The organism is Streptomyces sp. NPDC059169 (assembly GCF_042755225.1).
GTDB lineage: Bacteria > Actinomycetota > Actinomycetes > Streptomycetales > Streptomycetaceae > Streptomyces.
In genome coordinates this window covers 178855-236525 of record NZ_JBHZCF010000014.1, presented here as the reverse complement: position 1 = coordinate 236525, position 57671 = coordinate 178855, and the positions used below count along the sequence as shown (strand labels likewise).

32 protein-coding genes and 1 pseudogene (2 of these 33 only partly in view) are annotated in these 57671 nt (G+C 68.2%); 12 read left to right on the top strand and 21 right to left on the bottom strand.

Annotated features, from left to right (window positions below; translation table 11 throughout):
* From brxD to ACFXOM_RS25210, 7 genes are all read right to left on the bottom strand, one after another.
* Nucleotides 1-334: the 5' portion of a BREX system ATP-binding protein BrxD gene (brxD, locus tag ACFXOM_RS25240; RefSeq protein ID WP_385039396.1), read on the bottom strand. Its footprint begins 1019 nt before the window's first position; 334 of the gene's 1353 nt are visible here — the first part of the coding sequence; the start codon lies at nt 332-334; the stop codon falls past the left edge of the window.
* Between the two features lie 121 nt (nt 335-455).
* The gene (gene pglZ / locus ACFXOM_RS25235) at nt 456-3371 is read right to left on the bottom strand and encodes a BREX-2 system phosphatase PglZ (RefSeq protein ID WP_385039394.1); all 2916 of its coding nucleotides are present in this window, start codon (nt 3369-3371) and stop codon (nt 456-458) included.
* Complete coding sequence (locus ACFXOM_RS25230; RefSeq protein WP_385039391.1) at nt 3371-7264, bottom strand: phage resistance protein; 3894 nt, start codon at nt 7262-7264, stop codon at nt 3371-3373. The genes pglZ and ACFXOM_RS25230 overlap by 1 nt, the downstream gene beginning before the upstream one ends.
* Before the next feature lie 23 nt (nt 7265-7287).
* Nucleotides 7288-11046, bottom strand: a complete 3759-nt coding sequence (gene pglX / locus ACFXOM_RS25225; RefSeq protein WP_385039388.1) for a BREX-2 system adenine-specific DNA-methyltransferase PglX — start codon at nt 11044-11046, stop codon at nt 7288-7290.
* Nucleotides 11047-11109: 63 nt separating this feature from the next.
* The gene (pglW, locus tag ACFXOM_RS25220; RefSeq protein WP_385039385.1) at nt 11110-15783 is read right to left on the bottom strand and encodes a BREX system serine/threonine kinase PglW; all 4674 of its coding nucleotides are present in this window, start codon (nt 15781-15783) and stop codon (nt 11110-11112) included.
* A gap of 481 nt (nt 15784-16264) precedes the next feature.
* Nucleotides 16265-18367 carry an N-6 DNA methylase gene (locus ACFXOM_RS25215; protein WP_385039382.1) on the bottom strand — a complete coding sequence of 701 codons (2103 nt, stop codon included), beginning with the start codon at nt 18365-18367 and terminating at the stop codon, nt 16265-16267.
* A gap of 122 nt (nt 18368-18489) precedes the next feature.
* Nucleotides 18490-19818: a serine/threonine-protein kinase gene (locus ACFXOM_RS25210; RefSeq protein ID WP_385039379.1), complete on the bottom strand. Its 1329-nt coding sequence runs from the start codon at nt 19816-19818 to the stop codon at nt 18490-18492.
* A gap of 109 nt (nt 19819-19927) precedes the next feature.
* Between ACFXOM_RS25210 and ACFXOM_RS25205 the strand changes: the two genes are divergently transcribed.
* From ACFXOM_RS25205 to ACFXOM_RS25190, 4 genes are read left to right on the top strand one after another with little or no spacing between them, the layout of a single operon-like run.
* Nucleotides 19928-21592, top strand: a complete 1665-nt coding sequence (locus ACFXOM_RS25205) for a PD-(D/E)XK nuclease family protein (RefSeq protein WP_385039377.1) — start codon at nt 19928-19930, stop codon at nt 21590-21592.
* Between the two features lie 11 nt (nt 21593-21603).
* Nucleotides 21604-22767 (top strand): hypothetical protein, encoded by a 1164-nt coding sequence (locus ACFXOM_RS25200; protein WP_385039374.1) that lies wholly within the window; start codon nt 21604-21606, stop codon nt 22765-22767.
* On the top strand, nt 22760-26329 hold the full coding sequence (locus ACFXOM_RS25195; RefSeq protein WP_385039371.1) for a signal recognition particle: 3570 nt from the start codon (nt 22760-22762) through the stop codon (nt 26327-26329). The genes ACFXOM_RS25200 and ACFXOM_RS25195 overlap by 8 nt, the downstream gene beginning before the upstream one ends.
* Before the next feature lie 46 nt (nt 26330-26375).
* Nucleotides 26376-29234: a pPIWI_RE module domain-containing protein gene (locus tag ACFXOM_RS25190; RefSeq protein ID WP_385039368.1), complete on the top strand. Its 2859-nt coding sequence runs from the start codon at nt 26376-26378 to the stop codon at nt 29232-29234.
* 436 nt (nt 29235-29670) lie between these two features.
* Here ACFXOM_RS25190 and ACFXOM_RS25185 read toward each other — a convergent pair whose 3' ends face one another.
* Nucleotides 29671-30150 (bottom strand): ASCH domain-containing protein, encoded by a 480-nt coding sequence (locus tag ACFXOM_RS25185; RefSeq protein ID WP_385039366.1) that lies wholly within the window; start codon nt 30148-30150, stop codon nt 29671-29673.
* Nucleotides 30147-32207: a GNAT family N-acetyltransferase gene (locus tag ACFXOM_RS25180; RefSeq protein ID WP_385039363.1), complete on the bottom strand. Its 2061-nt coding sequence runs from the start codon at nt 32205-32207 to the stop codon at nt 30147-30149. Before ACFXOM_RS25180 ends, ACFXOM_RS25185 begins: the two co-directional genes overlap by 4 nt.
* A gap of 378 nt (nt 32208-32585) precedes the next feature.
* Between ACFXOM_RS25180 and ACFXOM_RS25175 the strand changes: the two genes are divergently transcribed.
* Nucleotides 32586-33272, top strand: a complete 687-nt coding sequence (locus ACFXOM_RS25175) for a hypothetical protein (RefSeq protein WP_385039360.1) — start codon at nt 32586-32588, stop codon at nt 33270-33272.
* 369 nt (nt 33273-33641) lie between these two features.
* Nucleotides 33642-34730: a hypothetical protein gene (locus tag ACFXOM_RS25170; RefSeq protein ID WP_385039357.1), complete on the top strand. Its 1089-nt coding sequence runs from the start codon at nt 33642-33644 to the stop codon at nt 34728-34730.
* Nucleotides 34731-36187: 1457 nt separating this feature from the next.
* Here ACFXOM_RS25170 and ACFXOM_RS25165 read toward each other — a convergent pair.
* A complete protein-coding gene (locus ACFXOM_RS25165) occupies nt 36188-36433 on the bottom strand; it encodes a hypothetical protein (RefSeq protein WP_384937582.1) in 246 nt (81 codons plus the stop codon).
* 324 nt (nt 36434-36757) lie between these two features.
* On the opposite strand from ACFXOM_RS25165, the pseudogene ACFXOM_RS25160 reads away from it, so the two are divergent.
* Nucleotides 36758-36871 (top strand): annotated as a pseudogene (locus ACFXOM_RS25160) (IS5/IS1182 family transposase); the annotation flags it as partial.
* A gap of 233 nt (nt 36872-37104) precedes the next feature.
* Here ACFXOM_RS25160 and ACFXOM_RS25155 read toward each other — a convergent pair.
* Nucleotides 37105-39411, bottom strand: coding sequence for a hypothetical protein (locus ACFXOM_RS25155; protein WP_384937585.1), 2307 nt, complete (start codon nt 39409-39411; stop codon nt 37105-37107).
* 273 nt (nt 39412-39684) lie between these two features.
* Here ACFXOM_RS25155 and ACFXOM_RS25150 point away from each other — a divergent pair, with 273 nt between their 5' ends.
* Nucleotides 39685-40203 carry a hypothetical protein gene (locus ACFXOM_RS25150; protein WP_384937588.1) on the top strand — a complete coding sequence of 173 codons (519 nt, stop codon included), beginning with the start codon at nt 39685-39687 and terminating at the stop codon, nt 40201-40203.
* A 191-nt stretch (nt 40204-40394) separates the two neighbouring features.
* Here the strand turns inward: ACFXOM_RS25150 and ACFXOM_RS25145 are convergent, their stop codons facing one another.
* The 3 genes from ACFXOM_RS25145 to ACFXOM_RS25135 all read right to left on the bottom strand — a co-directional run bounded on the left by ACFXOM_RS25145 (nt 40395) and on the right by ACFXOM_RS25135 (nt 43019).
* Nucleotides 40395-41453, bottom strand: coding sequence for a 2Fe-2S iron-sulfur cluster-binding protein (locus ACFXOM_RS25145; RefSeq protein ID WP_384937590.1), 1059 nt, complete (start codon nt 41451-41453; stop codon nt 40395-40397).
* A 78-nt stretch (nt 41454-41531) separates the two neighbouring features.
* The gene (locus tag ACFXOM_RS25140; protein WP_384937593.1) at nt 41532-42674 is read right to left on the bottom strand and encodes an aromatic ring-hydroxylating dioxygenase subunit alpha; all 1143 of its coding nucleotides are present in this window, start codon (nt 42672-42674) and stop codon (nt 41532-41534) included.
* A 111-nt stretch (nt 42675-42785) separates the two neighbouring features.
* Nucleotides 42786-43019, bottom strand: coding sequence for a hypothetical protein (locus tag ACFXOM_RS25135; protein WP_384937596.1), 234 nt, complete (start codon nt 43017-43019; stop codon nt 42786-42788).
* A gap of 476 nt (nt 43020-43495) precedes the next feature.
* Here ACFXOM_RS25135 and ACFXOM_RS25130 point away from each other — a divergent pair, with 476 nt between their 5' ends.
* Nucleotides 43496-44101, top strand: a complete 606-nt coding sequence (locus ACFXOM_RS25130; RefSeq protein ID WP_384944608.1) for a TetR/AcrR family transcriptional regulator — start codon at nt 43496-43498, stop codon at nt 44099-44101.
* Between the two features lie 430 nt (nt 44102-44531).
* Nucleotides 44532-44657, top strand: a complete 126-nt coding sequence (locus ACFXOM_RS25125) for a hypothetical protein (protein ID WP_384944610.1) — start codon at nt 44532-44534, stop codon at nt 44655-44657.
* 379 nt (nt 44658-45036) lie between these two features.
* Here ACFXOM_RS25125 and ACFXOM_RS25120 read toward each other — a convergent pair whose 3' ends face one another.
* The 5 genes from ACFXOM_RS25120 to ACFXOM_RS25100 form a co-directional block, all read right to left on the bottom strand.
* On the bottom strand, nt 45037-45864 hold the full coding sequence (locus ACFXOM_RS25120; RefSeq protein WP_385039354.1) for an enoyl-CoA hydratase/isomerase family protein: 828 nt from the start codon (nt 45862-45864) through the stop codon (nt 45037-45039).
* An 834-nt stretch (nt 45865-46698) separates the two neighbouring features.
* On the bottom strand, nt 46699-48348 hold the full coding sequence (locus ACFXOM_RS25115; protein ID WP_385039351.1) for a hypothetical protein: 1650 nt from the start codon (nt 48346-48348) through the stop codon (nt 46699-46701).
* A 732-nt stretch (nt 48349-49080) separates the two neighbouring features.
* A complete protein-coding gene (locus tag ACFXOM_RS25110; RefSeq protein ID WP_384937607.1) occupies nt 49081-50559 on the bottom strand; it encodes an MFS transporter in 1479 nt (492 codons plus the stop codon).
* A 593-nt stretch (nt 50560-51152) separates the two neighbouring features.
* Nucleotides 51153-51785: a class I SAM-dependent methyltransferase gene (locus ACFXOM_RS25105; RefSeq protein WP_384937609.1), complete on the bottom strand. Its 633-nt coding sequence runs from the start codon at nt 51783-51785 to the stop codon at nt 51153-51155.
* 166 nt (nt 51786-51951) lie between these two features.
* Complete coding sequence (locus tag ACFXOM_RS25100; protein ID WP_384937612.1) at nt 51952-53115, bottom strand: PP2C family protein-serine/threonine phosphatase; 1164 nt, start codon at nt 53113-53115, stop codon at nt 51952-51954.
* Nucleotides 53116-53889: 774 nt separating this feature from the next.
* On the opposite strand from ACFXOM_RS25100, the gene ACFXOM_RS25095 reads away from it, so the two are divergent.
* Together ACFXOM_RS25095 and ACFXOM_RS25090 are read left to right on the top strand one after the other, a co-directional pair.
* On the top strand, nt 53890-54684 hold the full coding sequence (locus ACFXOM_RS25095) for an SAM-dependent methyltransferase (RefSeq protein ID WP_384937615.1): 795 nt from the start codon (nt 53890-53892) through the stop codon (nt 54682-54684).
* A gap of 556 nt (nt 54685-55240) precedes the next feature.
* Entirely contained in the window at nt 55241-55672 is a 432-nt protein-coding gene (locus ACFXOM_RS25090; protein WP_384937618.1) for an ATP-binding protein, read from the top strand.
* Nucleotides 55673-55975: 303 nt separating this feature from the next.
* On the opposite strand, the gene ACFXOM_RS25085 is transcribed toward ACFXOM_RS25090, so the two are convergent.
* Nucleotides 55976-57163, bottom strand: coding sequence for a sensor histidine kinase (locus ACFXOM_RS25085; protein ID WP_384937621.1), 1188 nt, complete (start codon nt 57161-57163; stop codon nt 55976-55978).
* Between the two features lie 109 nt (nt 57164-57272).
* On the bottom strand, nt 57273-57671 hold the 3' portion of the coding sequence (locus tag ACFXOM_RS25080) for a response regulator (RefSeq protein WP_384937624.1). Its footprint extends 255 nt past the window's final position; the window shows 399 of its 654 coding nt (coding positions 256-654); its start codon lies beyond the right edge, outside the window — the gene reads right to left on this strand; it ends in the stop codon at nt 57273-57275.

The window sequence follows — 57671 nt, the reverse complement described above, 5'->3', positions numbered from 1 at the left end:
CGGTCTCGAGCCTGTGCAGCGGGGTCTCGGTCTCCGACACCTGTACTTCGGCCACGGCGAACGTGCGTCGTTTGGCGCGTTCGCCGAGCCAGCGGGTGAAGAAGGTCTTGCCGGATCCGTACTCGCCACGCACGGCCTTGAACACCGAGCCGCCGGCGGCGACGGCGTCCAGTTCCTCATCGATTGCCCGTTCGAAGCGGCCCAGACCGGTCGCGAGCAGGTCGAGGCCGCTCTCGGGGACAGCGCCGCGCCGCAGCGCATCCACCACGGCGCGCCGTCGCACGACGCCGACCGGGGTGGCGGCCCCTGATTCTGAAGATCCAAACGCGTTCACCCGAACAGTCTCCCATCCGGCCGCCCACCTGGCCGGATACCGATGCCAACGCCGGGCATCCAGCACGCGGACGCGGCGGGCCGGGAGACCGGCCCGCCCGATGCAGGCGCCCTGCGCTGGTTCACAGCCCGAACTGCTCGATCAGCTGGGCGCGGTGTAGGCGAAGGGTGCGGTTGTCAGGGAGGATCTCCAGGATCTGGGCCCCGTCGTAATTGAGGAGCTGGGCGAGGGTCGCTGCGAAGCCGGGCGCACGCGTGGCAGGCTGGCCCGCTCGCTCGGCAAGAGCAGTCATCGGCAGGGTGCCGGCCTCGACGAGCGCGACCAGCGCCTTCGGGAGGACGGTCTTGTCGCGTGGCTTACGGGCGAGCAGGTCCAGCTGTTCCTTATACAGCTCGGTGGCCATGAGCCGCTCGACCAGGGCAACAGCAGGGTCTTTGGACTGGTTAGAGGAGGGTGCGGTCTCGGGCTCGGGCACCGACTCGACGCGTTCCTGCGGTATGGGGGGTGCCACCTCGTCCTCGCCGAACAAGCTGATGGCGCCCTCGGGCGTGGGCGGGGCGGCCTTCTTGGTCTGCTTCCGGCGCGGGCTCGCCTCGGCGGCGGGCACGGCACCTGTGTCCGCTTCGTTCTTGGCGCCGGCCTCGACGACGACACCGCTTTCGGCGTCCTCCGTCCACCAGGAGGGTGTCGGGTCGCCCAGTTCCCGCCATCCGATCGGCGGCTCGGCGCCGAAGGGAAGCAGGGCGAGGAGCGGGATGGTGAACTCGGCGAGGGTCGCACCACCGTGGTAGCCCGCCTTGAGCGCGGTGTACCGGGTGTCGTGGTCCCGCAACGCGACGATCCGCGATCCGGGCTCCGGCCAGACCACCCGAGGCCCGGACAGCTCGATCTCGGCCGGGGCAACGGCTCCACCAGGAGTGCGGTGGCGGGCCGAACCGATCGTGCCGCCGACCGCATCGAGCTTGGTACCGCGCCGCTCGACTACATGGCCGTGGTCGGAGGTAAGCAGCACGGTCATGCCATGCGCCCGGGCAGCCCGCAGCAACGGTTCCAGACCGCCGATCTCCTTGGCCCGCCACGCGCCGTCGCCGAGTTTCTGCTCCTTGCCGAGGCGATCGTCGACCGTGTTGAGTACGACCGCGACATGGGTGCGTTCGTCGGCGAGGGCTTCGGTGAGGGCAGTGGAGAAGGGCGAGCCGGTGTCGGGGCCGCGCAAGTCATCCTTATGGAACACGACCGCTGGTGCCCCGTTCCAGCAGGAGTGCTGGGGGAAGAGCCGCTTCTCGTCGCTCTGGTCGCCCTTCATCAGGGTGCCCGCGAACAATGAGGTCCGGGATACGGCCGTGAGGGTGGGCAGCGCGGCAGCCACGCCGCGCCGGACGGGCGCTCCGGCCGCAGCGGGCAGCGGGTCGAACTCCGCCCACTGCCCCCGGAGTTCTTCGCCAAGCTCCGCTGCTATCGCCGCGCTCATCCCATCCACGAGCAGGAGCAGGACCCGTCGGCCGGGGCTGGTCACGACGGGTGCGACGACGCGGTCCAGCAAGCTCTCCACGGTGAGCATGGCGCCGGGAGAGGTGCCATCCGCGGTCCACACCGCGAGCCGCTCGGAGAATGCGCGGTCCAGTTCGCGGCGCTTGTCCCGCGCCTGCGCGCCGATTCGGCTGTACGCGTCGGCGAGTACGTCGTCTGGGTCGCCGCCCGCTTCGAGGTGTTCCAAGGCTCGGTCTACCCAGCCGAGTTCGTAGATCTGGCGGGCGGTGCCCTCAGCGACCGAGGCGATACCGGCCTCAGGCGAGCCGGCAAGCCACTGCCGCAACCGCGCCGCCATCCTCACTCGCTCGATACGGGCCCGGGTGGCGCCGTCGGCGGCCAGAGCATGGTCGGCGAGCGCGGTGACAGCAGCGGTGATCGTGTCGGTGCCGCCGTCGGCGAGGGCACGACCAGCCGCAGTGAAGCGGGCATCGAGTCCGGCCGAGAGCAGCGGGCTGGCAGTCGCGGCAGCCTGTGCCCCGAACTGTGCCACGAGTTGTGCGGCCCTAGTCAGTACTGGGTCGGCGAGCCGGTGCTCGCCTCGGTCGACGAGACTGCGGACGAACGCCTCGCCGCTGGAACCGAAGGAGGCCAGGAGTCTGTCGAGGTCGTCGCCCTCGGCGGGAGGCTGTTCGCCGAGCCACCGCTCGGCGCGCCCTCGCGCCCGGTACAAGTCGTGGTCGGCCTCCGCGTGCCCCCACAAGGCGGCGCAGACGACCGCGTAGGCGGCTGCGTCTGCCCCGTGTTCGGCGCTCACCAGGGCGGTGATGATCTTTCCGGTGGAGCCGCCCTGTTCGGGTTCGGCAAGGAAGCGGGCCAAGCCGGCCCGTTCCGGTCCGCGCAGGTCGCGCAGGAGGTCGGGGCCGCCAGGGGTGAGGGTCCATCGGAACAGTGCGACGGGGTCGATGCGGTCTCCGTCGTCGTGTGCGGCCGGCCCGCCCAGCGCATCCGTGTCGTGACGGCCGATCCTGAGACGGCGCCTGGCCAGCCGGGTGAGTGCCTCGTCTCGGGAGAGCACTCCCTTACCCAACGATGGCCAGCCGCGGGTGGCTGCCGCGTCCAGGAGCGCTTCGGCCGCCCAGGTCTCGCTGCGCAGTCGCCCGTCGAGGTCGCGTGCGTCGAACGCCTCCTGCACGACCTCCCAGTTGTCGACGGACCGGATCCTGCCGCCGTAGACGCGGGCGAGCAGCCCGGGGTCGAGGTCGGTGTCCTCGCGGTCGGTGAGGACGACCAGGACCTTGGGGTCGGGGGGAGTTGCCGCGTCGAGGTGGCCCAGGATCTGCTCGTGTACGGCCAATACCGAGGGCCCGACAGCCACGCGCGCCCGCAGCCCGCCCGCTGTCTGTTGCACGGCGGGCCCGTCCCAGGCCGGATCGGCCCGCAGCAGCAGGACGCGGACCGTGCCGTCGCCGAGCCGGCTGCGGGCGGCGAGGTACTGGCGGACGGTCCCCGCCGGCAGCCGGGCGAGACCGGCGGACGCGGGCGCTGTGGTGACGGTGTCGGACATCAGTCGACAACCTTCCAGACGACCTCGACGGTGGCGTTGGGGTTCTCGGCCGCGAGCGCCGCGATCTCCGCCTGCAACTCGGCGGCAGCCCTCGCGGCGGTGGTCCGCCCACCGCCGGAGCGGACAACGGACCGAGACGGCGTGCGAAGCTCCGGCTGCGCCACCGGCTCCGGCAGCACCTGCGGGTGAGCGGAGCCGCCGATCAGGTCCACATCGTCCGAGCTCGGCGACGGGGTGGCGGGAGGTTGGGGCCGCTCGGCCGTAGTCTGCCGGGACCTCAGCAGGGACAGCACCTCCCGGCCACTGGCCTGCAACACGCCCGGCAGGTCGGGGTAGTCCCCCGGATCGCCGGCGGCGGCAGCTCGCACCCGCTCCAGGACCGCCGCACCGTCCACACCGAGGGTGTCGGCCAGGCCCAGCTGGTCCCAGCTGGTGTTCTGCAGCGCGGCAGCGACCTTCCCCGCGCCCTTGAGGGACATGGCGTAACGGTGTGCGGTGAAGTCGCCGAGGTCGAAGCGTGCGAGCCGGTCAACGACGGTCTTGGCGTCTATGCCGGCCTCCGTCACCGACTTCACCAGCTCCTGCGCCCGCCGGGCGAGGACGAGGCGGGGCGAGTCGTCGTCGAGGCGCAAGAAGGAACGGTGCTTCTCCAGTTCCCCTACGAGCCGTCCTGCGTCCTGGGCGAGCACGGCGGCGGCCTGCTTGATCTGTCCGGCGAATTGGTTGACGATCCGCCCGCGACGCAGTTGCGGCGACCGGTCCCCGAGCACGGTCTCGTACCGGCGGCGCGCCTCGGTCCAGTCGTCCTCACTGGGCAGAGCCTGCTCGCGCAGGGCGTAGTCCCGCTTCAGCTCATGCGGTGCAGGCGCCGGTTCGACCGGGACACCGCCGCGTACCCACACCCGGTCGGTCATCTCCGCGTAGGCGGCGGCGAGCAGCCGGCGAACCGGCTCGGGCAGTCCGCGCGGCTCGGGAAGTTCGCTCCAGTCGGAGAGCTTGACCAGAGTCGGCTCGGCGGTTCCGTCCCGGCGGGCCTGGCTGGTGAAGTGGTCGGGCCAGGTGGTGGATTGTCGGTAGTACGCCTCCCGCATGGTGCCGAGGCCGAGGCCGCCCGCGATCCGCGCCATGGTCTTGCGGTCCTTGCCATCGACCTCAACCTGTCTGTCGCGGTCCTCGGCGGCCTTGCGCACGTACTCGAAGACGGTCCTGATCTCGGCAGGTTTCACAGGCTTGCCGGTGCCGTCGGGGTCCAGGTCGGGGTGGGCGGGGTACTGGTGGGCAAGCAGCTTGCCAGCCAGGTCGCGGGCGGCGGCGTCCAGCGGTGCACCGAGCGGAAGCCGAAGCTCGGGCACATCCTGCTGGGCTACCAGGTGGGTGTCGAAGCCGAGGTCGACGACCCCTTCCTGCTTTTGCGCGAGCCCGTACGCCTGCCGCAGCGCCTGGGTGACCCGCTCGGTGAGGATGTTGCGCTGCGACTGCAGCATGCTCTTCGCGCGCGCCTTGTCGTCAGCGTTGAGGCTGCGTGCGAATTCGGAGTCGAAGCGAGCCTCGTCGGCGAGGGCCTTGTCGATGACGACGAGACGCTCGAAGTCACTGCGGGAGGCGTCGGTCAAGTGTGTGGGCAGCCAGGCCAGGGTGCGCGAGTCGCCGCCCGGCTTCTCCCGCAGGGCACGCAGCCGCTGCAGGTCGTCCATCGGGCCGAACTCGCCCTCGTCGTACGGGAAATCGACGACGAGCCGCCAGGCGTCGTCCTGGCTGGGCCGCAAGGTCGCCTCGGACAGCGAGTCGACGTCGGCGACGTGGCCGAAGACCACCTCAATCTGTCGTTCCGTGCCCTTCCACACAAGGTCGAGCACGTCGTATGCGTCAAAGCCGCCGGGCCCGTCGCCAACCCCGAGCGCGTCCTTGAGCAGGCTGCGCATCTTGGCGCGCCGGTTGCCCAGGTTGTTGTGAACCTGTGCGTTGGCGAGGACGGCGTCCAAGTCGACGCCGGTGAGCTCCAGACGAACCACCGACCCCGGCCCGGTACCGGCGACCTTGATCTCGGGAAAGGTCGCCGCCCACTCCTTCACCTTCTGCTCGAGCCGGCCGACCTCGGTGCCCGCGATGCGGGTGGTGATGGAACCGTGGTTGAGGGCGTGCAGCCGCGCCAACGTGAGGTCGGCGAGCGCGGGCACGCTGGGCGCGAGCGCCGACAGCAAGAGGGTCTGCAGGAGCCGGCTGTCGCCGGTGAAGTCGCGGCAACGGGCCGCGAGCTGCGGGTCGCCCAGGCTCTCGGGAGAGCGTCGGTACGCCTCGACCTGGTCCTCGGTGACCTGGTTGGTCTTCAGCAGGTACGGGCGCAGCTTGTCCCGGTACAGCTTGTCGGCAGCCTCGAAGTGGACGTTGGTCTCCCCGCTGAACGCCTTGTCGCCGCCGCCTGCGATCGCCGGATACAAGTCGCCGAGCGGCACGAGCTGTCCGAGCCGCCAGTCGTCACGGTGGTCGACGAGCAGCTGGCTCATCAGCTTCAGGCCGGTGCGGGAGCGCTGCAGCGCGGCAGAGATGTGCACCAGGGTGTCCATGAACGCCGGCGGGAACGGGTACGTCCGCCTAAAAGCGTCCTCGTCCGCGCCGGTGGTGGACTTGTCGTGACCCAGCAGGGTGTCCCACACGTCCGGGCCGAGCTTCTTGGCCTCGGCGAACGCCGCGTCCACCTTCGCCTCGGCACCCGGCACGGGCTTGAGCAGGCGAGCCTGCGCGATCTGAGGAAGGTTGCGGTCTTCCAGGACGATCTCGTCGTAACGCCCGCCGTTGAGCTTCAAGGTGTCCTGCACTGCCGCCTCGGCGGCACCCGACATCTCCTCACCGACCAGCTCACGCAGATCGCGCTGACGGGCGATGAACGACACCACGGGAATGGCACGCCGCTCGTCACCGCCCTCCACGAAGTTCGTCACCTTGCTGGATTCCCTGCCCAGCACCTTCTGGTCGTGGATGAGAGTGGCCAGCCACAGGATCAGCTCGTCCATGAACAGGATGAGCCCGTCGTAGCCCAGCGCCTTGGCGTGCGCCGCGATGACACTGAGCCCCCTGTCGAGGGAGATGAAGCCGCTGACGTCCTCGGAAGCATTGCGCGCGAAGGCTGGGAACAGCGTTCTTGTGAGGTCCTGCACGAGGCGGGCACGCAGGTCCCTCGGCGTGGAGGGATTGTCCAGATCGAGGCTCTTGGTGTTCTCGTGCTCCTCCACCGCGTCCATGGCCTCGTCGAGAAGGCTGCTGGTCCAGGTGAAAGAATCACCCCATTCGTCCTCCTGGCCGCCGGCATCGGCGAGCTGCGCGATCACCCAGTCGTCGCCGTTACGGCGGCGCTGCTCGGCAAAGTCCTCGAAGATCCCGTCGGTCCGGTAGACCTGCGGCAGTGGGCAGTCCGGATGCAGCTTGCGTACGTGCTCCACGTACTTGCCGAGCACCCGCTGCTCCAAGGACTTGGAGCCGAGCATGTGGTACGGCACCAGCAGGAACTTGCGGTCATCCGCGTCGAGCCAAGAGTGCCGGGCCCGCACCGGATCGAGCTCGCTACGGTTCCGAGCGGCCTGGTTTCGCGAGAGCAGCGCGTAAAGCACCGCCATGAAGTGCGACTTACCGGAACCGAACGAACCGTGTAGATATGCCGCTTTCGACGAGTGGCTGTCGAGCGCCGACTTGATCAGGTCCAGGGCCTCGTCGAAGTTACCCAGCAGCCGGTCGGTGACAACGTAGTCCTTCAGGGCCGCCTCAGCCCCGTCGGGGGTGACCGCCTCGTTCAGCTTCAGCACGAAGTCGGAGGTGGACACCGACTCCGGGATGTCGATCAGCTCCCGCAGCAGCGGCCGGTCCTCGGGGCGAGAGTTGTTCCTACTCATGAATGCCATGGTGTTTAAGCTCCTCGCCCTGATCAGTCGGACTCTGCGCCGGTGACAGCATCGGTGACGTTGTCCGTGACGGACATCTGGACGGCGGCCTTCGCGCCCGTTCGCTTCTTGGGCGCGGCTGCCTTCTTCGCGCTGCCGCGGGTGGCCGCGTCCGGGCGCCAGGCCCGCAGCGCGTCGTCGGTCAGCCCGAGTTCGCCCTGCTTCTGCTGCCGGAACGCCAGGATCTCGGCAGCCGGCGACGCACCAAACCCCGGGTCGTACTCGCCGTACCACTGCTCCAGCCACGGCTGCAGCTCAAGCAGCCCAGCCAGGTAGGGCACGAGGTCGTCCTCGCCGAGCCCGGCCTGCTGGATATGGGAGGCGAGCGCGAGGGCCTGCTCCAAGTGGTCCCAGCCGGCCCACCCGTACAGCTCTGGCGACTGTGCGTTGGCCGTGCCGTACGACACGAACCGCTCCTTGGGTACATCGAGCTTGCCGCGCTCACGCCAGTAGCTCGGCTTCAGGAAGTCCGCCGCGGTGTACTTCGGCGGCACGGGCGTCTCCTGGCGGATCTGCCGCTTGGTGGGCTCGTCAGAAGCGGCGTCCACCTCACGCTGCCTCTCCCAAACGTACTCCCAGTCGGCACGCTTCTTGAGCCCGGACGGCTTGTACCGCAGCGCGGAGACGAACGGCACGTGCTCCTCGGACAGCAGCTCCCGTACGGTCTTCGCGAGGTCCTGCCGAGGCGCGTACAGCTCGGCGACGGACACGAAGTCCTGGTCCGCGGACAGGTTTTCGGCGAGACGGGCGAGGGTGATGACAGTGGGGTTGCCGCTAGCGTCGAACCAGTGCGCGCGGTCCTCAACTCGGTCGAGCAGCCAGGACTTCAGCGCCTTCTGCCGCATCGCGTCCCAGCCCTCGGTGGCCCAGCGCCGCTTGTACTCGGGCCGCTCCACCATGCCGATAGCGCGGTTCGACTCGATGACGTCGATTCGCCTCTGCACGAGCGCCTGGTAGTCGGCGGGCCAGTGCGCGGGGATCTCCGTGATTGGCGTCGAGCCGTGCCGCTTGAACCACTCGCCACTGGCCTCGCCAGCCGCGACCTGGCGCGCCAGAACGATCTCGAAGGCGCGCTCACCGAGGGCGAGTTCGGGAACAGCGGAGGCGTCAGACAGGCGAAGATCCTCGGAATGCAGGTCGTAGAGGGAGTACACCTGCCAGTCCAGCTCGTCCTGAAGGGCGATCATTCGGGCGCGAATCGAGTCGTAGCGGGCTTGGGCTGCGCGGAGGTCGGAAGCGTTGGGGGTGACATCGTCGGCGAGGGCGGCGGGCGTCGTCGCGGAGAGCTGCTGGGCAAGGGCCTCGAGCTCAGCGGCGAGGGCGACGGGGTAGTCGACAGGGAGGGGAAATTCTTGGAGCTTGGTGCCGGTGAATTCGTAGAAGCGCTCCCACGCCTGCGACTTGTAGCCCTCATTCACACCCTGACTACCCTTGTCATGGCTGACCATCTTGAGCCAGAACCCGGCCGTGGAACTGTTGAGCAACCCAAGCAGCGCCAGATGCTCCTCCGTTGTGGCGTCCTCACGGAGCTTGATTGCCTGGGCCGAGTCCTTCACGGGGAGCCGGCCGGTCTGGAGGTAGAAGTGATTATGCGTCGCAACCTTTGCGTAAACGATCAACTTCTGCGCCTTGACGCGGGATCCGTAAACCTCACGCCATGAAATCCAAGGAATTCCCCTGTCGAGCATCGTGATACTGAAGCGTTTGCGAAGTTCCAGTACGTGACGCAGTGGCCACATGAAGCGCAGCAAGTCCTCATTCTCTGCGCCTTCGAGAAGCTTCATATCTTGGTCGTACGGGCTGGTGAGCCAGGTCGCGCCGGCGAGCCCCCAATCCCGTACCTCATCGCCATTAGCGACAGCGGTGGGCCTAGCACCTCGCTGGCGGGCGGCAGCAGTGTTCACCGAGCCAAAGGCGTTGTCCTCGCCAGTAACGATAGACAGGCCGAGTTCTTGTGACGCAGTTCGCAGCCGGGTTCCCGTGCTTTCGACGATCTTCAGGATGTCTGGTGCGGCACCGCCTGTCAGGCTCCATGGATGCTTTGACAGGTCGTCACGTCGCGTGTCGCGAACGCTGATCCATTCGGTCTCGGAGCCCGGGGAGTCGGCCTGTTGGGTGATAGCCCGCCAGACGAGTCCATCCTCCGCCTTCTCCGGAGCCGCTGGCTCCCCCTGGACGCTCCGGACGGTGCGGATGGTGGCCCGGCGAGCGCCCGTGTAATCCAGCGGGCGGCCGACGAGGATGACCGTCGGAGTCCCATGCCCCGGGATGTACGCCCCCGAGGTGTCGATAACCTCCGTCAGTTCGACCTGATCCCGGAAGAAGCTCTCGATCAGCTTCGCCCCGAACTCCCTCTTCATGAACGAGTTCGCCGTGATCTGGCCGACCATGCCGTAGCCGAGACCGGACTTTCCGTCGCCCCGGACCGCAAGCTCGAAGAAGCGCTGCGCGAATGGGACTGACAGCGCGTACGTACCCGCGCACGCGCTGTACAGCTTGCGATACAACTCGTTGAGCGTTTTGTCCTTGACCGTGATGTACGGAGGATTCCCCACGACCACGTGGTAACGGCCCCGGTTCAGGATCTGCGGGTACTCGAACACGTCCTCCGTACTCAGCGCGTAGTACGGGTCTTCGGCGTCGCCCGATTCCACACTGTCGCCAAGGCTCAGCTGCTCGTCGCCGAAGAGTCCCTCCTGCCGGTGCTCCGTCGGCAGCAGCGAGTCACCCACCGCGAGTTGGACCGGCCACTCGTACTTCCGCGCCTCTGCGAACGTCCGCATGCCGCTCGAAGCCATCGCCGCAACCAGCAGCCGGAAGCGGGCCACCGCAACCGCGAACGGGTTGAGGTCCACCCCATGCACGGACTCCAACGCCGCCCGCACCCGTTCGTACGGGCCGACTTCGGGTCGCTGCGACGCCCACATCCGCACCAGCCGCCGGAACGCCCCGAGCACGAAGTGCCCCGACCCACATGTTGGATCGATCATCTTCAGTTCTTCGAAGCCGAACTCCCGCACTGCCGGGGTCAAAGTCCGGTCGAGGATGAACTCCTCCACGAACTCCGGAGTTTGCAGCAGCGCGTACGTCTTGCGGGCCGCCTCGCTCAGATCCTGGTACAGGTCGCCGAGGAACCGGGTGTCCCATCCCTCGGTGCCGTCCTCGCTCAGCGGGTCGCTGAAGTCGTGTACGAGAACAGGGCCGCCGGCACCGCCATCGCCGTCTCCGCTGAGCTCTCCCTCGCCGGCGCGCTGCTCCCGCCAGAACGCGAGCAGCGCGCCAGCCCCGTCGTGCGAAAGCGGGATCTGGTAAAGCGGGTTGTGGTCGCGGTCGAAGAGCAGCCGCCCGGCCTGCCCGGCGCCCAGCTCTGCGAACGCCGTCTCCAGCCAGCCTCGGTACGTCGGGTCGGCGTCCTTCTCCAGGTACTCCTCGTACCGCGCCTGCGCGGTCTCGCGCCCAGCCACATCCGGGGCGGTGATGTACGGCTCAGCGATCAGCCTGTTGTCCTCGCTGAAGCGGACGAAGACGGTGCCGAGGACCCAGGCCACCGCAACCTGGGTGATCCGCTCCCCGAGCCAGGCGTTCCACGTCGCAGCCGTACGGCCCAGCTTCCGGGCCTGTTCATACTCACCGCGCAGCCGCGTCCCTACCTCGGGAACAGCTTTGACCTGCTGCTCAAGGTCGGTCTCTGCCGCCTTGACCTGCTTCTGCAGGTCGGCGAGGAGGCTCTTGCGGTCGATCACGGAACGGCTCCTGGAGAGAAATCGGAGAGGGCGGAAGAAGGCCGAGTCAGGAGGGGAAGAGGGTCAGGCGTCCGGCGCGAGGTGTTTGCGCGCGACCCAGGCATCGGGCACGACGATCCACTCATCGAACCCTGCCTGATACGGCACGCTCTGCCCTGCCAGCCGCGGTGCTTTCGCCGGGTCGGACTGGGCAACGAGCAGCCACAGCGGGCTGCCACCTTGCCGCGCTTCCTCCGCGAGCCTTACAAGCAGGTCCAACGCGTCGTACCGGGCGAGCACCGCAGTGTCGGTAAGGAGCAGCGGTCCCTGCCCCTGCCTCAGTCGCTCTCGCAGCTGCGGCTCGATGCGCCCCCACGCCTTGTCTGTACGGATGCGCAGCTGCTGGTGAGCCCGGCTTCCGGGTTCGGCAGCGTCGGCCTTGAGGACGGTCTCCCAGGTCGGTCTGGCCGCCTCGCCGATCACACTGCGCAGTTCGTTCACGAAGAGCCCGGTCAATGACACCGGCCGCACACCGTACGGCTCGTCCGCCAGGTGCCGCACCGCGTCCTCAGCACCCCGGTGGGGCACCGTCAGGACCCGGAAGCCGTCCTGTCGCCCCGAGTGCCTGAGCCGCTGTTCGGCCTTGACCGCGGCAGCGACGGCCGCGTCCGCGTCGTACTGGGTGGGGGCGGATCGACGGGCCGCCGAGGCTCCCCAGCTCGCCGAGGTCAGGCCGGCGGTCGCGTCCCCAGCCGGACGGTCCGGGATGAGGCGGAGCACCTTGTCGTAGCGCGTCGCCAGCTTCAGCTCGAAGCCGGCCTGCTTCAGGTAGCGGACAAGTGCGCTGCCCGTGGGCAACTCGCGTGGCACCAGCGGGTCTGTGCCCAGGTCAGGGAAGCGGGTCGTGACTCGCTTGTGCAGGGCGTCAACCGTGAGGCCCGGCAGTCGCTCCTCCTCGACGCCCGACTGCACGGCGACTACACCGGCCTGGGTGATCCTCAGCGCGCGCACCAGGTCCAGGTCGCGCGGGTAGATCTCCAGTCGGGGGGTGAGAGCGGCTCGGGTCGAGGCTGCCACCGCGATCTCGGCGGTGCGCCGCTCGTCCCAGCCCAGGTTTCCCGGCGGCCGTCGCACCGCGTCCAGCTCGGTAAGGACGGTGCTGGCCGTCGGCAGGGATTCCAGGTCCGCGAGTCGGTCGGCCCGTGCGCCCAGGTTGAGCGCGTATTCCTGCAGAGCGGGCAGCGTCGGGGTATCCGGGCCGTCCACGCCCTCCCGGACATCGAGGGCGAGCAGGCCGAGCACCGGATCGGCGCCCTTGGGCATCCGGGCATGGAAGTAGCGGAAGAGCGGCGGGGACTCGTTGTTGTAGCTCTCTCGCTCGACCACCGCACGTAGCAGCGACAGGGCGAGCGCGCGCCGGTCGCGCCGTTCCACATGCTGGGTGCCGCGCCGGGCGATCAGCGCGTCGGCAAGCTCGATCACCGGGGCCACCCGACCGCGCTCGGCAAGGAGTTCCACCACTTCCTCGCGCAGCAGCCCGAGCGCGGTGTCGTGGTGCCAGCGCTCGCGCGCCTTCTTCACGATCTGCGGGATACGACCCGCGGTCAGGCCCACCGCGTCGGCGACGTCCCGCTGCCGAACCCATGCCAGGCCCTCGGGCAGCTTGCCGGTCTCGTTGGGCAGTCGCAGTAGCAGCCGAACCGCTTCGCGCTCCTTGGCGTTGGAGCGGGCGCTGCCGCTGGATGGCTTCGGGACCAGGCGAGCGGCCAGCGCGTCCAGGCTCAGCGCGCCCAGCAACTGCGGGTCAGTGACATTTCCGCCGCTGGCGGCGACCGATTCGGCGACCGCCTGTTCCAGCTCGGTGATTTCCTGACCGGCTGCCTTGCGGGCTTCCGCGCTGAGTGGTGCGGGGGCCGCTTTCCCGAGTCGGAGGTTCCACTCCTTCTGCCGGCGCTGGATCTCCTCCCGGGTGCGCGAGCCCATGCCAGGCGCCGTGAGGAACTTCCTCGCCGAGTAATCCAGTACATCCCCGACGGTGTTCAGCCCCATGGCGAACAGCTGGGACTGCGCGGAGAGCGTCAGACCCGCCACGGACAGAGGCGTCGTACGGTCAGCCCTGGCCGCCTGCTGGTCACGAACCTGCTCGACGGAGGCATCATCGTCCTCCCGTCCGATCTGGGGCCCGGCTTCCCGCGCGGTCCCTCCACTTTCCGCCGTACCGTGCCCGGAGCTCGGAGCCGTTGTCCGCTGCGCATCCAGGAAGAGCGCCTGCCAGGCACGCTCCATCGGCTTCAGGTCCGAGAACCGGTCCTTCACGTCCCGCGCCAGAGCCTTGCGGAAGAAGGCGACCAGGCCGTCGCGAACCGCCGGCTCGAAAGCGTCGGCTGCGAGCTGCGGGTACGGCCACTCCTTCGGATCGGTCTGCCGGGCTGTGACAGCACCGTCACCCCATCGGGGCAGCTCGTTCGACGCCATCTCGTGCAATGTCGCCGCGAGCGCGTACCGCTCGGCATGACCGTCGTACGAGCCGCGCGTGATGACTCCCACGAACGGGTCGAGATAGCCCTCGGTGCCCGCATCGATCTCCTTCGCCGGGTATCCGGCGAGCGAGAAGTCGATCAGCACCAACTGTCGGGTGCCGTTGGGACGGATCCGGATGGCGATGTTGTCCGGCTTCAGGTCCCGATGCCAGATTCCCTCCGCCTCCAAGTGCTCCACCGCGCCGAACAGGTACTTCCCGTACGCCTCCAGCTGATCCATGCCCAGGCGACCGTTGTCCCGCAGCTGACGTGCGACGGTGTCCTCACGCCGCCTCGGCCCCTTCCCGTCACCACGGTCCTGGTCCTTCAACTCCCGGCTATCGCCGACGTATTCGAGAGCGAGCACCCGACGACCCGCGAGAGTCATCGGCTCCCGCTCGTACAGCGCGATGATGCTGGAATCCCGGTGGATACGGCCCAAGATCTGGGCCTCCCGATCCAGGACCGCGTGCTTGGCCTCGCTCAGCGCGACCTTCAGCACAGCCACCGGCAGGTTGCCGCTACGCCGCGGCTCACCCGCGAGATCCCTCACCAGGAACGCCCGAGAGGTCGAGCCCGTGCCGAGCCGACGCACAACCTCCCAGCGCCCGGCCAATACATCCCCGGCCACGACCTCCAGCGGGTCCTTCTCCGGCTCGCCCCGATCTTCGTCCGTTTCCGATCCCGACCCGGCGCCCCCGCCCGTGCCTGCGGCTGCGGCTGCGTCCGTGCCGGCGGAGTCCTTTTCGGTGAATGCCTGCTCGACGTACTCCAGCATCTCCAGGAAGTCGTCGACCGTGGACAGGCGCCGGCCCGGTTCGTACGCGGTGGATGCCTCCACCAGGTCGTCGATGTCCGGGTTAAGTCCGTCGACCAAGGCACTCGGGCGCAGGCTCTCACCGGCTTCCAGGCGGGCCATGACCTCGCTCTGGCTTGCGCCTGGCGCCTGCCCGGTGACCAGTAGATACGTGAGGACACCGAGCCCGTACACATCGAGGCGCACCGGATCGGCCTTCGGAATCCTCAGCTCCGGCGCCAGATACGGATCAGCCTGCTCCGAGACGTGGAACCCGGACACGTTTGTAGGAGCCAGGGTCAGGGGCCGGCCACGGCTGGCGCTCCGGCCTGTAGCGATCTGCCAGTCCGCGATCTGCGGCCAAGGGCTCAGCCAGCGCTGTTCCTCGCTGAGCTCCCGCCCGCGCGGGCCACGATCACGCGGAATGATGTGCACCGCGTGCGCCGACAGCGTGCGGTGATGGACACGGCGTGAGTGCGCGGAGCGCACCGTCTCCGCGAGCTGCCGTACGAGCGCGAGGCGGCCCCGCAGGTCCAGCTGCTTCCCGTGCTGCACCAGAAAATCGTCCAGCCGCAGCGTTTCCGGGTGGTAGTCGAACAGAATCGTCGGCCCGGCCGGATGCCCCGACGGCAGGTAGCTCTTCAGCTGTACCGCACCCGGGTGCCGGAACCGGCTGAGCACCAACGCCTCGCGAGCAGCGGCCTGCTCCACGGAACGCCGCTCGGCGTCCGAGGCCCCACGCTCGCTGAGAAAGACCCGCACACGCGCCAGATCATGCAGCTGGGAATGACGGCCCAGATAGTCGGCCCAGGTGGGCCCAGTGTCGAACGCCTTCGCATCCAGGAGATAGGAGCCCACCTCGTGCTGGCGGCGGATCGGTGCGATGCCGAGCTTCTTCAAGGCCGCGTCGACATGTCGAGACGTCTCGGCCGTTATCCGGCGCCGGGCGTCACCCGGCGGCTCGGCCAGCATTTCCACGAGCTGCTTGACCGTGAAAACGCCGTTCAGATCGGCGGCCGGAAGGTTCACACGGAGCTTGTCATCCGTGAAGCAGACCGCCTCACCCACCCAGATCTTCGGCCAGCCCCCGGGCCGACCGGAGACGTCGTTGATCAGGCCGGACAGCTCCTTGGCTTTCCGGTTCGCCAGGTGCAGGGGGTTGCCGTGTCGCCGCTGGGTCCCGCCGGGCGTGGTCTGCACCCAGTCGTTCCCGCCGCCGTGTACCGATCCGTGCCAGTCCTTCAGCTCGAGGAGGAACACCCCGGCCGGTGAGGTCACCAGAAGATCGATCTCGCGGACATGTCCGCTGTTCGCGGTGAAGGTGAAGTTCGACCAGGCGCGCCACGGCTCCTCGTCCGGCAGGCGCCTGCGGATCGCTTCCAGGCCGCGGCGCTCGTGCTCGTGCTCGGACTCGGTGACCGTCGTCCACCGACCTTCCAGCATGCGACTCCCCGTCTATGTCCGTTTGCGCACGATTACGCCTGCCGTGGCCCTGTGGCCGTACTCAGGTACATCCATCTGCCCCGCAGAGTGAAATCTTAGAGGGCGGGACTGACAGCAAGAGTGGGACTGGGTTTCCTGGACGTCTTCGCCCTTCGGGTGTGATCACCGGGTTTCCAGTGGTCAGGCGGGATGCCGGCCACCGGGTGGCAGTGATGGCCCGTCGTGCTGTCTCTTGCGTGAAGGTGTCGGATGCCGTCGATGACGACTTACCGGCGGTAAGTGTGTGCCTCCTCACCACCCACCGCCCCGACGGCACCCCGCACCCGTCGGCGTCACCTAACGACCCCGAGCCCCGTATCGCCCACGTCATCAGCGACGGCGCCAGCAGGAAGGTCCGCGACGTCCGCGACGTCGGCGACCTGGCCCGAGCTGCCTGAGCCAGGCTGACGGCCGGCGCTGGTGCCGCGCTGCTCGGTCGGGCTCAGTCGTCCGACGGCGCGAGGGTCCCGTCGACCAGGGCTCGGGTGAGGGCTTGAGCGAGCTCGTGTCCGGCCTCGGCGGTACGGGTCAGCTCCGCGTCCCATCGGGCGAGGCGGCGCAGCGCTTCGCTGCGGCGGCGTTGTGCGTCGATCGGCAGGAGGGGCAGGTGCAGGCGTTTCACGTCGATGCGCAGGGCGCCGCTCGCAGTGGCTGACGTTCGGGTGGCCTTCGTGGCGTTCTCAGGGCGGGTGAGGGCACCCGCTACGAACCACGGGTCGAGGAGGTTCGGATCGACGCGTACGACGTGCACGCCGGGTCCGAGTCGGGCCCCGATCTGCTCGTCCGTCGCAACTCGGGCCACCAGGGTTTTGGCGATCGCCGGGACCAGGATGTCGTAAGCCTGCACCCGGGCCGTCGGTTCGTCGTTCATACCGACGGGCACGGCCCCGCTGGCGGGCCGGCCTGTAATGACGTCCTGGCTGGTGAGGGCTGGCTCCTGCTGCTCGGGGACGGGGACATCGAGGTGCGCGGCACGGGCCGAGTAACGGTGCAGGCTGAGCGCTCCGGTTCGGGAGAGTTCGCCCAGTGTCGCGGTGGATACGTCGGATGACGCGGGCTGCGAGGCGCGGGCCGGCCGTGGCATGTCAACCCTGAGGGCATCGAGCCTGGCCTCGATGGCGTCGGGCAGTCTCAACAGGGCCTCGGGCGTGTGCCGCGCGATGTCCTGGTGCGGCACGTGACGTCGCGGGGTGAGGTCGATGTCCTCGTCGAGCAGTTCGGATAGCGACACGTGTCTGGCGACGGCGGAGTCGGGGACCGAAATGCCGTGGCCAGTGAGGTGATTCAGCCACAGCGCGGCGACTTGGCGGCGCAGCGCCTCGAAGCGGTCCCTCGAGGCTGTGCGCTGGTCCAGAGGCACGGCCTCGCCGTTCACGAACAGCACGCCCGCGTCCGGGGCGCCGGCCGCCTCGGGGCGTTGGAGCACCCATAGGTGGACGCCGTTACTGCTCCCGACGGTCGCCGTCGGAGGCAGTGCGACGACTGCTCGGAGCACGCCGCGCCGGACCAGCTCGCTGCGGATACGGCGTCCCGCAGGACGCCCGGCTGCTGCCGGTGGCATGAGTAGGGCGGCCCGGCCGCCGGGCTTCAGGTGGGCCACCGCGTGTTGCACCCATGCCAGTTCGGGCTCGGTGCGCGGGGGCAGACCTCCGTACACCCACCGAGGATCGAAGGCGAGTCGGTCGTGGCCCCAGTCCTGGAGACCGTGCGGGGGGCTGCCGATGACGGCATCGACGCTCTCTGCGGCGAAGGCGTCCGCCAGGAGCGGCTCGCCGACGTGGAGGCGCAGATCGTCGCCATCCGGGTCGACCCCGGCCTGCTGACGAAGGAGCAGCAGACGCAGGAGCGCAATGCGAACGTACTCGGGGCGGGAGTCCTGCCCCAGGATCCGTGGCAGCACCCCGGAGGCGGTCGCCTTCTCAAGGACAGGGCGCAGGAACGTACCGGTGCCGCAGGCGACATCGAGGACCGAGGCCGCGGGGCCAGTGAGGTCCAGCATCAGGCCGGCCACGGCAGTGGGGAGGTCGCTCAGCCCCGCCGTGCCCCTGGCGGTCGCATACTGCGAGTGGAGGTGCTCCAGGACGCCGACACGGCCCTCCTGACGGGCCATTGGGAGGACAGCGTCGAGGAGTTCGCAGTGGGCAGGTGACCACGCCTCCGGAAGCACCGAAAGGAGAATTTCGGCGTGCCGAGGTGCCGCGAGTGACCGTACGCCGTCCCCGAGTTGACGCGGAGTGGGCACATCGGCGGGCGCTGTCAGGAGTGTCAGCCCGACCAGAGCTATGGCTTCAGCGGGCCGTCCTGCTGCGCCGAACGTCTCGATGTGCCGACCAAGACGGTCGAGCGGTGCGAGGGCGCGGAGCTTGCCCTGCCGGTCGAGCCATTGCTCCACCTCGCGCAGGTCGAAGGCGGGGCTGGCGGATGTGCCGGCGACTGGCTGGGGGAAATCCTGGTGGCGCCGACGCCAGTTACTCACCGCTGCCCGGCCGACACCCGCGATCCTTGCGATGCCGGTGGCCGTCACCGTGCTCGGTTCTTCTGCCACGCCTCTCTCCCTGCGTCCTGCTGTGTCCCTGTGGGGAAGATGTGAAGCGTACCTTCGTTCTACCGTGCGTGTATGTCATTCACAGCCCAGCGGAGTCGCTTGTCGTGCTCGCGTGGCGCTGGTCAGTCCCACGTGCCGTCTTCTTCGCATCCCTCGACGCCTTCATCGATCTCGCGGACCTCAAGGCTTCCCTCCCCGAATGCGCGCACGGCATCGGGGCGTACATCGCCGTACGCGAAGTGGGCTTCCTTCGACAGGCCCTCCTCGTGCAGCAGCCCGGCACGATCGATGCGCAGCCGTACGACACCCGGTTCGATACGGCCGAAGCGACCTACCGCGTTCTTGAGGCACTGCTCGATCAGTTGGATGGCCCCGCGTAGATCGCCATCCGCCGCGAGCTCGCTCGCTTCGGTGCGAACCCGTGTCAGGTCGTCCCGCCTCAGGTCGGCTTGCCGTGCGTGGCGGCGCGCCAGGGCATCGAGCCCGGATCCGCGCCGGCGTTGCACGTGTGGCGGCGACTTCTGCGGCCGGGGCGGCGGTGAGCACGGTTGGACCCACGGCAACGTCGGATCGAAGTCGCCGAGCTCGGGGCAGCCGGGTGATTCGAGGACTGCCAGGTGCGACCGAAGGGCCTCGTACAGCGCCCGAGCGTCCCGAGGTCTTAGATCCGGATTCTTGTGCAGCAGCTGGTCGATGACTTCGGCCAGCCACGGTGGCGCCTGCGGGCGCACATCCGCGGTCCTGCGCGGCGCCTGGTCGATGTGACAGCGAGCCATCGCGTGAGCGGTCGGCGCATCGAAGGGGAGTTCCCCGGTGACGAGTTCAAAAACGACACAGCCGGTGGAGTAAAGGTCGCTGCGCGGCTCGGTGAGTCCGTCGGCCGCCTGCTCAGGGGCCATGTAGGCCGCAGTGCCCGGGACATGACCAGTAACTGTCAGGCGCGTCGCGTGGGGGTCGGAGAGCGCAACAATGCCGAGATCCACCACCTTGACGACACCGCCCGGCGCGATCATGACGTTGGACGGCTTGAGGTCACGGTGGACGAGGTCGGCATCATGCAGCCAAGCGAGCGCCGTGGCGAGCTGGGCCAGGATCGCGGTGACCGCGGGGAACGGCAGCGGGTGATGCCGGGTGGCCAGTTCCGCCAAGGTGGGTCCCTCAATGAACTCCATGACGAGATAGGGCTCCCCATCATGATCATGTCGGCCGAACGCATACACCTGCGGGAAGTGCCCGGATCGGCCGAGCCTGGCCGTCGTCCTAGCCTCGCGCTCGAAGCGGTCCGAGTAGCGCCCCTCCTCCCGTTCGGCGTTGTGCGGGTGGAGGCGCTTGACCGCCACCTGCCGACCGAGGTTCAGGTCGTGCGCCAGGCTCACCTCGCCCATCGCACCCCCACCGAGCCGCCGCACCAGGTGGTACTGCCCATCGATGATGTCGTTCTGTGAACCCACCTGAGGTCCGTTCTCTGCAATGAATTTGACGGTTCGTCCGTGCGTGAATCGTAGCAGCGTGTAGCATCCGGTGAATGTTATTCACAGCGATGTGGGTGAGGGAGTGCGAGTGACCGACTGGCCGCTGCCCGAAGGAATCACCGGCGACCCCGGCCTGATCAGAGTGTTCACTGGGGGTGCGAAGGAGGGAGAGGAGGACTGCCCCACACTGCGGGCCGTCAAAGCCCGGCCCCGTCTTCGATCCGTGCACCGCACTCCCTACAAGCCGGCGGACTTCGAACCTTTCGCCCTTGCCGCCGTGATGCGCAAGCTCGACGTCCTGGAGTTCGGTCGGGTTCGAGACGACCCGGCCAGGGTGCGCCCCGCACACCCAGGGCTGGAGCGCTACGCCGAGCATGCCCTAGCCCAGTACCTGGCTGCGGCGAGATCTCTCGACTCGGAAGAGGAGCTGCTGCCCGACCCCAAGTACTGGGTCAGACAGTCGAAGACGACGACCGACCCCCACGGCAATCGCACGGTGTACGAACTGAGGGTCTGGGGACGCTGTTACGCCAACCGCGAGAGGACGGTGTGCGAACTGCGTCTGCTCCGGTTCGGGTCCGTACGGCCAGGGCGACGCGGGCGTAACGAGCGGGATCCGGCGGAGGTCAGCATGGCGGCGTACGTCGCCGCTCACGGCGGTCGCGCAGCAGGGCCCACTCGATGGGGTGACGAGCACAACGTGCAGGGCGCCGTCACCCCACAGCGGGTCCGGGTCGTGGAGATCGGGTGCCTGGACGGCTCGGTCCGGCCGTTGTTCGACGGGACACCCGATGAAGCGAGAGCCGCGTACCAGCGGCTCGCCGCACCCCGCCTGCGGGGCACCGTCGACGCCGTGCACCGGCGCCCGGGACCCGGATGCGCGACGTGCCGACTGACCGCTACCTGCCCCGGCCTGCAACGCACGCCCGGCATCCTCGGCATCACGGACTCCTCCCGACCTCGCCGTACCCTGTCCGTTACCGATCTGCGCCGGTACGCGAACTGCCCGGCCCAGGAACACCTGCGGCGCATCCATCTGCCGTACGACAAGGACATCGAGCACGACCGTCACGTGGCGCGCGGGCACGCTGTGCACGCCTGGCTCCAGCATCTGCACGCGCGAACACCCCAGCGTCCCTGCACCGTGGCTGATGCCCCCGCCAACCGGACGGACTGGCGTGTCGACGACTGGCACCTGACCGGCGACGACGCCGAACTCGGGGCCCGCCTGATCGCCCGCCACGCGGCCGTGTGCCCGCTGCGCCACGCCGATCCGGGAACGACGGCGATCGCGGAGCAGCTCCTCACCTTCCACGACCCGCAGGCCGACGTTGTGCTCGTCGCCAAGCCGGATCTGCTGTACCACAGCGGTGGTTCGGTGGTGTGGCGGGAGATCAAAAGCACCAAGTACCGCACACCTCGTGGCGGCAAGGACATCCTGGAACAGTACCCACAGGCAGCGCTGGCCCTGGTGCTACTGGCCGAGGGAGTACTCGGCGGCGACGCGCGCCGCTCCCGCGTCGAGGTGGAGATCCTGCGGCCCTCAGGCCCCGACCTGGAGCTCGTCTCCCCCCGCCAGGCCGACCGGGTCGCCACCGCACGCCAAGTGATCCACGATCTCGCCGCCCCGTGGCACCGGGACCGTACGTCTGCCCCGAACCCTGGAAGGCGATGTGCTCGATGCGAAGTGGCCCGTTGGTGCCCCGCGACCGCAGCCCGCCCCGCCTCGTCCCCCTCCAGCGAACTCCAGTGAAACGGACCGCCGTGCCCACCACCGACTCCGCTCTCGTCCCACACCACGGACTGACCCTGCTCCGCACTGTTGCGACTGCAGTCCTCGACCTGGATGCCCTGTCCGATCTCGGCACCTTCACCCTCCCGTATCCGCCCGAGGCGCAACGGGCCCTTGATCGCACTGCTCTGGCCTGCCTGCTCCGCGGCGCCGACCCACCTCTGAGCGTGAGCGACCTGCTCGTCTGGTGCCGACAACGGCCGGTGACGGAATGGCCGCTGGACCTTCCCGATGGTCTGGCAGGCCCGGAGGACCGACTGATCGACGAGGACGCGTGCGTGCCCACGGACCTGTGCTACGAATGGGCCGTCGACCGGCCCGACTCTGCGACCGAACAGATCGATCGCGCCCTGATCGGCCTGGCGATGGACCGCTGCCGCCTCGCGAACGCCCCCACGAGCTATGTCGCCTTCCGGCGCCTGCTCGTCGAACATCCTGTTTTCACCCGGGACAAGGCTGGCGAGATCGCGCTCGAACCGGCCTTCGCCCCTCTGGACGGGCTCCTCGAGCAGATCTACCTCCCAGCCCCCATCGGATGGGCGCGTGGCGGCCGGTTCACCTCGTGCCAACGCTGCCGCACCCTGCTCGCGCCGATGCGGGACGGCGGCTGGTGGTGCGAGAACGCGCGCTGCCGGCACAAGGGGGACGCCCTCGTAGGCCCCGCGTACGACGAGGCCGAGGGTGGTGGAGTACTGCTGCTCACAAGGCCGCTGCGCCTGTTCGTCACCGCCCCCGGCGTCGCCGAACTCCGCCTTGAGCGGGCCCTTTCACGCCTCGGCCTCGTCCCTGAACTGTGGCCGAACTACGACGCGTACGACCTGAGGATCACGTTGCCCGACGGACGGGTGTGGGCTGTGGACGTCAAGGACTGGGCCAACCCGGCGCTGCTCGGACGCAATGCCGTGCCCCTACCGACCGATCCGCCGTACGACGAGGCGTTCCTTGTCATCCCCGACCATAGGACAGCCCTGCGCCACGATTACGTGGCTGTCGTCCGCCGATTTCTGAGCACCGACGTACGGCGTCGCACGACCGTACTGAGCCAGCGGCAGTTCATGGCGAGGGCTCGGGCCGCGCTCGCCGACGCCCAGCAGGGACCCTTCAGCGACGACCGACCGGAGGACGACAATGCGTGACCGAGAACAGTGGCGCGGCGACCTCATCGCGGAGCTTCTTCCGTACTTCGCAGACGATCCCGAGCCGGAGCTCGCGGCATCCCGACTATGCGAAGTCGAACTCGGCCTCTGCCTGGTGGAGCGGCTGCTGCCGGGACATCCCGTACAAGCGGGCTGGACCCTCTTCGGTGGATACCCCTTCGCCTCCGCACTCGGCCATGCCTGCACGCCCGAGCAGCAGCGCATGCTGCGGATCGGCCGCCACCTGCTATGGCCCCTGCGGCGACGCCGCGTTTGGGTCCAGTCTCTCGACGCCTACCTGGCGCTGCCGCCGGAGCTACGCGGTTATCACCTCGACAGCAGGGACGACACGCCCCGGCGCCGGGGCGTGTCGATCGCTCACGGCCGATGGGCCATCTACGGACGGGCGCTGGCCGCCGCGCCGCCGTATCGGACTCGGACGCTGCCGCTGGCCCAGCCCGGTGGCTGGCGCTTCCTTGAGGGCCGCACGTGGACCTCGGTGGTGCTGCCTGAGGAGCTGCCAGCCGAAGAAACCGCGCCCCATGCCCTCGGACAGGCGGCGACTTCAGAAGGTAAACCAGTGGAGGCGCCATGGGATGAACTGGTCGCGGTCGCAGCGTGGATGGAGGATCAATTGCGCGGGCCCGACGACCCTGACGGCGGCGACTGGCGCCGCAGGCTCAAAAGGATCGAACTGTTCGTTCGCGAACCCGAATCGGGCGACTTCGCGCCGGAGCGGAAGATGCTGCGGATCGACCGGATGTTGCATCTGCTCGGCATGGTCGGAGCCGGCAAGAGCACCCTGCGCGACATCCTCGCGGTCTGGGCAGCCACCCACGACAAGCGGGTCACCTTGGTCGTGGGCGATGTCGCCGAGGCCCTGCATCTGGTGTCCCTGTTCACCGCGCTCGGCCTTAGGGCCGCCCCCCTGCTGGGGGCAACCACACGGGAGCAGCACCTGCAGCGCACCCATCGTCGCCTCGCCGCACAGGCTGACGGGACCTCCCTGCTCACCCACGACGCCCTGAGCTTCGACTACCTCAGCACAGCGTGCCCGCTCGACGCCCTGCGCGGAGTCGAGGCGGCGGAGCCACTCACCTACCCCGCGGCTCCCTGCACCCAGCTATTCCCGCCGAAGCGGCGCCCGCCCCGGCGCCCGCTGACCGCCCTGACCGTTGACGGGTCCGAAGGTGACCAAATCCCGAACCTGCGCAAGCGCCACGGCTGCCCCCTGTGGCACCGGTGCCCGCGCCATCACGGCGCCCGCGAGCTCGTCACGGCGGACATCTGGGTCGCCACCCCGGCCGCTCTGGTACACAGCACGGTTCCAGCCCACCAGAACGAGGAGCGTATCCGTTTCCTCGAACTCGCCTGCAGGCGCAGCGATTTGATCATCATTGATGAGGCCGATCGCGTGCAAATGCAGCTGGACACCATGTTCGCGCCCGCCGCCGTGCTCACCGGACGCGCGCCTAACTCGTGGCTTGACGAGATCCATCAGCACAAGATCGACGAGCTGGCCCGAGGCGGACGCATCCAGCTGTCCGACTCCACCGTCATGCAATGGACCGCGGCCCTGCACACGGTCACGGTCGCCGCCGACCGCATCTATCACATGCTGTTGCGCCACAGAAACCTGCGCGAATGGGTCGAGTCCGACTACTTCAGCTCGTGGACCCTTCAGTACAAGCTGATCGCAGAGTGGTTCGGCAGCCCGTCCGACTCCCATGCCGACGCGGCCGACACCCCCGACCGCCCCGCTCCCGAGTGGGACGAGGACATCGGGCGAATCGCCGACGAGGACGACGAGGCCCAAGCGCCCGAGACTCGAAAGCCGGAAGCACCGGGGCCCACTGGCGACCCGCGCCGCGACGGGGTCGTGGCCGTTCTCGACGCGTTCCGTGACGACCCGCTCGGCGATACGGAGCACCACGACCCCCGGGTCGACGGACTGGTACGACTCACACGTCAACTCCTGCACACCATGCGCCCTCGCAACGCTCGCCGCCTCATCGAGCGGGAGCTGCTCGCACTGGTGGGCGACGCCGTATCCAAGGCGCAGAGCAGCGTCTCGGATCAGGTATTGCGCTTCGAGTTCACCCTGCTCCTATCGGCCCTCCACACCCGGCTCGACCTGCTGACGGAAATGTGGCCGAGGGTCGAGGCCGCTCTCAACTTCGAGGCGTCCAGCAACGTCCTGTCCCGCCGCCCGCCCGAGGACTACCGGCCGCTGGTCCCCGAATCGCCCATGGGCAACATCCTCGGGTTCCAATTCTTGTCCGAGGACGCCAGCCTGGGACAGCTGCGCAGCGGCGAACTGCGCTTCTTCCGCTGCGCGGGAAACGGCCGCGAACTGCTCCTGCAACTGCCAGAGCTAACCGTGGCCGATGGGCTTCCCGGGCCGAATGTGCTACTCATGTCGGGCACCAGCTGGGCCGGCCGGTCCACGCGCTACCACGTGCTCACCGACGTCGGGGCACTGCTCAAGCCCCCGCCGGCGGAGCGCGCGGCCATCAACAAGACGGTGTTCACCACCCGCTTCCTGACCGGTCCTGACGGCAGACCCCTCAAGCTGTCCGGCGCCAAGCCCCACCTGCGTCCCCTCGTCTTGGAACAGATGCTGGACCGACTGGCCCGACGCTCCGTCGACGGCAAGCCCAGTGTGTTCGAGCAGGAACTCGCCGCCGTGAACGACGACCGGCGCGGCCGGCTCCTCGTCCTGACCGGCTCCTACGATGAGGCGCGCCGTGCCTCGGACATTCTCAACCGCATCCCACGATGGGCCGGAAAGGTATGCCGCCTGGTCCCCGACGACGCGGAACAGGAACACGAGCAGCGCTCCAACCCGAACCCGGGCCTCGGCGGCAGCGCGGTCGTCACCCTGCGCCGCGGTGACGTGGCGACCTTCGCCTCGACCGGCACGGAGATTCTCATCGCGCCTCTTCTCGCCATCGAACGCGGCCACAACATCCTTGACCGGGGAGTCGCCGCGATCGGCTCGGTGTTCTTCCTCGCCCGCCCCCACCCTCGCCCCGACGACATCGGCCTGGCCGTGCAGGCCGTGAACGACTGGGCCGCGCGCATGCAACGGAACGGTAGTTTCGACACGTTCGTCCGCGCGCAGCCGAGTCTGGACGACGCCGGTGCGGAGTTCCGAACCCGGGCCCGCGCACACTGGCGGCACCTCCTTAACCATCCTCTGGCCTGGAGCCGGCTGAGCGAGGACGAGAAGATCTCGTTCACCTGGGACCAGCTGGTCGTGATCTGGCAGGTCATCGGCCGGCTCGTGCGCGGCGGTGTCCCCGCCCGCGTCGTGTTCGTGGACGCCCCGTTTGCCACCCGCGCGGCCGCGGGCAACGCGACGCCGGACACCTGGCGGACAAGCCTTCTGCTCGCCATGCGGCACGTACTGGACCCCTACCTCACCCCGCCGGGCGACGCACCGACGCCCGATGATACGCCGGTCTCCTCCCTCGACCGGGCGCTCGTCAAAGCCCTGTACGAACCCCTGCACACCGCGCTCACGGGGATCGTCCCGTCCAGCCCTAACCCAATCGACTGAGCCGCACGGCGACCTCACAACACGAGAACATGAAGGGATTCCGTACATGCCCTCCTACTCCACGGTCAGACTCGCGGCGTTCGAGCGCGTCCGAGGTAAGGAGTTCGTCCGCCGACCGCACGGCCTGGCCTTCCCCGCCGCCTGGCGGCAGGAGGTGCTGGACTTCTACAGGATCGGCAAACGAGAACCGGACAAGATCAACCAGGTCCCGATCCGCCGCCTGAACGAAGTCATCCGTGCGGTCGCTCCCGACCTCCTATGCGTGGCGCGCGGTGCCACGCTGGACGACGACACCCCTTGGCTGTACGCGTACGAGCCGCTGCCCGTCCCCGTCATGCGTCAGCTGATCCACTCCTGGATCCGTGACTTGCACACTCCGCGTTCACGCGCGAAGCATCCGGAGATCACAGAGAGGGCCATCGAACTCAGCGCCTCGCTGGACGTGGCTGGACTGAGCTGGCAGCCGCACGAGGTGGACCTCTTCGCCGGGCACACCTCACCAGGCGGCACATTCGAGCCGGACCCACTCGTCTACCAGCTCCTGCCGGACGCCCTCGCCCAGAACATCACGAAGCTGGACCCATACCGCTTCGAGAACGTCGAGATGGAGTTCCGTATCGCCGCGGCCGCACGCGGCGCGGAGCTCGTGTCCTGGCCCCCGCGAGACCACCAAGACGATGACGGAGCATGGTGGGAGTTCTCGTTCGTCATCGCACTCACCGTGCAGACCGTGCCCTTCGCCGACTTCCGCCTTCACGTCCGCACGGGGGTACGCCGCTGGCGCACCGGCGGCCCCGTTCCCATGCCCTACCGGCGGTCCGTGTCGGCGTACCTGCTCGCACAGGAGCCCTGGCTGGCGCAGACGTCAGGGACCGCTCGGCTCGCGGTGAGCCGAATGGCCACCGACCGGCGCACCGCCCTCCCCGAATGGGTGCGCGGCGGCCCGGAGGGCATGCTCGGTCGCCTCCGCTTCTCCCGCGCGCTTCCCGACGCGGCAGCGGTACAGGAGAACCCCGACACTTGGATCGCGGGGAAAGACGGCATCGAGATCGGTGTCGTGCACGCCACTTCGATGGGCGGTCACGGCGTCGGAACCGGCCTCATGCCACGCGACCGTTCCCCGCTCACCAACTGGGCAGCTGAGGCATTCACCCCGTATCTCACGCGGCTCGATGACTTCACTCGCAGCCGCTATGCCCTCGTCCCGCGCAACCTGCCCAGGACTCCCACAGCCAAAACGAAGGAGGAACAGGCTCTAAAGAAAGCCGAGTTCGAGCGCGAGCAGCAGCGTGACCGGCGTGTTGCCCTGGCACGGGTAATCGGCGGCGCGCCCCTGGTCGCCGAGGCCCGCTGGCAGAACCCTCGCACCCGTGACGCCCTGGTCGAACAGCTGGCAGATCTCCTGGGCCTGGACGGAGAAGGTGGGACCGGTCCTGAGCGCTCCTGGACGACGCCGGAGCTGACGGTGCGCCTGTACCTGGAAGATGCCGACTTCGTCGCCGCCCGACTCGATTTCCCCGACGGCCGGCCTCAGCGCAAGAACCTCCCCGCAGCGATCGGCACCCGACGGCGGGAGATCGCCGACCTATGCGAGCGTGACGGACGCCCGGACGTCCAGGCGGTCGTGATCGAGATCGGCCACCCGAAGTCCTACCGGCCCGACATCGTGGACCCCAAGTTCGCCGCACGCCTCGGCTACGCCGACGCCGGTCGACTGACGAAGTTCATCACGGTACCGAGCTCGAAATGGGGCACCGCCACGAAGGCGAACATCGCCCACCGAGCCCAGCAGACCTGGTCGCACGTTCTTCGCCAGCTGGGAGTGTGCACCGTTCCGGAGCACAGTGTGGACGAACTGCCCGACAACCTGGAGTACGTCGCACTGTGGATGGTGAAGCGCCGCGCCGACGGCCCGACCCGGACACGCCGGACCGCACCTGTCGCCGTCCGGGTGAGCGCGGCTAACGGCTCGGTCACGGGATGGGATCCGGAGAGCGGGGACTGGATTCCGTATCGGGAACTGCTGCTTTCTCTCGCCCGACATGCCGAGGTCCCGGGAGAGTACGAGCAGTTCGACGATGACGACGACGGTGCGGCCGCCGACGAAACTGGAGAGGAGGACGGGGACCCAGCGGGTCTTATTACCGAAGAGGAGAGGGGCGAGCAGCAGCGCACCACGACATGGGTTCCCGACTTGGAGGATCAGCGGGCTGAGACGGCACAGTTCGTGCGGGCGATGCTTTACAGCCTACGTGACCGGCCCGTCCTGCTGCTCTCCCACGCACAGAACTCCCGTCTGCACTGGCCGTGGTTGACCAACGGACGCCTGCGCCCAGACGCCCTTCAGTTCGGGCACAACCCGGCGCAGCACATCACTCTGTACGGCGAGAATCTGTGCCATGTACGGGTACGCGACCACACGTCCGATGAAACGCCCCAGTGGTTCGCGCCGGACGACGACTCCCACGATCACGGTTTCGCGAGCGGCCTCTGGCACCGTCCGGACGCCGTCGGCGACCACCGCGTGTACTACAGCACCGGCGAAAAGCCCCACACGGCCAAGCACGCCGTTAAGACCGCCTCGAAGATCGCGACCCGGATCCCTATGAAGAAGAAGCCTAAGGAGGGCGCCGAGGACAAGGAGCCGGAGCCGGTCATCGACACGGGGACCAACGCATGGAACCCGACGGCACTGGAGATCGCAGTTCTCGCTGCACCGGAGGAGGAGACAGCTGAACCCGGGACCTGGGCTGCCGTGACCCACCAACTGCGACGCGCCCCCGACTACAACGTGACACTGAAGCTCCCTCTGCCGCTCCACCTGGCAATGAAGACGACGCAATACGTCCTGCCACACGAGGACGACACCGACGAATCCGCAGCGGAGGAGGGCGCTGGCCAGTGACCGGGTGACCGCGGGCGGCATCCAGCCGGCAGGGCCGGGAAGACACGTGGGTTGAAGCGATTGCTGACGTGGCGCGTGTTCACGGCTGGTCCGGAGTCGGAGGGGCAAGGGGACTTTTCCTGCCACTCCGACTGCGACACCAAGCCGAGCGCCGCGGGCCCCACGCTAGGAGGGCCTCTGGACCACCCCGATCGGCTCGTTGTCCGTCCTGATCATCGCGCTGGGCCACATTGTTGCGGTCGCGGTTTTCAGGTACACGGCGTGCACGCACCAAGGGCCGCATTCTCGCCGGGACCTGGTCGGGGCCATCGGCTCCGGTGTGGGGCTGGCAAGGTCCTGGCCCTGTTGCTCAACGCAAGTCCTGAGCAGCCCCACGCCCGTAGGCCGCCCTGACGTCAGCGCAACCTCGCCCGCACGTTGAGGGGGTGCAATCGGCCTAGGCCGGCGTCAGGTCGTTCAATGCGCCCTGAAGGGCCGCTCCGGTCACTGGTGCTACCTCAGCGACCTTCCGGAGGTCTTCGCCGGTCAAGTACCGGTAGCTCTGCGGCGGGTGGAACGTGCCGGAGGCTCGCAGCGCGGCCAGCGATACCGGGTCCTCGAAGGTGATCGGTTCCTCGAGTGACAGACCGCTGGCCTGAGTCGCTCCGCTCATGTACTCGTCATACTCACGCCGACTGATCCCGGTACTCGTGCGGCTGGCCGACCAGACCTCCCGAGGGGAGGCCACCTGCACGGAAGCAATCCGCGCCATGCCCACGATGGCCATCGTGGGCGCGGTCGCATAGAGGAGTACTGGCGTTCCAGGCGGGGCGGCGACGCGCTGCCGACGGACCTCCACCGTCTTGGTCCCAGCCAGGATCGCCGTGGCAAACCGAGGGTGGACGGACAGCAGCATCGCGCGCTCCGGATCACTCACGTCTTTCGGTGCCCCTCTTCGTACATGGCATGGAACAGCGCACTGCTGATCTTCGACAGCTGCATCGGCGGTATCCACCGTAGCCCCAGCCCCTTGGCCAACGCGGTCACTCGTGCATGCGTCACCTGTACGGGAAAGATCTCCGTGTCCGAAAACCTCAACGCCATGGCCTTGCCCGACACATCGGCTGCGGCACGCACTTCGGCATGACCATATACGCCCAGGTGTTCGAATCGCGAGAAGAGGGTGTCGGGGTCGTCGATGACCACCTCGTCGAGGCGCGAGCAGCCGATGACCATCTTGCCCTGCTGCCCGGAAGTCCCCTCGCTGACGTACCACAGGATCCGGGCGGGAACGCTCTCTCCTCGGTGTCCGGACGAGCGGTAGTAGACGTGCTCGCGGCTGATGCCCAGGACGTCGTCCCGGGGAACGAGCATGGCCGGAACGTCGAAGAGCTCCGTGGACCACCGCGGCTTGATGGGTGCGATGAACGAGGGCAGGGCTGTGTCAATCAGTTTGGCCGGCCACCACACCCGCTCGGCCATGCTCGCGATCTCAGGGGACACGCGATCATCCAGCCGGGGCGTCGACCGCCTCATCCGACCCGCAATCTCCCCGGCCTTCTCTGAGACGGCCTCAGCAGGTCCGCAGACGTCGACCAGGAGCGCGGTGAAGCCGCCCTCGTCCTCGGTGAAGCCGTCGGCACCGGCAGCCGACATTGCTGCCGGCGACAGGAACGGATCGGTGATACGGACCGCCTGCGCCCCTCGCTCTCGGCCGAGCCGCTTGAGCATGAACAGCAGTTGCCGGGCGAGTGTCTCCTCCAGCGGGTGCGATGCCGTGCGGAGGAACGCGACGTTCAGGTTGCGGCCGTCCATAGCCCAGACATAGAGGGCCACCGGATGTCCCTCTCCGTCCCGGAGCAGCTCCCTGCGCCACAGCACCCCGTCCTGGGTGAGACCTTTCAGTCGATCGGCGAAGGCCGTTCCACGGTCGCCCTCGGCCTGGTCGAAGAAGGCGACCAGTTCTCCTTCACTGCCTGGCGCGATCTCCTCGGCGGAGAAGGCAGTGCCCATGAGATCCGCAGGACGGTACACCTGGGCCTGGCGCAGTTCGTCCACATGCAGCGTGACCACCGCCGGGGAGACGATCTTGACTCGTGCGACGTCCCAGGCGATGTCCGCCAGAGCCGCCAGTGCGGGATCGCGCGTCACCAGTACCTGGAGCCCAGCACACGACGTCTCGGCCACGTAGCGCAAGCGGGCGCGCTGCCGGCCATCGAGGGGAACAGCAGGCAGCTCCTTCCCCGCTGCCGCGGCCAGCTCCTCCAAGCGGACGGCAACGGCAGCACTGTCGGGAGACAGGGACCGCAGCTCGGCAAGGCCCGCCCGCTGATGGGTGCGCGCCTCACGTTCCTCTACATCACGCACGTCGTGCAGAAGCTGCGGAGTGAACGCGAGCTCGATCAGCTCGGCGAGCCATCCCGCCGCGAGAGCACGCGACTCCTCAACAGCGCGCTCCGTCCCCGTACCGCGCAGCCCGGCGAACACGCCGTGGTCCACGGTCACCACCAGCAGCGCATCGCTCTGGGCCTCGGTGAACAGGTCCTCGTGCCCCAGATCGAGCCACCAGGTGTCCAGCGTCTCCTGGTCCTTGCCCCGCCCCAGGCTCTCTCCCCTGGGGACAAAGCCCAGCGCCGTCCACATGCTGCTGAGCCCGTAGTCGCGCCGGCACTTCGCACGGATACCGAGCCTATGAGCGTGCCGCGCGCGGATCGTCTCGATCAGCTCACGAGCGACACCCTTGCCTCGGTGTTCCTCTGCCACGCACAAGTGAGCCAGCCGCACATGCAGACTCCGCTTGGGCAGCCCGAAGAGCGCGTAGCCGACCACCTCCTCGCCATCCATGGCCACCAGCAGGCCGTCGTCCTCAGCATGCTTACGGTAGGCAGGCGGCGTCAGCAGACCCAGATACTTCGTGTACCGGTTACCCAAAGCGATGATCGCGTCCAACAGCTCCGACTGCTCCGCAGACACCGGCAACACTCTGATCGCCATGTTCCCCCTCCGGTTCCTTCAACCGACAATGCCCCAGGACGGCATACTGCCCAACAGCGTCAGTGGCGAGCCACTGATTGATCAAAACCAGCTAACTGGCGGGAATCCGTCTGCTCTTGTTTCGTTCGAGTGGATGGGCGGCGGTGTTGGGTTCGCGCCTGGCGGCGGGTTGACCGGGACCGTCGGTTGCTCGTCGGCGGTAGCCCATGGCTTGTTTCAGAGCGGCCATCGCCGCCGCACCACGCGAGCCCACGCGGCTGGCCTCGGAGCGTGCGCGACACGCACCCCGGCGGTCACTCATGGGCAGAATCCGCAAGCTGGTTGACCAAGGCTGTTCTTCCCCACGGCCTCGTAGGCGCCGCTTCTACGCTGACCGTCATGCGCGAAGTCGAATACCGGAGCAGCGGGGTTCCGTTGGAGGAGTACGAACTCATCCGCATGGACCACCGCCGTCAGAAGCAGAGCGAGGAGAGCAGCGTATCGATTCGACGACAGGTCGAAGAGGACAATGCCAAATGCCGGGCAGACCCGGCGATGGCAGAGCGCCGCCGCCAGGCGTTCGAGAACGTCGCGAAACTGATGCAGTCCTTCAAGAAGGCCGACCACGAGATCATGCGGTGGCGTGTCCGGCTGTACTGCGGCCACATCATCGAGACGGAGGCGCATTACACGTACACCGACCCCATCGATGCTGGAGGGTCCAGCAAGCAATGCCCTGAGTGCGGAGGTGCCCGGCAAACGATCGTGGCCTTCGAACCCATCGGACTGCGCGGCAAGCCACCGGAACCCACGGTCCCCACACCTCCGCCGCCCCCGAAGAAGCCGACACGAGCCGAACTCGAACGACGCGTTAAGACGCTGGAGAAGGAGAACGAACGATTGCGCGCGAGTTCAGTGGCTGAAGGTCCCGACCGAAGCCATTGGGCTGACTCGCCAGCAGGTCACGAAGGCCGAGTTGACGACAACGGTGAAGGCGCCGCCCGCGCGGACATAGAAATGGTCCACATCACCCCCCTCGTTCGAGCAAGTTTTTTCGAACCACCCATCGCTGACGAACGGAACTGACAACATGCCGCCGTCGTACGTCAACCTCGAGTCGAAGGCGGACCATTGGAACGGCAGGTCAATGAGCGGCAACTCTCGGTGCTGCAGTGGGTGCAAGACGGGTGCCCTGCCGGCGTTTGGGAGACCAGCTCCTACAAGAGCACCTGTCAGGCACTGCAGAACCGGGGCCTGGTCACGGTTTCCCGGAAGGCCGGGCAGTGGAGCGTCACCCTGACGAGTGCTGGCCAGCACTACCTGGCGCACGGCGCGTACCCTCCCCTCGGGTCACGCCCGCCGAAGACCCAGGCCGCTGCTCCACGACCCCAGTCCACCCGAGCACAGGAAACTCCGGCCGCCGGGCGGAGGCCAAGTCCTCCATCGCAGCCTCGGGTGACGTTCACGGAGCAGCTGCTGCAAGAGCTCGCGGAGGCCGGCGGCAGAATCGTCAAGAGCGGCAGCGGTCCGGACTTGGAGAAGTGGCCATCCCGCGTCGCCGCGGCACGCAGGTCCGGAAAGGTCCCGGAGACGAAGGAGCTGTACGGGGGTTGGTGCCAGGGAGGGTACGAGATCAAGCTCGTCGACATCCCCGCCTGGCGCCTCGCCGTCCTCGAACCCGTCCCCGTTCCCTCCCGGCTCACGCGGCCGCACACCGTGGTCCGGGCCATGCAGAACGAACAACAGCCACTGGGCCTCACGAAGCCCGTCCAAGGACGTGCCCTCCGGCTCGTCCAGGCGCTGATCATCGCTGCCGAGGCCGAAGGACATTCCAGCTCGGCAGGACAGACCGGCTTCGCGCCCCCGTCTCATCGCCGTCGTAGGGCATCTCCCCACTTCACCATCACCGCACAGGGCCAGACTGTGGGGTTCCTTGTCTTCCAGGAGCAAGACCGGACCGAGCACGTCGCCACCGAGAAGGAACTCACCGCGGCCAAGAAGGACTCCTGGGTCAGGATCCCCCGCTTCGACTACACCCCGTCCGAACGGCTCCGTTTCGTCCTCAGCGGCGGCCAGCCGCACCGGGCCAGCGAATGGTCCGACACCCCCGGCCGCCCCCTGGAAGACCAGCTCGCCGAGATCGCCCAGGAGGTCACCCTCCGCGGCGAAGCTACTGAACACAGACGCCTGGACGAGATCGAAGTGGCACGCCAGAAGCGCATCCGGTGGGAAGCCGCCATGGAAGAAGCCCGAATCCGGTACGCCGAGGCGTACCGCGTCAGGCACTTCGAGGCGCAGGAAGCGACATGGCGCCACGCCACCCGACTGACGGAGTACGTGAACGCTGTACGCACCCGGGTCGAGGCCATGCCCCCAGGCCAGACCCGGACCGAAGCCGAAGCCTGGGTCGACTGGGCAGCAGCCCGCGTGGAGCGCCTCGACCCGCTGAACACACCGCCCCGGCTGCCCGACATTCCCGAGCCGCGCCCCGAGGACCTGAAGCCCTTCCTCGGGCACTGGAGCCCCTACGGCCCCACCTACTGACGCCCACTCCGCCACACGTCCGGCCCGCCGAAGTACGGCAGCAGCGCGCCTGCCACCGCAACCAGCGGCGGGCGCTGTAACCCGGCGGAATCTTCTTCAAGTTCCCGCATAACCAGCCCACGGGAGCGCGCCTCCCAGCCAACGTGACCTGCACGATCAGCCATGTGACGTCCCGTCAGAACGAGCGTCATTTGAGCGTCACGAGCGTCATTTCAGCGTCAAGATATCGCCCGTAACGCCCACACCGCACATAATGCGCACGGGCAAAACCGCAGGTCAGAAGCCCTTTGCGGCCGGTTCGAGGATGGCGACACACTCCACGTGGTGCGTCATCGGAAAGACGTCGGCTTCCGGCGGGGCGGGTTCGAACTTGAACCCTGCTCAAGCAGCGTCAGACTCATGCCTTGCGCTCGACCGCTCGGTGCCAGGCTTCTGCCCTGCCCTCGCGGACAGTCACTCAGCGTGCCCTTGGCGGCGCCTCCGGTGGCATGACCTCCCGTGCCACCGCGGCCCGCCGCAACGACACTTTCTGGGGAGAGTCTGGGGAGTATCGACGGACCTGGGGAGCGCGTGGGGAGAATCGACCGCGTAACGCAGCACGATCCCGAAAGACGCTGAAAGACGCATCTGCGCAGTTCAGGGGTGGGTACGGCCGTATCGATGCAGGTCAGCGCCACCAGGTAGACAACTTCATGACGTACGTGCCGAGGTCGTGAGTAGGCGAGGTCGCCTGGATCTGATGGCGCAGCATGGTAACTGACCAGCCCAACTGGGCACGGCGGACAGCAGCTTCCGCTCTCGGCATGCCAGGCGTCATTGACAATGACGACATAACTCATGGGCGGGATCCCCTACGAATCAGCCACTCCCGGGCTGTTGCTGACCCTGCAAGTGCAGCGGCGCGGTTGAGACGCTCGGCGTTGTGGATATCGCCGTTGAAGAATCCCAGTTGGGCGAGCCCGTGCAGGGCGCGGCCATTTCCGGCCGCCGCTGCTGCGTGTGCCAGGTCCGCGGCGCCCTGATGGTGACCTCGTCCTTCGCTGTGCCATGACATCCACTTGAGACCCTTCGGGTGCTTCGCAGCGGCGGCCACGCTGTAGAAGCACGTGGCAGTGGCGTGGTCATGGTGGTCTGATCTTTCGGCGCGAAGGCCACCAGGGCATCAGCCGCAGCGTTGGATCGAGGCATGCTCCGTGGAGATCTGTCGGCACCGCCACTGGTTTGTGTGCCGGCTCGCCGCCTCCGGGCCGTCGGTCAGGGGTCCACTCCGTGCCGACCAAGATCCGGGCCATACGCGGACCAGCCGCCTGCAGCTTGGCCGAATGGTGGCCGTTTCCGCTGGTCAGCGGCCATGCGAGGCGTGTACCACCAGCACACGAAGAACCTGCTGGTGTCGTACTCGCCGAAGAGGCTCGGCTTCTTCTAGAGGCACGCAAGAAGGCGCCTGACCTGGGCTTTTACCTGTCAGGCGCCGTCAGCTCAACCAGCTCGGAGCAGGGCCTGCGCCAGGTCAGTGGGGTGGTGGCGAGCCAGGCGAGGACGTCCGCGACGGTGCGGCCCTCCACCTGGCCGAGCAGGCCCCCGGTTCCCAGGGCGTCGACGAACCCGGTGTGCCACCGGTCCTGCACCAGATGCCACTTCTCGGTGAGGCGGTCCTGCTCCCGGCGCGGTCGTTCTCGCCGTGTCTCATCGATGCCCAGCACCTCCCCTTCGGGCAGCGGCGCCTCCGACGACGTCGCGGGCCTGGGTACGGAAGGCGTCCGTCACGGTCGGCCAGGACACGTGCAGGTCCCGGGCGGCCTGGATGACGGTGGATCCGGCGTCGCGTATCCGGCGCCCGGCGGCACACGTCGACCGGCCGGGTAGACAAGCATGCGAAGCCTCTGGTGGACACGGTTCTCTTGGTCGAAAACCCGTCTACCAAGGTCTTCACAACGTTGTCAGGCCAACCGGCGAGCTGCCGAGGCAGGTTGGGAAGGACTGGCTGAGACCGCGTCCTATGTGGTGAGGCGGTCGTTGGGCTGTTCATGGAGCGGGGTACGTGGAGTTGGATTGTTCCGGACGGACTGTGGGAGATCGCCGAGCCGCTGATCCCAGCATCGAGGGTCCGTCCGCAGGGTGGCGGAATAGCGACTCGTCCGCCTCACCACATAGGACACGGCCTGAGGCCACGGAGATGCGGAGCCTGCTTCATCTCGTTCGACGCCGGCCCACGGCTGTCCGACTCCCCGGGCCTTGGAGGTGCCCTCGAGCCCACGACCGGACGTCGATCCCGCGTGAGCGTCTCGTCAGCCGGCACCCAGCACACACGGGAAGGGCCCCACCCCGGGGCGAACTGGGGTGGGGCTCTTCCTGTTTGTCCTGCTCGTTCACGCTACTCCTGGACGGTTCGGCGACGCCGCGTCCACCACACCAGGGCCGCACCGGTGGCGGCGATCGCCGCGGCGATGCCGGAGATCAGGCTGATCGGGGTGTCCGATCCGGTGTCGGCGAGGCCGCCGTTCGGGTCCGGCCGGTTCGCCGGGGGCGTCGCGCCCCCACTGCCGCCGGTGTCACCGTTGCCGGGCTTGGTCGGGTCCGGGCTCGGCGACGTGGGCGGATCGGTCGGGTCGGTCGGCGTCGGCGTCGGGTCGGGCTCCCCGTCGTCTGTCAGGGCGGCGCCGTTACCACCCAGGAACGCGGTGTCGCTGTCTCGGGCGGAGGTCTCCGTGCGCACGGAGTCCTTCGTCGCGCGGGGCAGTTCACGGTGCTGGGCGGTGAACTCGACGCCGGTGATGTTCCGCTTGGGGACCTTTGCGAAGTCGATACCGCCGACGAAGAACGTGTAGATCCGACCGTCGCCGAGGGGCCATTCGTAGGTGAAGTCGCCCTTGGTGAAGGACTTCACCATCTCCTGCCACACGGTCCGCTTGTCCCAGTGGGCGTTCTCACCGCGCAGCGGCCACCGCTTCAGGTCGTTGCTGTTGATGACGGGTCGGAAGTCGGTGGCCTTCTTCGCGTCCTGCTGGCGGATCCACTCGGCCGCGACGCGGGACTTGTAGACGCGACGCAGGTCAGCGTACTTGGGGGCGGTGTTGATCTGCTTCTCGACGTGCGGGACGAGGTACCGGGTGATGAGCCGATGGCTGCGCTCCTTCTCCTCCTTGCTGAGCTTCTTCGAGCAGTCCTCTCCCTGTACGGGGGTGGCGAAGTCCATCGCCGCGTGGTTGACCTCCAGCGGGGCGTCGAGGATGTAGATCCCGCCGTCCTGCTCGCGGACCTTCGCCCGACCGGGAACGATCCAGTTGCGTCCCGATCCCCAGCACGGCACCCCGTCGACCTTGGGGGCGGCGTCCATGAACTCCTTGCCCGGGGACTTCTTGGGGTCCATGGCGCGGGAGAAGTCCCGCTTCATGTCCATGTCGGCTACGAGGAGGACACGGCCGGCGTCGGTTTCACCGAACGCCTTGTCCATGATGGTGTCGGGCTGGTCGGGGTTGAGGTTCACCCACTGCCGGTCCGGGGTGAGCGCCAGCCACGTGAACAACGCATCGGATGCCAGTTCGAGCTTCGCCTGTCCACCCCAGCCCGGGTTGTTGTCCTCATCGGGCATGAGGGCGGCCTTCATGGAGTAGTCCAGAGCCTTGCCCTTGACCGGGTTGCCGACGTACTGGAGCTCCAGGGTGGAGAAGTCCACCCCGCCCGGGCCCCGGCCGAGCGCTGACCGGGAGTTGTTCGCCAGGTACTGGTTCTGCAACTGCCGGGCCTGGGCCGGGTTCTGCCCCGACCCGTAGGCCATCGAGGCGCCCGGGCCCTGGGTGCCGCGGTTCGGCAGCGGGTTGAACACGTTGTACGTCTTCGTGTATTTCGTCTGTGGCCACAGACCCTTCGCCGCCGCCCGGCGCTCCGCGATCCGGATCGAGTTGTTCCCCGTCCCCCGCTCCGCCCGGAGCTTGTCGTTCTCGGCCTTGTAGTCGCGGAGGGTGGCCCTGTTGGGCTTCTCCGACGTGAACATCGTCAGGCGGTGACGGGTGAAGTCGTGCTTCGCGTCCTTGTGCCGCAGGATGATCCTGTCGGCCCGGAGCTGGGCCGGCTTGCGCTTCCCGTCGGACTTGAACTCCCCCAGCTCACCGGTGCGCTGGTTGTAGGAGTCGTACCGCCGAGAGGCGATCTTCTTGCCGTCCTTGTCGAAGATCTCGATCGTGACCTCGCACAGCCAGTCAGGGCCGACCATATTGAAGTCCTGAACCGCCTTGACCTCGAACACGCCCCCCTTCTGTTTGCTGACCTGCGCGCTGATCAGGTTGACCTTCCAGTTGCCGAACGGCTTGGGGTTGTTCGACTCGTTCCGATGCCGCTTATAGCGGGAGTAGATCGCTTTGCGCATGTCCTCCGGATCCCTGGAGGCCGCATACGCCTTGTCCCACTTATCGATGTCCGCGCGGCTGCCCGTGACCTGCCCCAACTCGCCCGCAGTGGGCGCGGGAACGTTCTCGAAACCCTTGAACGCGTTGTTGTAGTAGTACTCCTCGTCCGGCCCGGACTTCGTCCAGTGGTGCTGACCCGTCGGCGCACCCGAGTTGTTCGGCGTACGCGGGATGGTCCTCTTCAGGTGCATCTGATCGCACCGCTTACCGCCGGTGATCTTCGCGTAGTCGCCGGGCGCGGCCGACGCCACGGACGGCAGGCCGACCAGCAGCACCGCCGCTGAGGAAACGACCGCCAGCGCGGCAGATAAGCGCCTTTTCAGACGCTGCCGTATAGGTGTGCTCACGTAGTGTCCCTGGTCGTGGGGGCCACGGGACTCGAGGCTGTGAGGGCAGGCCGGACAAGGGCCCCCGTATCGTGCCCGCTCCTGCCGACCCACCACACTAGAGGCCGTCAACACCTCCCGTACAAGGCATTGTTGACAGTCCGTGTGATGACTCGGCGAAGATTCTGCGCGGGCGACAGCGCGGTTCGGTAGGTTCTGGCCATGACCACACCCCCCTCCGACTACGACTCCACCCGCCACCCCGACCTCCTGGTCTGGCTCGCCGACCGCCAGGCCGCCTTCGGACGCTGGGCCCGGGAAGCCGGCGGCGTCCACAGGTTCGACTTCTCCGACGCCTCCCTCGATGCCTTGGAAGGCCTAGTCAAGGAGAAGTTCGCCGAGTCGGAGGAGATCACCGCGCAGCGCCGCTCCCTCTTCATCCAGGGTGCCGTGTGGTACATCGGCGAGACCCTGCGCCGACGGCGCGAGGGCTGGGTGTGGAAGTTCGAACCGGACGTTACCTTCGGCCTGCTCCCGGCGTTCTATCCGGCGGTCCCGGACCCCGCATACCTGGACACCCCCTGCGTCGGCCCACCCGACGCCAAGCCCGGCGAAGACTGGTACCCCCTGAACACGCTGCGCCGACTCCTCGCCACCGAAGACGAGTTCGACAACCCGATCGACGAACGACTCGTCGGCATGATCGAAGGCTGGCACGAAGAGGAGGACGACGACGAGTAACTGGCGCCCGCAGTGCGGGCGCCAGGCCGTGTCCGACGCATTGATCTCGTGGTGGGTCGTGGTGAGCTGCAGTCACTCCTCGCGATCTGGACCGGTGCCTGCCCCACCCGTCACCGCGACATGCCGGACCCCACACCCACCTGACCAAGCACTACCAGCATTCGGTCAATCAGCGCCTCGACCGGCGAAGTTCAGATGTCGTAGGTCAGGTCGAACGCACTGGACGCTGGTACGGCTTGGCACGTGAGGGCGTATCCCTTCGCCACGTCGCGCTCAGTGAGCGCCATCTGCTGTCGATGCAGGATGTCTCCGCTGCGCAGGCGCGCTCGGCATGCTCCGCACACCCCCGACTCGCAACTGAACGGCGGCTGCAGGCCCGCCTGCCGTGCGGCCTGGAGAATGGTCTGCTGGCGTGCCACGGCCAAAGTGGTGCGGCGCCCATCGAGCGTGATGGAGCCCATGGAGTCCACACCGGACACATCAGTCGTGTTCGGCGCCGCGTAGCCGTAGCTCTCGCTGTGGATTCGGGAGTCCGGGACATCGAGCATGCTCAGCATACGGGCGAGATCGTGGTTCATGGAAGCCGGGCCGCAGATCCAATGGTGCACGTCTTGGGCGACGGGCGGTGTTTCAGAGAAAAGTGACATCAGCGCGTCGGCGTCTATTCGTCCGGTGCGCCACGAGAGCGCTCCGTCACGAAAGCGTCGGAACGAAAGTATGTGGCGTACCGTGCAGCGGTGGGGGTGTTGGAAGTGCATTCTCTGCAGTTCTTCGTGAAGGAGGATACGCCGCCCGTCGCTGTTGCCGAGGAGCATGTGCACGTATGAGAAGGGTTCATCGCGTAGCACTGTCTGCGCCATGGCATAAAGCGGTGTCACTCCGCTTCCGGCTCCGAAGAAGTAGTGCGTGCGCCGATTCTGCGGTGCAGGTCGGAGTACGAATCGGCCGTAGGGGCGTGTCACATCCACGCGGTCGCCGACCCGAAGGTGGTCGACAAGGTGGTTCGACACCGTGCCGTTCCGAACGCGTTTGACGATCACCCTCAACCTCTCGCCCGGAGGATTGATTATCGAATAACTTCGACGGTATTCGCGTCCGTCAAGACGCACCGAAAGCGACACATGCTGCCCGGCTTGCCAGATGAACTTTCCGCTGAGGGCCGGTGGTACATCGAACTCGATGTCTCTGGCTTCGCCGCCGATCGCGGATTGCGCACGGGCGACAGTCAGCCTGTGCAAGGTCAGGGACACTGATGGGTCTCCCGTTATGTTGATGAGGATTCTCGTCGGGCGCGGACTGGCGCAATTGCCGTTGACGACAGCGTTTGATCATCCCAAGAAGTCGAGCACTACGCGCTGATGGTGGATGACGGGGCTTTCCCCTGCAGCAGCCGGACCGACCTCGAAGAAGGGACTGGTGAGCGACTTCTGCTGCTGTTCGCACGCGTAGACGTCTTCGAGGGTAAAATTACCCGACGCCAGCGGGTCATCGTCTCCCGCCGCTTCCGCTCGACTTACCTTGGCGTTTCCTCTTCCGAGCCAGGACCGAGCCGACAGCCATTCTTGCCGAAATGAACTCCAAGTCGACTTCGGGACGACCTTGGTGCGGCTCTCGATGCGCGTGAGGTCAGGGGCGAGGGGGATGACAACATAGCTCGACCAATCGTAGACGCTTGCCGCGAAGCCAATTCCTGGAAACAGCATGGGGACCCACACACCGTGATCGTCCGAACCGGTCTGCCCCTCGTTGCCGTGACGGTCGCCACCTTCGGCGAACAGGGGTTCCCAGAACGCATAATGCGGACCATGCCACCCGTATTCCGCCTTCGCGTGGTCATACATGTTGAGCGTTGCCGAGTGCAGATGCGAAAGGTGGTACACATCCACATAGTTCTCGATGACGATTTTCCAGTTGGCCTTCACTTCGTACGAGGTCCGCTGTGCCGGGTCCTCGATGAGGTCTGCGGGCTGCACAGGTCCCAGATGCGGATCCACGGCACCGAACCACTGCACCAGGGACGGGGATCGCCCTGGAGGGTCCGGGTGAACGAACAGCATTCCCCGCCAGATGTCAACGGATGCCGCCTTGAGGCCCAGTCGCGACCTGTCGACGCCGGACGGGTACTCCTTCTCCGCGTCCGGAACTGCGATCAGGCAGCCTTCGAGGTCGTAAGTCCAGTCATGATAGGGACACGTGATGGCCCGCTGAGCCTTTCCGGTGGCGCGGAGGAGTCGAGTGCCACGATGGCGGCAGATGTTATGGAAGGCACGCAGTCGGTGATCGCGGCCCATCACGATGAGAATGCTGTTCCTGCCGGCCTCGACGGTGGTGTACTGCCCCGGCTCCGATATGTCCTCCGCAAGTCCTGCGTAACGCCAGACGCGGGAGAATATCTGATCCTGCTCGCGCCGGTACCACTCCCATGACGTATATGCCTCGACGGGTAGTTCGTGGTACATCCTGCTTGCCATGGAGAATCCTTCTGATTGGATCGTTCACCTGGTCTGGATCACTGTCGAGCAAACCCCCTGTTTTCGCCTGGCAACGGGTGTTCCGAGATTTTCCCCTGCCCGCTAAACGGCTCATACGTACTTGTTGAGCAGAGGGAAAACATCAGCGCCCATCATCAGGACACCGAAAGCGATGAACAGGACAACGATCAACCAGAAGAGCAAAGCGTCTTCGGAGCGGTGTATTTCCGTGACCAGAAATGCTCTGCCGTTCCGCAGAGACGGCACTGCCCACCAAATGAAGAGCAACCCCCACAGCCATTGGTAGCCAATCCAGGTCGTCACCCCAAGGGCGGCGAACGCCACGTAGTTGACAGCTCGCGACCCGGCCGACCGTCGCCCGTGGTCTGCGCCAGCTGAAGTGCCTGGTGAACCTGAATACGTCGCCATGTGTCCTCCCTGCCGACCGCAAGCGCACACGCTCGGTGCCGTGCGCCGGACCGCACGGTATCCACGCCTCGAGTTGATTGTCAATGTTGACAATCAACAGCTGTGCAAGAGCGCCCGCTGTACCGGCAGGGTGAGCCGGGCCGGGTACACATCGGCCCGGGAAGCAGGAGGCTGCGTTGCCGTGCGGGGGGCCTGGGCGCCTCTCCCGTAGGGGGTCGGCCCCGGGCGCGCAGGGGGGGTGGGCCCCGGACGTCCGCTACTGGGGGGGGAGGGCGGGGGCTGCCTCGGTCGCGTACCGACGGGCCGGCCTCACCGTCAGTGCTGGACGCGGGCTAACGGCCGAGGCGGCCACGTGCGAGATCATTCACGGGTGCCGCCCGTAGACTGTGCCTATGCCGCGACCGAGCATGCGAGCACAGCGCTCCGAAGAGATACTCGCAGCGTACGTCAAATGCGTTGCGCGATTCGGCCTGGAAGGCGCCACTCAAGAACGTATCGCCGATGAAGCAGGGGTCAAGCGCCCTCTTCTGCGGCACTACCTGGGCAACCGCGAGCAGATGTTAGAGTCTCTGACTCGCTACGTAGCGGATCGTTTCGTGCGGGCGACACGCGACCTCGACATGGAACTCGGATCCACGGCCGCGCCCGTGGATCTCATCGATGAACTCTTTCTGCCTGAACAGGCAAGCGATGCAAGCCTTTTTCTCGCATATCAGGCGTTGGTGTCAGCGGCGGATTCCCATCCAGGTATGCGCGAGCCGCTCGTAGAGTGCTTCCAGCAGTTCATCCATGTCATCGAAAAATCTCTCCGGCGGCAGCACCCTCATGCCTCTGCCTCGAGAATTCGTGCTGCTTCCCACGGAATTGCCGCAGCGTACGTCGCCATCGACGGGTTCGCACCGCTGAACCCACCCCCGCAATGGCGGCAAGATCTGAAGGCAGCGGCCATTATGATGGCATCAACCGTCGACGAAGGCAGGACTTCCAAGGATCGCTGAGAAAACCTCAGTAGCCGCTGAGTCCCTCGGTGAGCCTCTTCGGCGTTGCCGCTCCAGCGTGAGGAGGGCCTTGGGCCTGTTGCTTAAGTGGATCTTGTTCGTTGATGATCACGTCCTGTGGGACGTGGGGATCTGTCGAGTGGCCAGTGGACCCGGCTCGAGTCGTTGCTGCCGTCGGGGGTATCACGCCGGGTCATCCGCAGGTGGCATGCTGGCCTGCTGAGTGCAGCGGGCAGGGGCCAGTCGAAGGCTGCAGCCGCCGCCCGGTAACGTACATCTCTTCGGGCGCCGTTGGGGCCCGGAGCCCAAAAGGCGAATGCCGATGACGCTTGGCGAACCGCCTGTCGTGTGGAGCTTGCCCTCCGAGGATGCCCGAGCTGGATGACGGGCCCTGTGGTGGAGCGTCGGACCGAGCAACGAACTCGCGGTGATGCTGGTCCAGGAACGGAGCCTGAAACTGCGACTACCTGGGCCGGTCGTCATGCGCTGCGCCCAGGGCCGCGACGGCGTCCTCTGGCTCCGCGCCGGCGACACCTGGACACAGATCGAAGCCTGAGCCACCAAGGTTCGACCGCCCGGACCCCGCGCCCGAGATGCCGGGGCTGCGGGCGGGTGCCCGGCCAGGTGCGCGGCGAGAGTACTGGTCACAGCCATTCGTTGATGGCTGCGACCAGCACGGTGGCTTCGTAGCGGACAATCTTCAAGATCCCTGAGCGCGCCGACCGGAACCGACTCGGCAACGTCGAAGAACTCGCTCAAGCGCTTGACACGACATAGCAGCCTCGGGGGGACGCAGTCCGCAGGGGGCCGGCCGCGGAGCCGACAGCACCTGTACGGCAGGTCACTCAGTGCGACATGTCCCGGCGTGCCCAGGGGCCCGCGGAGGTGACGGCCTGCGTCCGGCCTGACCGGGGAGGCCGTCGGGGGGTGTCCGGCTACTGAGCCGGGTCACCTGACGCACTGGCGTCCCGTCCGAGTTCGGCTCCGAAATCGAATTCGAACGGTCCGCGTTGCTGCATGCCGCGGGCGAGCAACTCGGTCAGCCTCGCGCGTCCGTTCGGCGAGACCGCGGCCGTGCGCAGCGCCTGACCGGACTCCACGATGTCCTCCAGCGGGAGCGCCGACCGGCGGTTGATGATGTCCTTGGCGGTGGACAGCGCGTTCTGGTCGAAGTGCGCGATCCGGGAGGCGAAGCCGTCGACGAAGGCGTCGAGTTCGGCGTCGGGCAGGGCTCGGTTCACCCACCCGTACCGCTCTGCTGTCGCGGCGTCGAAGTCCTCGGAGCCCAGTACGATCTCCAGAGCGCGTGAGCGTCCGAGGAGGGCGGGCAGGATCTCCATCGCGCCGCCTCCCGGGACCACTCCCGATCCCACCTCGGGCTGGCCCAGAACCGCCTTCTCGAGGCTGGCGAAGCGCAGATCGCACGCCAGGGCGAACTCGCTTCCCGCGCCCCGTGCGCGGCCGCGCAGGCAGGCGATGCTGACGAAGGGCGCCCGTGCCAGGCGTACCACGATGTCCGGCCAGGGCGGCAGGCCGGTGGGACCGGTGTCGGTGGGCATCTCGGCTGCCCGGACCGCGTCGTAGTGCGCCAGGAAGAACTCGTCGTCAGCGCTGCCGAAGACGACAACCTTCACCTCCCGGTCACTCTCCAGTCGGCTCAGGAGGTCCCGCAGGCCGGCCATGACCTCCGGGTCGATCAGGTTCAGGGGCGGGTTGTCAAAGGTGACCTGCCAGTAGGCGGCGGAGTGGCGGTGGACGCTCACCGGGGAAGTGGGCACAGAGATTTCCCGATTCCTGATCCAGGGACAGAAGACCGGCAATGCTGAGCGCTTCCCGGTCGTGACGTCCAGTCATGCTTTGACCCTCACATACTAGCGGGCCGCGGCCGAAGCGTGGCCGGAGGCTCGGGCGGTGTCTCAGCGTGGCGTCCGAAGGCGCTTTATCAGGTGAGACCATCACCGGAAGACTTCAACCCAGAGCTCACAAACCACAGAACCAAGCTGAGGGGCACGCATGGTTGTGGATCTGTGGCCAGTTGCCGGGTCCGGCTGTGCGGCGTCGGGGCTTTCAGGCCGTTCGCTCATGGGCCGGTCGTCCGAACGGGGGCGGACAGGATGATGGGACCATCCTCCCGGCCCGGTCCGGCCGGCGGTCCGGACTCTGCCTGCGCCCGCCCATGGTGTTGTTCACACAGGTGGTCACCCGGCCGTGCACCCTGTGATCCGCAGACGCAACTTTCCCCTTGCCTGCCGCCTATTCCCCAGGCCGAACCATTCTGACCGAGAGAGGGATTCGCAGGTACGAGGGTGTGCCGTCATGCCGTAGCTACGGAAGGCCGTTGTTGCGGCGTGACGGTCTGCCGTTGTGGCGGTGACCGGGGACACGCTGCTGGACCAGGAGGATGCGGGGCGTGAAGACGGCTGCGGTCATGCTGCATCCGGGCGGTACGCGGGGCCTGTGATGGGGGGGTGCTTACTGAGGATGGCGCCCGCCCCCTGTGCCGGGAGTCGGTGGCGGCAGGGGGCGGGCGGTCTGTGGGGGTGCGGTGCCGGGTGTCCGGGCGGTGCACCCTCCGGGGTGGGCGGTTTGGGTGGTGGTTATCCGAAGCAGATTGTGGTGTCGACGCCGGTGCAGTTGGTGGGGACGTTGTCGACGATGGTGTTGGTCCCGTAGGCGTTGACGGTGGCGCCGACGGTGTTGTCGATACCGCCGGGTGCGTCGTCGGAGGTGTTGTCGGTGATCCTGGTGTCGGTCAGGTCGAGGGTCATGCCGCTGGTGACGGTGTAGATGCCACCACCGGAGGCGCCGTTGCCGGGGGCCTGGTTCCCGCTGATCACGGTACGGCGGATGGACACCGTGTCACCGATGCCGGGGCTGGTGTAGATGCCGCCGCCGCCGATGGCCCCGGTGGCGGTGTTGTCGTAGATCCTGCTGTCCTCCACCATGGCGGGAGAGTCGAGTTCGAGGGCGCCCCCGTGCCTGGGGGTGGTGTTGTGGGCGATGGTGCTCCTGCGGATGAAGAGCGAGGAGTCGGTGTCGACTGCGCCGCCGCCGCCGGAGGAGGCGACGTTGTAGACGAGGACGCTGTCGTCGATCTCCGTCTGCCCGCCGTCGGCGTCGACGGCACCACCGTAGCTGCCGGAGTAGTTGTTCTTGAGCAGGCTCTTGCTGATCGTGGTGGTCCCGTCGTCGGTGTCGATGCCACCGCCGACGTTGGCGGCGGTGTTGCCGGTGATCCTGGACGTGGTGATCTCGAATTTGCCGTTGTCGTTGGAGACGGCGCCGCCTTCGTTGGCGGAGTTGTTGCTCAGCGTGGTGTTGCGGATGGTGGTGACACCCTCGTTGTAGATGGCACCGCCGTCGTCGTTGTCGGTGTCGTCGACGGTGTTGTGGTCGAAGGTGACACAGTCGAGTGTGAGGCGGCCGGCGGGGCCGACGTACGCGCCGCCGCCGTTCTCGTCCTCGGCGGTCTTACCGCGGGTGACGGTGAGGTGGCGCAGTTTCAGGTCGCCGCCGGAGCCGATGTTGAAGATGCGGAACTGGTCGGCGTTGGCGGCCCGCGCGATGGTGGCACCGTTGCCGTCGATCGCCATGTGCTGCACCACTACCGGCAGCCCGTTGCCGCCGTCGTTGGCGGTCAGGGTGTAGGTGCAGTGGGGAGCAAGGCTGAGGCGTCCGCCGCCCTGCTGGTTGGCAGCCGTGATCGCGGCGATCAGCGCGTTCGGGTCGCAGTCCACCGGTACGGCCGGGCCCTCGTCCCTGCCCGAATGCCCCGAAGCACGGCCCTCGCCCCGGCCGTCGCCCCCCTCGCCCCCACCCGGGTCGTCCATGCCCCGCCCGTCCCCACCCCCGCCACCCTTGCCCTGCCCGTCCTCGGCCTTGCCCTCCTCGGCTTTGCCCTGCTGGGGCTTGCCGGTGTCGGAGGTGTGGGGCTGGTCGGGGTTGCCGGCGTGCCGGGCCCAGTACTCCTCGTCCCTGTCTCCGTCCTGGGCGGGGCCGGCGCCAGCGCGGGCGGCGGCGGCCTGCGCGGGAACCCGGGCGGCGGCATGGGCGCGGGCGTTTTCCGCTCCGGCGGAGGCGCTGTCGGCGGCGGGCAGGGCCGCGGTGGTGGCGGTGACGGTGGCGAGACCGGCGGCGGTGATGACGGCCAGTCTCCAGTGCCTGCTGAGCCCGGCGGACTTTGCGGTACCGGGCTGCGCGCCCGCACGCGTACCCGGGGTGGGGGCTGGTTCTCGTACTCGGGACATGTCGACTCCATTGAGCGGTACGTCGCGTGATGGAAGGTCAGGTGTGGCGTCTCCTCCTTGCTGTAGAGCAACCGTATGTGTAAAAACATCACATAAAGTGAAAAACGGATAGAGCGAGTGAGTGATTGTCGCTGTGCCGCGCCTTACGGGTGCGCACCCGCACACCGGCGGCACAACCGGTCCCGGCGGGCACCGCGTCCCCGCAGTGGACGGCAGCATCGGTGTGAACCTCAGCTCCGACGGCCCGTGGTGGGGCCAGAACTTCGGCACCCGAGGCTGAACCGTGCAGCGGCAATCGGGCTCCGCGCGCCGGCGCGGTCGACGCACGGAGCGGACCAAGCCGCTGCCAGAGCTCTTGCACGAGGAGTTCCACGTGTCCGAACACGACCATGCCGGGGAGGCCCGGCGACCCACGGGAGTACGCGGAGCTCGCCTACACGCAACTCACGAACCCAGCAGCGCGGGGGCACCCGCTGCTCACCCGGCATCGTGGGAACGGCGCCGACGCCGTCGGTCGGCGATGTCGTCCTACGCCTGGACGTGCGCCAACGACAAAGAGGACCGGGGAACGACTCGCCGATCGAGCGTTCAGCCTCGGGATGCGGGAAGCGGTGCGCCCGGAGCATCCGGGGCCAGTCCCCTGGAGGCGGATCGAACCACCGCTGCGCACCGGGTGACGCCCACGTCGCCGAACGGGCAGGCAATACGGCGGAGGGATCGCTCGACCGGAGGTCACTTCGGCGCGGCCCGTGGACGGACGACGACAGCGAGAAGGAACAGCGCCGTCGCGAGGACGAGCAGACCGAGCACCGTGAACGTCGCCCGGTAGCCCTCGTGCAGGGCCTGGACCTCGGGAGCGAGAGGGTCGGCCCCGGCGGTCCTGGAAGCGGCCAGACTGGTGAGCAGGGCGAGGCCGAAGACGCCACCGATCATTCTGGTGGTGGTCACCAGGCCACTGGCCGCGCCCCAGTCCTGATGTGGTACTCCCGCCGTGGCAGCCTGGGTGAGCTGCACGAACGCGATGCCGAGGCCGGCGCCGATCAGGACTGACGGTGCCATGGCCTCCTCGACGAAAGTTCCCTCCCCCGGCGCGCGTCCGAGCCACAGCAGCCCCGCCCCCAGTGCGGCCAGCCCCACTCCCAGGGTCGTACGCGAACCAGCTCGCCGCGCCAGCCGGGACGCCTGCGTACTGGCGAGGACCATCGCCACCGAGAGCGGGACCTGGCACAGAGCGGCGGTCCTGGGCCCGTCGCCGAGGATCTGCTGCTGGTACAGGGAGAGGAAGAAGAACATTCCCGTGACCACCGTTCCCAGGACCCCCATGCCGATGTTGGCGGGCCCCACGTCCCCCGTGGTGACCATGCGGAGTGGCAGCAGTGGACGGGCCCTGCGCTTCTCGGCGGCGGCGAGCGTCGTGAGCAGTACGACGCCTACGCCCAGGGGCACCAGCACGACGGGACGCGTCCAGCCCGAGCGCGCCGCCTCGGTCATCCCGTAGGACAGGGCGAGCAGCCCGACCAGCATCAAGGTGGCGGCCTTCAGGTCGCGACGGGACAGACTGCGGCAGTTCCCGGCGTCGGCCGGGACGACCAGCACACACACCAGGGCAAGCAGCAGGGCGAGGAACGCCGTCGCGTAGAAGATGCCCCGCCAGCCCATGGCTTCGGTGAGCAGCCCGCCCAGCAGCACTCCCGCCCCGCCGCCGAGCGCGGCTCCCGCTCCGAGGGCTCCTAGAGCCTTGTTCCGGCGAGGGCCGGGGGCCAGGGTCAAGAGGAGACAGAGCACCGCGGGCTCCACCAGGGCGACCCCGACTCCCTGCAGCACCCGTGCCGTGATCAGCGTTGCGGCACCACCGGCCAGGCCGGCCAGGGCGGACGCGCCGCCGAGCACGGCCAGCCCGATCAGGAGGAGCCTGCGCCGACCGGTGATGTCCATGGCTGCTCCGGCCGGTAGGAGCAGGGCGGCGACGGCCAGCACATACACGGTGACGATCCAGGACAGGTCCACGGGCGACAGGTGCATGGCCTCGCCAATGGCCGGGAGAACGATGTTGATGTTCGATGCGCTGAACATCACCAGGAACTGCGCGGCGACCAGAACCACCAGGGGCGCCCGCAACGATGTCGGCCCCGAGGGCAGCGCCTGGCCCCGGCGGGCCCGAAATGCGCGTGGGGCCGTGAGCGCCGAGAACGCGCGGATGGGCTGATGCATCTGGTTTCTCCTCGGATCGCCGGAGACGGCGGGCGGGGTCCTGCGTCCTGTGCCATCGGCGGGGGCTGCCGGCCGGCCGGCGCCTCCTCACCGTCGGCACACCGCAGGGACGGGCCTACGGGCCCACCGAGCGGTCGCACGGTGTGTCGAGGGTGCCGGCCTTCAGGGCGTTGCCGACGGGATGTCGAAGACCGCCGATACCGACCCGGTCGGTGGCGATGCCGCACCCGTCGCGTTCACTCGGGACGTCCCGGAGACCTGCGACCAGGACGGGAGCGGCGGCAAGGTGCGAGGGGCAAGAGCCGCCTGCACGGGTGGGGAGCATCGACCGTGTCTTTCGTGACGCCTGGGCGACGTGCCGGAACCGGGCTGCGGTCCCTGCCCTGCCCCGGGCTTTCGGATGGGTGCCCCTCCAGGCTCCCGCTTCCTTCCCGCCCCTCATATCGTCGATCGGCTCCCTCGCCGGTGGAACCGGCCTTCCCCCAACCGACGGACACCGTTCTGGTCGATCGAGGGTCCACCCCACCCAGGCCCGGGACGACGGTCGGTGATCAGCCACCGTTCGCCCAAGCCACGTCATGGCAGTCTGCGGGTCATTGCAGTCTGCGGGCCAGGAGATATCCACGCTCCGTGTCTGCTTCGCCCGGATACGGGCCTCGCGTCAGTGTTGCCTCCACCGTGAATCCGGCGGAAGCAAGGCCCTCGGCCACCTCTTCGGGGCACAGGGCGAAGAAGTCCAGCGCAACCGGACGGTCGAACCAGGAACTCCGGTGCCGAACCTCCTGGCCCGCGTGGAACGCGGCAAGGACGAGGCCTCCCGGCCGCAGCACCCGGGCGAACTCCGCATAGGCCAGCGGTCGCTCCTCGATCTGGAGATGGATCAGCGAGTAGAACGCCACCACACCGGCCAGCTCGGCGTCACCCAACGGAAGGTCCAGCATCGATCCGACCCGCACGTCCAGGCCGGGCCTCCGCGCCCGAGCGGCTTCGACCATGCCCGGTGACACGTCCAGCCCCAGAACCGGCACCCCGAGATCGGCCAGGAAACACGCCACTTGGGCAGGCCCACACCCCACGTCGGCCACGGGTCCGTCCTCCGGAACCTGCTCGGCAAAGGCCGCGAGCATCGCACGGTCCAACGGCTTGGAGGCCAGATCCGCCGTGAAACCCTGCGCATAGACGTCCGCGACCGCGTCATAGGAGTCCCGGATGGAGGTGATGTCCATCCGCCCAGTATGCGAGACGGTCACCAACCCGCTTCTCGGGGTCACCCGTCGTTCGGGAGGTGCTGACCCGCAGCTCGGCGTGGGGTGACGGGGGTTCAGGTTCGCTCGCGCGGCCATCGCCCCGTCGACGTCGCACTTCTCCGTCCCGACGGAAGGACGCCCTCGATCACGTTCCGTCGGACGGGGGGCGGCGCGGCTGCCCCGGGGAACCGGGCTGACGTGTCCTGGGCATCGACGGGCGGCTGAGCGCGAGCAGTGCCATGTCGTCGGTCGTCGCGCCGCCCGTGTACCGCCGCACGTCGGCGACGATCGCGTCCAGCAGTTCGTCCGGTCCGGGAAAGATCCGGCCGGCCAGCCGTTCGCTCGGATCGTAGAACGCGCCGTGCGCGTCCCGCACTTCGGACAGTCCGTCGGTGTAGAGGAGCAGCGTGGCACCGGGCCCGTACGGGACCTCGTAGGGTCGGCCGCCCTCCTGGTCCATGTCGCCCATGCCGAGCGGTAGCGCGTGATCGGGCGGTTCCAGCACCTGCAGCGCGCCGTCCGCGTGCAGCAGCAGCGGAGAGGGGTGCCCGCGGGCGACGATGCGGACCGTCCCGCTCCCGCGCGGGATCTCCGCGAGCACGGCGGTGGTGAAGTCCTCGAGCACGTCGGACCCGGGATGCCGGGTACCGTCCCGTGCCAGCGCACGTTCCAGCCGTCTGGCGACCCGCTCCAGAGTGGGCTCCTGCTCGGCGGCCTCCCGGAACGCCCCGAGCAACACGGCCGCGGTCTCGACCGCGCCCAGCCCCTTGCCCCGCACGTCCCCGACGACCAGCCGTACCCCGTACGGCGTCTCCTGCACCGCGTAGAGGTCACCTCCGATGAACGCGTCGCGCTGCGCCGCCTCGTACCGGACGGCGATCTGCAGCCCGTCGATGTACTCGTCCGGCGTGGGCAGCACGGCCCGTTGCGCGGCCTCCGCGATGACGCGCGCGGAGGCAAGTCGCTCTCCGCTGCGCCGTATGACCCGGTTGATGAGGAGGGCCAGCACGGAGACGGTCACCACCGTCACCAGCTCCGTGAGGGCCGGGATCTCACCGGTCCGTGCGTTGTACGCGTGCAGCGCGGCCAAGGCCCCGACCGCGGCGGCACCCGTCATCAGCGTGCTGCGAGCGGAGAAGAAGGGCGCGGCGACCAGCGGTGCCGCCGCGAAGAGGGGGGAGGCGGTGAACGTCTCCGGGGTTCCCAGGTCGAAGAAGACCCCAACGGCGATCAGCAGCGCGGGCAGCACCACGACGACCCGGCGGCCGCCATGGGGTCGCTGTCCGCAATCACGTTCTCGTTGCCACACCAGTGATCTCCTGTACAGTCCACGCACGGCTGCGGAGGAAACCCCGCCCTGCTCCGGGCCGACCGCAGGAACATCGGTCGGCGAACGGCCATCGGCCGACCCGCCCATTGACTCACGCGCCCGTCGCCCGGCACATCCCCCGACCGGCCGACCCACTGGGGGACTGCGCGTCCGCCCGACTCCCGCACCCGGCAACCGCCAACGGTCGCCGTACCGTCGGGCGTCGAGGGGGCGGCTCCGTCCCACTCCCCGCGGGGAGTGGCCGACGTCACGTGGTCGGCAACGGCTGCCGCACAGCTCGGCCGCACGGGTGGTGGCGGCCCTCAACGGCCGCGGGACGGGGAACGGCCCCGCTCTCGCGTGCCCGGGTCCTTCGGCCGGGGGAAGGCCGTTTCCACCGGTGAGGGAGCCGATCGACGGTACGGGGAACGGGCAGGAAGCACGAGCCTGGAGTGCACCCATCCCATAGCCCTGGGCAAGAAGGGAACGGCAGTCCCCTTCCGGTACCTCGCCCAAACCTCACGAAGGGACAGGCCGATGCTGCGAACCCGCACCGGCGACTCTCACTCCTCGCACCTGGCCACGGCCTCTTCCGCGACCACCGATCCGCCCGGCACCCACGGTGAACCCGACGTGTTCGACCAACCCGGAAGCCAGGGCCCGTCCGCGGCAGGGGATCAGGGTGCGCGGCTGACGAACGGCTCGGCGTCCGCGCCGGATGCGGCAGGGAGGGAAGCGAACACGGCAGGAACATCCCATCCGGACGCTTGCGCCATGAGTGACGCAGACCTGGATGCGGCGTTTGATTCCGACTACGAGCACTTCATGCGCGTGGCTCACGACGACGAATTCAACCGTAGGGAAGCGCAACTCATCGCGGAAGTCGCCGAGCTCACCCCCGGGATGAGCGTCCTTGACGCGCCCTGCGGGTACGGACGCATCTCCCTCGAGCTCGCCCGGCGCGGTCTGCGGGTCCACGGAGTCGACCGCAGGTCGCCGCTGGTGGAATCCGCTCTCGCCGACGCCGATCGGGCCGGGCTCGGCATCACTGCCGAGGTGGCGGATCTGAGCTCGTTCCACAGCACCGAGCGCTTCGATGCCGCTGTCATGTGGTTCACGTCGTTCGGATACGGAAGCGACGAGGCCAGCCGCGCGATGCTCCGCAACCTGCGCGGCGCGCTCCGGCCAGGCGGCAGGCTCCTCATAGACACCTTCAACCCCCTGTACCAGTACGCTCGCGCCCACTCCCAGAGCCCACAGTTCATCCTCTGGCCGCGTGTCGGCAGCGATCTGATGTTGGACCGGTTCACCATCGAGCACGACGCCCAGCGGGTCCTCGCGCAACGCACCGTCGTCCGGGACGGTGAAGTCCGCGACTTCAGCTGGTCGCTGCGCTTGCTGGTGCCGGGCGAGTACCGGCAGTGGCTGGCCGACGCGGGATTCGTCAGCGTGGGCTTCCACGACGAGCAGGGAGGGCCGTTCGACTGGACGAAGCGTCGCATGGTCGTCGTTGCGCGAGCCCCCGAGTCCGACGGGCGGGCCACCCCGGCCTCGTGCGGCCTCAGATGAGGCGGGAGCAGGAACCACCGGCAAGCCTTCCCGGCGGGTCAGGTGGCCTGCGGAATGAGCAGGGAGACGCAAGGGCCGGTACGGAACCGGAGCGGTCCGGCGCCGATGCGGCAGCGCAAGCCTCGTCGCGGGCTTCCGTCGAGGCCCTTGGGCGCCGGTCGCGAGCGGGACCGGAGCCCGACGTGCCCGGGGCCGCGAAGAAGGTGACGGGGGACCTCCGTACGTCCATGGGTGGACACCGTCCATCAGCCGCCGAGGGGGCCGATAGGTCGACAGGTGCAGCGCACGGCAGTCGATAACGTCATGAGTGCGGAAGCGATACCACCGCCCGTGAACGCGGCCAGCAGCCGCACTTCGACGGCGGTTCGCACAAACCAGTCGGCCACCAGGGCACGACCCGCGCCGCCCGCGGAGCGACGTCGGACCCGGCCGGGGTTCCCCCCACACACGCCCCTACCGGGCGTCCACCCGCGAACGCGGCACCCGTCACCGGACACCAGCCGAGACGGCCACCGCATTCAGCAGCGGACGCCCGGTCCCATCCGAAGGCCACACCATGACCTCCACCACAGCCTCCTGCCCGCCGCATGAGTTCGACGTCCGACCCGCCATGGAAGCGGTCCCGGCAGCCCGCCGCCGGGTCCGTGCCCTCGCCCACGAGCTCTGCCTGTCACTGGGCGACAGCTCGCTGTCCACGATCGAGCTGCTGACCGGTGAGCTCGTCGCGAACGCCGTCGAGCACACGCACGAGCCATGCGGGGTCTGCGTGCGTCGAACCTGCGGAGGTCTGCGCGTGGAAATCACGGACACCGCGGACTCGAAGATCCGCGTACAGCCGCGGACACCTCCCCTCGACGCGGAGAGCGGCCGTGGTCTGTTCCTCGTCGCTGCGCTGGCCTCCGCTTGGGGAACGGACCCGCAGGAGCCCGGCAAGAAGATCTGGTTCGAAATCCGGGCCACCCCGTCACGGGGGTGCTGCCGCCGCTAGACGCACGATCTGGTTCCGCCACACAGCGCGGGCCTGTGCGAGAGGACCCCTCGCACGTCCCCTCCACGACCAGGCCCGCCGAGGAACCCGAGGACCGTCGTCAGCAGTGGGCGCGACGCCGTGGCCCACGTGGCGGTCGGCCACGCACGGGTCCGCGCGGGGACGTCTCCCCCGGTCCCGGCAGCCTGCAGTGCCGTCCGTCCAGGCGGGAAGCCACCCGGGCCGCCCCGACGTACCGGTCGGGTCGGCACCGTACGGCACGCACCCGCCCCGGCAGGCGGGAACGGCTGGGAAGCCTGGCCATCAGCCGCTCCCGGCAGGAGCGGACGACTCGAGCGGAAGCTCCACGGTCGCCGTGGTCCCGGTGGGGTCGCGCGGTTCCAGCAGGAAGCGTCCCCCCGCCGTCTCGACCCTGACACGCAACGAGGCGAGGCCGATGTGGCCGCTGCGCACTCTCTCGTCCAGCGCCCCCGGCGGCAGCCCCCTCCCGTCGTCCGCCACCAGGAGGCGCAAGAGTCCTCCCCGCGCCTCCAGACGGACCTCCACGTGCGTTGCCTCCGCGTGCTTCACGATGTTGCGAAGGAGTTCCCGCGCCGCGGCGAAGGCGATGGGCTCGAAGGGGGAAGGCGGTACGGGGGCGCAGTGGACCTGGACGTCGAACGCGCCTCGCTGCGCTGAGCTGTCGGCAAGGCTCTGCACCGCTTCTGCCAGGCCCAACTGTTCGAGGACCGCCGGGTGCAGCTCCCCGACGATCGAGCGCATCCTGTGCGCGGCTTCCTTGAGGGCCCGGTCAGCGCGGTCCAGCGCTGCCGTGCCTTCGGGCTCACGAGCCTCGTCCAGGTCCTGACGTGCGGCGAGCACGTCCTGCAGGGCATCGTCGTGCAGCGCCTCCGCAAGATCGCGGCGCTCGCGCTCCTCGGCGTTCATGGCCTGCCCGAGCAGATCGCGACTCCGCTCCAGGAGCGCCCCCACGCTTCTCACCCGGTCCCGCTCGATCCGGGTGAGTACGGTGCAGACAGCGCCGAGCAGGAGCAGGCTGAGGACGATCAGGGCGGTGCGACCCCATCCGCCACCCGCCCCGGCTCCCTGTGCGGCGAGCACGTACGCGAGACCGGAGGCGCCGGTCATCGCGGCCGTCACCCTCGGCGAAGCCTGGAAGGCGGCGAGTACGGGGATGAGGAAGAAGGCGTCGTCGACCAGGGGCCGGATGGGGGGCGGGGTAGCGAACCCGCCCGCCATCGCCAGCAACGCACCAAGGACGACGAGGTCGATCGGCAACAGCTGCCAGGACCGCGGCAGCACACGGCTGCCACGCCATGCCTTCCACGTCAGGAACACCGCCCACAGTGCGTAGCCGATGACCAGCGCTCTGCATGCAGCCTCGTTCTCGAGCGGAGGGAACAGCACGAGCTGCACCACCAGCAAGGCGACGATCAGAAGACGCACGAAGGTCTGGGACCGTGCCGCGCTCAGATCCTGCGCGTCCGCCACAGAACGGGCCGTGGGGGCCACGCGCTCGGGGGCCGCACCCTCGTGGAGCCGACGTGATCGCGCACCTGCCGCAAGAAACCGTCTTCCGGGACGCGCCGGCGAGCCACGGTCACTCCAGAAGGCCACGGCGCATCGCCTCCGCCACCGCGGCGGCCCTGTCACCGACACCGAGCTTCTCGTAGAGCCGTTGGGTATGGGTCTTCACCGTGCTGGGGGCCAGGAACAACTCCTCGGCGATCTGAGGGATGCTCTTGCCCTGGGCGAAGGCCTGCAGCACCTGCCGCTCACGCTCACTGAGCAGCACCCGGTCCTCCCCGGCAGCGGCCCGGAGTCGTACCTGTTCCATCAGGCCACTGGTGAGATCGGGGGGAAGCGCCGTCCCACCCCCGGAGACCTTCAGCACGGCATCGACGATCTCGCGCCGCGTGGCGTCCTTGGCGAGGTAGCCGGCGGCCCCCTCCTCGACGGCACGGAACACCACGGAATCGTCCGTGTGGGCGGAGAGGAT

Bases quoted from the DNA above. Each gene is read 5' to 3' on its own strand.
- pglZ (WP_385039394.1), bottom strand. From the start codon at position 3,371: ATGTCCGACACCGTCACCACAGCGCCCGCGTCCGCCGGTCTCGCCCGG.
- ACFXOM_RS25230 (WP_385039391.1), bottom strand. From the start codon at position 7,264: ATGGCATTCATGAGTAGGAACAACTCTCGCCCCGAGGACCGGCCGCTG.
- pglW (WP_385039385.1), bottom strand. From the start codon at position 15,783: ATGCTGGAAGGTCGGTGGACGACGGTCACCGAGTCCGAGCACGAGCAC.
- ACFXOM_RS25195 (WP_385039371.1), top strand. From the start codon at position 22,760: ATGCGTGACCGAGAACAGTGGCGCGGCGACCTCATCGCGGAGCTTCTT.
- ACFXOM_RS25190 (WP_385039368.1), top strand. From the start codon at position 26,376: ATGCCCTCCTACTCCACGGTCAGACTCGCGGCGTTCGAGCGCGTCCGA.
- ACFXOM_RS25180 (WP_385039363.1), bottom strand. From the start codon at position 32,207: ATGGCGATCAGAGTGTTGCCGGTGTCTGCGGAGCAGTCGGAGCTGTTG.
- ACFXOM_RS25175 (WP_385039360.1), top strand. From the start codon at position 32,586: ATGCGCGAAGTCGAATACCGGAGCAGCGGGGTTCCGTTGGAGGAGTAC.
- ACFXOM_RS25150 (WP_384937588.1), top strand. From the start codon at position 39,685: ATGACCACACCCCCCTCCGACTACGACTCCACCCGCCACCCCGACCTC.
- ACFXOM_RS25140 (WP_384937593.1), bottom strand. From the start codon at position 42,674: ATGGCAAGCAGGATGTACCACGAACTACCCGTCGAGGCATATACGTCA.
- ACFXOM_RS25130 (WP_384944608.1), top strand. From the start codon at position 43,496: ATGCCGCGACCGAGCATGCGAGCACAGCGCTCCGAAGAGATACTCGCA.
- ACFXOM_RS25125 (WP_384944610.1), top strand. From the start codon at position 44,532: ATGCTGGTCCAGGAACGGAGCCTGAAACTGCGACTACCTGGGCCGGTC.
- ACFXOM_RS25115 (WP_385039351.1), bottom strand. From the start codon at position 48,348: ATGTCCCGAGTACGAGAACCAGCCCCCACCCCGGGTACGCGTGCGGGC.
- ACFXOM_RS25110 (WP_384937607.1), bottom strand. From the start codon at position 50,559: ATGCATCAGCCCATCCGCGCGTTCTCGGCGCTCACGGCCCCACGCGCA.
- ACFXOM_RS25105 (WP_384937609.1), bottom strand. From the start codon at position 51,785: ATGGACATCACCTCCATCCGGGACTCCTATGACGCGGTCGCGGACGTC.
- ACFXOM_RS25095 (WP_384937615.1), top strand. From the start codon at position 53,890: ATGAGTGACGCAGACCTGGATGCGGCGTTTGATTCCGACTACGAGCAC.
- ACFXOM_RS25090 (WP_384937618.1), top strand. From the start codon at position 55,241: ATGACCTCCACCACAGCCTCCTGCCCGCCGCATGAGTTCGACGTCCGA.